The sequence below is a fragment of the Serratia sp. SA088 genome (genome assembly GCF_049065515.1).
GTDB lineage: Bacteria > Pseudomonadota > Gammaproteobacteria > Enterobacterales > Enterobacteriaceae > Serratia > Serratia nematodiphila.
This window is the reverse complement of the sequence record NZ_JBAKGW010000004.1, coordinates 333,206-389,105: the sequence shown is the minus strand read 5'-3', so window position 1 is coordinate 389,105 and position 55,900 is coordinate 333,206. Positions and strand designations below refer to the sequence as shown.

The 55,900-nt window shown below is 61.2% G+C and carries 54 protein-coding genes (2 of these 54 cut by a window edge); 37 read left to right on the top strand and 17 right to left on the bottom strand.

Features of this window, described 5'->3' with window-relative positions:
- From ACOWVD_RS13510 to ACOWVD_RS13500, 3 genes are all read left to right on the top strand, one after another.
- On the top strand, positions 1 to 319 hold the 3' portion of the coding sequence (locus ACOWVD_RS13510; protein WP_421105674.1) for a hypothetical protein. The gene continues 11 nt to the left of window position 1, outside the view; 319 of the gene's 330 nt are visible here — the last part of the coding sequence; its start codon lies off the left edge, out of view; the stop codon is at positions 317 to 319.
- A 75-nt stretch (positions 320 to 394) separates the two neighbouring features.
- Positions 395 to 847 (top strand): thiol-disulfide oxidoreductase DCC family protein, encoded by a 453-nt coding sequence (locus tag ACOWVD_RS13505; RefSeq protein WP_164095450.1) that lies wholly within the window; start codon positions 395 to 397, stop codon positions 845 to 847.
- Between the two features lie 86 nt (positions 848 to 933).
- Positions 934 to 1,185, top strand: a complete 252-nt coding sequence (locus ACOWVD_RS13500; RefSeq protein WP_004928468.1) for a hypothetical protein — start codon at positions 934 to 936, stop codon at positions 1,183 to 1,185.
- Here the strand turns inward: ACOWVD_RS13500 and ACOWVD_RS13495 are convergent.
- The 3 genes from ACOWVD_RS13495 to ACOWVD_RS13485 form a co-directional block, all read right to left on the bottom strand.
- The gene (locus ACOWVD_RS13495) at positions 1,176 to 1,724 is read right to left on the bottom strand and encodes a GNAT family N-acetyltransferase (RefSeq protein ID WP_420286352.1); all 549 of its coding nucleotides are present in this window, start codon (positions 1,722 to 1,724) and stop codon (positions 1,176 to 1,178) included. The genes ACOWVD_RS13500 and ACOWVD_RS13495 overlap by 10 nt on opposite strands.
- Before the next feature lie 95 nt (positions 1,725 to 1,819).
- Positions 1,820 to 2,560 (bottom strand): DUF2076 domain-containing protein, encoded by a 741-nt coding sequence (locus tag ACOWVD_RS13490; protein WP_049242839.1) that lies wholly within the window; start codon positions 2,558 to 2,560, stop codon positions 1,820 to 1,822.
- A gap of 107 nt (positions 2,561 to 2,667) precedes the next feature.
- Positions 2,668 to 3,471: a helix-turn-helix transcriptional regulator gene (locus ACOWVD_RS13485; RefSeq protein ID WP_033641179.1), complete on the bottom strand. Its 804-nt coding sequence runs from the start codon at positions 3,469 to 3,471 to the stop codon at positions 2,668 to 2,670.
- Between the two features lie 117 nt (positions 3,472 to 3,588).
- Here ACOWVD_RS13485 and ACOWVD_RS13480 point away from each other — a divergent pair, with 117 nt between their 5' ends.
- A complete protein-coding gene (locus tag ACOWVD_RS13480) occupies positions 3,589 to 4,359 on the top strand; it encodes a class I SAM-dependent methyltransferase (protein ID WP_421105673.1) in 771 nt (256 codons plus the stop codon).
- A gap of 57 nt (positions 4,360 to 4,416) precedes the next feature.
- Here the strand turns inward: ACOWVD_RS13480 and aqpZ are convergent, their stop codons facing one another.
- The gene (gene aqpZ / locus ACOWVD_RS13475) at positions 4,417 to 5,112 is read right to left on the bottom strand and encodes an aquaporin Z (protein ID WP_004940529.1); all 696 of its coding nucleotides are present in this window, start codon (positions 5,110 to 5,112) and stop codon (positions 4,417 to 4,419) included.
- Positions 5,113 to 5,538: 426 nt separating this feature from the next.
- Between aqpZ and ACOWVD_RS13470 the strand changes: the two genes are divergently transcribed.
- Positions 5,539 to 6,900 (top strand): esterase-like activity of phytase family protein, encoded by a 1,362-nt coding sequence (locus ACOWVD_RS13470; protein ID WP_015376802.1) that lies wholly within the window; start codon positions 5,539 to 5,541, stop codon positions 6,898 to 6,900.
- Between the two features lie 198 nt (positions 6,901 to 7,098).
- On the opposite strand, the gene ACOWVD_RS13465 is transcribed toward ACOWVD_RS13470, so the two are convergent.
- Positions 7,099 to 8,274: a low temperature requirement protein A gene (locus ACOWVD_RS13465; RefSeq protein WP_033634036.1), complete on the bottom strand. Its 1,176-nt coding sequence runs from the start codon at positions 8,272 to 8,274 to the stop codon at positions 7,099 to 7,101.
- Positions 8,275 to 8,583: 309 nt separating this feature from the next.
- Between ACOWVD_RS13465 and ACOWVD_RS13460 the strand changes: the two genes are divergently transcribed.
- Both ACOWVD_RS13460 and ACOWVD_RS13455 read left to right on the top strand, forming a co-directional pair.
- Positions 8,584 to 8,868, top strand: coding sequence for a YdgH/BhsA/McbA-like domain containing protein (locus ACOWVD_RS13460; RefSeq protein WP_004940519.1), 285 nt, complete (start codon positions 8,584 to 8,586; stop codon positions 8,866 to 8,868).
- Positions 8,869 to 9,109: 241 nt separating this feature from the next.
- The gene (locus ACOWVD_RS13455) at positions 9,110 to 9,667 is read left to right on the top strand and encodes a class I SAM-dependent methyltransferase (RefSeq protein ID WP_015376804.1); all 558 of its coding nucleotides are present in this window, start codon (positions 9,110 to 9,112) and stop codon (positions 9,665 to 9,667) included.
- Here ACOWVD_RS13455 and ACOWVD_RS13450 read toward each other — a convergent pair whose 3' ends face one another.
- Positions 9,668 to 10,129 (bottom strand): GNAT family N-acetyltransferase, encoded by a 462-nt coding sequence (locus ACOWVD_RS13450; protein ID WP_021504707.1) that lies wholly within the window; start codon positions 10,127 to 10,129, stop codon positions 9,668 to 9,670. It lies immediately after the preceding gene.
- 219 nt (positions 10,130 to 10,348) lie between these two features.
- Between ACOWVD_RS13450 and ACOWVD_RS13445 the strand changes: the two genes are divergently transcribed.
- From ACOWVD_RS13445 to aroL, 4 genes are all read left to right on the top strand, one after another.
- Positions 10,349 to 11,464, top strand: coding sequence for an ABC transporter substrate-binding protein (locus ACOWVD_RS13445; protein ID WP_049242838.1), 1,116 nt, complete (start codon positions 10,349 to 10,351; stop codon positions 11,462 to 11,464).
- Positions 11,457 to 13,580 (top strand): TonB-dependent siderophore receptor, encoded by a 2,124-nt coding sequence (locus tag ACOWVD_RS13440; RefSeq protein WP_421105672.1) that lies wholly within the window; start codon positions 11,457 to 11,459, stop codon positions 13,578 to 13,580. The genes ACOWVD_RS13445 and ACOWVD_RS13440 overlap by 8 nt, the downstream gene beginning before the upstream one ends.
- A 53-nt stretch (positions 13,581 to 13,633) precedes the next feature.
- Complete coding sequence (locus ACOWVD_RS13435; RefSeq protein ID WP_004940503.1) at positions 13,634 to 14,152, top strand: GNAT family N-acetyltransferase; 519 nt, start codon at positions 13,634 to 13,636, stop codon at positions 14,150 to 14,152.
- Between the two features lie 108 nt (positions 14,153 to 14,260).
- Positions 14,261 to 14,785 (top strand): shikimate kinase AroL, encoded by a 525-nt coding sequence (gene aroL, locus ACOWVD_RS13430; protein ID WP_004940499.1) that lies wholly within the window; start codon positions 14,261 to 14,263, stop codon positions 14,783 to 14,785.
- A gap of 36 nt (positions 14,786 to 14,821) precedes the next feature.
- On the opposite strand, the gene ACOWVD_RS13425 is transcribed toward aroL, so the two are convergent.
- Complete coding sequence (locus ACOWVD_RS13425; RefSeq protein ID WP_197763870.1) at positions 14,822 to 15,562, bottom strand: helix-turn-helix domain-containing protein; 741 nt, start codon at positions 15,560 to 15,562, stop codon at positions 14,822 to 14,824.
- 98 nt (positions 15,563 to 15,660) lie between these two features.
- Here ACOWVD_RS13425 and ACOWVD_RS13420 point away from each other — a divergent pair, with 98 nt between their 5' ends.
- The 10 genes from ACOWVD_RS13420 (at position 15,661) to ppnP (ending at position 25,898) form a co-directional block, all read left to right on the top strand.
- Positions 15,661 to 16,065 (top strand): nuclear transport factor 2 family protein, encoded by a 405-nt coding sequence (locus ACOWVD_RS13420; protein WP_164095454.1) that lies wholly within the window; start codon positions 15,661 to 15,663, stop codon positions 16,063 to 16,065.
- A gap of 47 nt (positions 16,066 to 16,112) precedes the next feature.
- Positions 16,113 to 16,313 (top strand): YaiA family protein, encoded by a 201-nt coding sequence (locus ACOWVD_RS13415; protein ID WP_004940491.1) that lies wholly within the window; start codon positions 16,113 to 16,115, stop codon positions 16,311 to 16,313.
- A 144-nt stretch (positions 16,314 to 16,457) separates the two neighbouring features.
- Entirely contained in the window at positions 16,458 to 16,958 is a 501-nt protein-coding gene (locus tag ACOWVD_RS13410; RefSeq protein WP_019454234.1) for an RNA polymerase sigma factor, read from the top strand.
- Positions 16,959 to 17,034: 76 nt separating this feature from the next.
- Positions 17,035 to 17,988 carry a FecR family protein gene (locus ACOWVD_RS13405; RefSeq protein ID WP_421105671.1) on the top strand — a complete coding sequence of 318 codons (954 nt, stop codon included), beginning with the start codon at positions 17,035 to 17,037 and terminating at the stop codon, positions 17,986 to 17,988.
- 156 nt (positions 17,989 to 18,144) lie between these two features.
- The gene (locus ACOWVD_RS13400; protein WP_421105670.1) at positions 18,145 to 20,832 is read left to right on the top strand and encodes a TonB-dependent hemoglobin/transferrin/lactoferrin family receptor; all 2,688 of its coding nucleotides are present in this window, start codon (positions 18,145 to 18,147) and stop codon (positions 20,830 to 20,832) included.
- A 78-nt stretch (positions 20,833 to 20,910) separates the two neighbouring features.
- Positions 20,911 to 21,477, top strand: a complete 567-nt coding sequence (locus ACOWVD_RS13395) for a heme acquisition protein HasA (RefSeq protein ID WP_004940479.1) — start codon at positions 20,911 to 20,913, stop codon at positions 21,475 to 21,477.
- 72 nt (positions 21,478 to 21,549) lie between these two features.
- Positions 21,550 to 23,334, top strand: coding sequence for a type I secretion system permease/ATPase (locus ACOWVD_RS13390; RefSeq protein WP_421105669.1), 1,785 nt, complete (start codon positions 21,550 to 21,552; stop codon positions 23,332 to 23,334).
- On the top strand, positions 23,331 to 24,662 hold the full coding sequence (locus ACOWVD_RS13385) for an HlyD family type I secretion periplasmic adaptor subunit (RefSeq protein ID WP_021504697.1): 1,332 nt from the start codon (positions 23,331 to 23,333) through the stop codon (positions 24,660 to 24,662). Before ACOWVD_RS13390 ends, ACOWVD_RS13385 begins: the two co-directional genes overlap by 4 nt.
- A gap of 2 nt (positions 24,663 to 24,664) precedes the next feature.
- Entirely contained in the window at positions 24,665 to 25,456 is a 792-nt protein-coding gene (locus ACOWVD_RS13380) for an energy transducer TonB (protein WP_049242830.1), read from the top strand.
- Positions 25,457 to 25,607: 151 nt separating this feature from the next.
- On the top strand, positions 25,608 to 25,898 hold the full coding sequence (gene ppnP / locus ACOWVD_RS13375; RefSeq protein WP_004940463.1) for a pyrimidine/purine nucleoside phosphorylase: 291 nt from the start codon (positions 25,608 to 25,610) through the stop codon (positions 25,896 to 25,898).
- A 65-nt stretch (positions 25,899 to 25,963) separates the two neighbouring features.
- On the opposite strand, the gene rdgC is transcribed toward ppnP, so the two are convergent.
- Entirely contained in the window at positions 25,964 to 26,875 is a 912-nt protein-coding gene (gene rdgC / locus ACOWVD_RS13370; RefSeq protein ID WP_004940461.1) for a recombination-associated protein RdgC, read from the bottom strand.
- Between the two features lie 217 nt (positions 26,876 to 27,092).
- On the opposite strand from rdgC, the gene mak reads away from it, so the two are divergent.
- The 3 genes from mak (at position 27,093) to ACOWVD_RS13355 (ending at position 28,726) form a co-directional block, all read left to right on the top strand.
- Positions 27,093 to 28,007 carry a fructokinase gene (mak, locus tag ACOWVD_RS13365; protein WP_031300025.1) on the top strand — a complete coding sequence of 305 codons (915 nt, stop codon included), beginning with the start codon at positions 27,093 to 27,095 and terminating at the stop codon, positions 28,005 to 28,007.
- A 102-nt stretch (positions 28,008 to 28,109) separates the two neighbouring features.
- Positions 28,110 to 28,343 carry a type II toxin-antitoxin system Phd/YefM family antitoxin gene (locus ACOWVD_RS13360; RefSeq protein WP_004940455.1) on the top strand — a complete coding sequence of 78 codons (234 nt, stop codon included), beginning with the start codon at positions 28,110 to 28,112 and terminating at the stop codon, positions 28,341 to 28,343.
- Positions 28,340 to 28,726 carry a type II toxin-antitoxin system VapC family toxin gene (locus tag ACOWVD_RS13355; protein WP_015376820.1) on the top strand — a complete coding sequence of 129 codons (387 nt, stop codon included), beginning with the start codon at positions 28,340 to 28,342 and terminating at the stop codon, positions 28,724 to 28,726. The genes ACOWVD_RS13360 and ACOWVD_RS13355 overlap by 4 nt, the downstream gene beginning before the upstream one ends.
- Here the strand turns inward: ACOWVD_RS13355 and licT are convergent.
- The 3 genes from licT to sbcD all read right to left on the bottom strand — a co-directional run bounded on the left by licT (position 28,723) and on the right by sbcD (position 34,284).
- A complete protein-coding gene (licT, locus tag ACOWVD_RS13350; RefSeq protein ID WP_004940446.1) occupies positions 28,723 to 29,571 on the bottom strand; it encodes a BglG family transcription antiterminator LicT in 849 nt (282 codons plus the stop codon). The two genes, ACOWVD_RS13355 and licT, sit on opposite strands and share 4 nt — an antisense overlap.
- Positions 29,572 to 29,803: 232 nt before the next feature.
- Positions 29,804 to 33,055, bottom strand: a complete 3,252-nt coding sequence (gene sbcC, locus ACOWVD_RS13345; protein ID WP_421105668.1) for an exonuclease subunit SbcC — start codon at positions 33,053 to 33,055, stop codon at positions 29,804 to 29,806.
- Positions 33,052 to 34,284, bottom strand: coding sequence for an exonuclease subunit SbcD (gene sbcD / locus ACOWVD_RS13340; RefSeq protein WP_164095458.1), 1,233 nt, complete (start codon positions 34,282 to 34,284; stop codon positions 33,052 to 33,054). Before sbcD ends, sbcC begins: the two co-directional genes overlap by 4 nt.
- Before the next feature lie 215 nt (positions 34,285 to 34,499).
- Between sbcD and phoB the strand changes: the two genes are divergently transcribed.
- The 5 genes from phoB (at position 34,500) to proY (ending at position 40,789) form a co-directional block, all read left to right on the top strand.
- Complete coding sequence (phoB, locus tag ACOWVD_RS13335; protein WP_004940438.1) at positions 34,500 to 35,189, top strand: phosphate response regulator transcription factor PhoB; 690 nt, start codon at positions 34,500 to 34,502, stop codon at positions 35,187 to 35,189.
- 24 nt (positions 35,190 to 35,213) lie between these two features.
- Positions 35,214 to 36,530, top strand: coding sequence for a phosphate regulon sensor histidine kinase PhoR (gene phoR, locus ACOWVD_RS13330; protein ID WP_004940434.1), 1,317 nt, complete (start codon positions 35,214 to 35,216; stop codon positions 36,528 to 36,530).
- Positions 36,531 to 36,544: 14 nt separating this feature from the next.
- Positions 36,545 to 37,507, top strand: coding sequence for a PstS family phosphate ABC transporter substrate-binding protein (locus ACOWVD_RS13325; protein ID WP_004940432.1), 963 nt, complete (start codon positions 36,545 to 36,547; stop codon positions 37,505 to 37,507).
- A 485-nt stretch (positions 37,508 to 37,992) separates the two neighbouring features.
- On the top strand, positions 37,993 to 39,309 hold the full coding sequence (gene brnQ, locus ACOWVD_RS13320) for a branched-chain amino acid transport system II carrier protein (protein WP_015376824.1): 1,317 nt from the start codon (positions 37,993 to 37,995) through the stop codon (positions 39,307 to 39,309).
- A 73-nt stretch (positions 39,310 to 39,382) separates the two neighbouring features.
- Positions 39,383 to 40,789, top strand: coding sequence for a proline-specific permease ProY (proY, locus tag ACOWVD_RS13315; RefSeq protein WP_004940425.1), 1,407 nt, complete (start codon positions 39,383 to 39,385; stop codon positions 40,787 to 40,789).
- A gap of 32 nt (positions 40,790 to 40,821) precedes the next feature.
- Here proY and ACOWVD_RS13310 read toward each other — a convergent pair whose 3' ends face one another.
- A complete protein-coding gene (locus ACOWVD_RS13310) occupies positions 40,822 to 41,085 on the bottom strand; it encodes a hypothetical protein (protein ID WP_049242823.1) in 264 nt (87 codons plus the stop codon).
- Between the two features lie 132 nt (positions 41,086 to 41,217).
- Positions 41,218 to 42,474 (bottom strand): mechanosensitive ion channel family protein, encoded by a 1,257-nt coding sequence (locus tag ACOWVD_RS13305; RefSeq protein ID WP_076740510.1) that lies wholly within the window; start codon positions 42,472 to 42,474, stop codon positions 41,218 to 41,220.
- A 246-nt stretch (positions 42,475 to 42,720) separates the two neighbouring features.
- Here ACOWVD_RS13305 and malZ point away from each other — a divergent pair, with 246 nt between their 5' ends.
- Complete coding sequence (gene malZ, locus ACOWVD_RS13300; RefSeq protein WP_421105667.1) at positions 42,721 to 44,544, top strand: maltodextrin glucosidase; 1,824 nt, start codon at positions 42,721 to 42,723, stop codon at positions 44,542 to 44,544.
- A gap of 53 nt (positions 44,545 to 44,597) precedes the next feature.
- Here the strand turns inward: malZ and ggt are convergent, their stop codons facing one another.
- The 3 genes from ggt to ACOWVD_RS13285 form a co-directional block, all read right to left on the bottom strand.
- Positions 44,598 to 46,361: a gamma-glutamyltransferase gene (gene ggt / locus ACOWVD_RS13295; RefSeq protein ID WP_060558705.1), complete on the bottom strand. Its 1,764-nt coding sequence runs from the start codon at positions 46,359 to 46,361 to the stop codon at positions 44,598 to 44,600.
- A gap of 234 nt (positions 46,362 to 46,595) precedes the next feature.
- Positions 46,596 to 47,198 (bottom strand): peroxiredoxin C, encoded by a 603-nt coding sequence (locus ACOWVD_RS13290; protein ID WP_004940403.1) that lies wholly within the window; start codon positions 47,196 to 47,198, stop codon positions 46,596 to 46,598.
- 229 nt (positions 47,199 to 47,427) lie between these two features.
- Entirely contained in the window at positions 47,428 to 48,009 is a 582-nt protein-coding gene (locus ACOWVD_RS13285) for an ACP phosphodiesterase (protein WP_015376830.1), read from the bottom strand.
- Positions 48,010 to 48,129: 120 nt separating this feature from the next.
- Here ACOWVD_RS13285 and queA point away from each other — a divergent pair, with 120 nt between their 5' ends.
- From queA to secF, 5 genes are all read left to right on the top strand, one after another.
- On the top strand, positions 48,130 to 49,200 hold the full coding sequence (gene queA, locus ACOWVD_RS13280; protein ID WP_004940394.1) for a tRNA preQ1(34) S-adenosylmethionine ribosyltransferase-isomerase QueA: 1,071 nt from the start codon (positions 48,130 to 48,132) through the stop codon (positions 49,198 to 49,200).
- 72 nt (positions 49,201 to 49,272) lie between these two features.
- Positions 49,273 to 50,397: a tRNA guanosine(34) transglycosylase Tgt gene (gene tgt / locus ACOWVD_RS13275; RefSeq protein ID WP_004940392.1), complete on the top strand. Its 1,125-nt coding sequence runs from the start codon at positions 49,273 to 49,275 to the stop codon at positions 50,395 to 50,397.
- Between the two features lie 33 nt (positions 50,398 to 50,430).
- The gene (gene yajC / locus ACOWVD_RS13270; protein WP_004940391.1) at positions 50,431 to 50,763 is read left to right on the top strand and encodes a preprotein translocase subunit YajC; all 333 of its coding nucleotides are present in this window, start codon (positions 50,431 to 50,433) and stop codon (positions 50,761 to 50,763) included.
- Between the two features lie 24 nt (positions 50,764 to 50,787).
- Entirely contained in the window at positions 50,788 to 52,635 is a 1,848-nt protein-coding gene (gene secD, locus ACOWVD_RS13265; protein ID WP_004940390.1) for a protein translocase subunit SecD, read from the top strand.
- A 10-nt stretch (positions 52,636 to 52,645) separates the two neighbouring features.
- Entirely contained in the window at positions 52,646 to 53,614 is a 969-nt protein-coding gene (gene secF / locus ACOWVD_RS13260; RefSeq protein WP_004940389.1) for a protein translocase subunit SecF, read from the top strand.
- Positions 53,615 to 53,679: 65 nt separating this feature from the next.
- Here the strand turns inward: secF and ACOWVD_RS13255 are convergent, their stop codons facing one another.
- Positions 53,680 to 54,240: a DUF3251 domain-containing protein gene (locus ACOWVD_RS13255; RefSeq protein ID WP_049242815.1), complete on the bottom strand. Its 561-nt coding sequence runs from the start codon at positions 54,238 to 54,240 to the stop codon at positions 53,680 to 53,682.
- A gap of 174 nt (positions 54,241 to 54,414) precedes the next feature.
- On the opposite strand from ACOWVD_RS13255, the gene nrdR reads away from it, so the two are divergent.
- Together nrdR and ribD are read left to right on the top strand one after the other, a co-directional pair.
- Positions 54,415 to 54,864 carry a transcriptional regulator NrdR gene (gene nrdR, locus ACOWVD_RS13250; protein ID WP_004940387.1) on the top strand — a complete coding sequence of 150 codons (450 nt, stop codon included), beginning with the start codon at positions 54,415 to 54,417 and terminating at the stop codon, positions 54,862 to 54,864.
- Between the two features lie 10 nt (positions 54,865 to 54,874).
- Positions 54,875 to 55,900: the 5' portion of a bifunctional diaminohydroxyphosphoribosylaminopyrimidine deaminase/5-amino-6-(5-phosphoribosylamino)uracil reductase RibD gene (gene ribD / locus ACOWVD_RS13245; RefSeq protein ID WP_021504683.1), read on the top strand. 84 nt of this gene lie beyond the right edge of the window; only the first 1,026 of its 1,110 coding nucleotides appear in the window; the start codon lies at positions 54,875 to 54,877; the stop codon falls past the right edge of the window.

The window sequence follows — 55,900 nt, the reverse complement described above, 5'->3', positions numbered from 1 at the left end:
AATCAAGATCCTGGCGCTGCCCTGCATGGGCATGGCGCTATTGTTCAGCGCGAGCGCGATGTCGGCGCCTGAGAAGCCTGCGGCCAACGCGTTGCCGCCTTTGATGGATGCGCCGATGCGCATGCCGTCTTTCCCGGGCGGGCACCCGCCCAAGCCGGGGTTCTGCCACGGCGGCGAGCTGTTCTGCGCCACCTCGGCCAGCGACAATCCGGTGGAAACCATCAACAAACTGACGGCGGTGATCCCGGCGGGCAGCGCCAAACACTATGAAGTGCGCATCGCGGTGGTGGCCGTGCCTGACGCACCGCCTGCGCCTTAACGGGCCCTGTCATCCCGCTCTGGCCTGGGCGCGCCAGGCGCGTTAGGCTAAGGAGAGCGTTTTTCGGGAGGCGGGATGACCCCTTTATCACAGCTGCCTTATCTCCAGCTCGGCGATCGCGTGCTGTTGTTCGACGGCGAATGCAATCTGTGTCACGGGCTGGTGAGATACCTTATTCGCGCCGATCGGCAGCGGCGCATTCTGTTGGCAACGGTGCAATCCGTCGAAGGGCAGGCGATCCTGCTGGCGTTGGGGTTGCCGACCGATCGTTTCGATTCCGTGGTCTATGTTGAGCAGGGGCGCTATTGGCTGCGCTCGGCGGCGTTGTTTCAGGCGCTGCGCCAAATGACCTGGCCGTACCGTGCGCTGGCGCTGGGGCGTTGCCTGCCACCGCGGCTGGCGGACAAGGTGTACGACGCGGTTGCCGGCAATCGCTACCGGCTGTTTGGCCGCAACGACGGCAGCGGCCTGCCGGGTGCCGATCAGCCCGGGCGCTATCTGTCTCGGCGGCGGGAGCCGCCGGCCTGAGCTTTACGCTTCTTTACCATCCAACCGCTTGAAATATCAGCACTCCAGCTCCATATAATGGAACATTCAACCAACAAGGAGCGCGTATGGGAATCAGTGAAGAAGAGCGCATTCGCCGTTTGACCCAGGAGAAAAACGACATGGGCAATACGGCGAAATGGGTGGCGATCGTTTCCGCCGTGTACTTTGCCTTGATGGTGTTTTACGGCCACCCGACCGGCGTGTTGGCGATGTCGGGCGCGGTGTTCATAGTGTCGACCACCACCTGGCTGAAAAAGCGTAAGAAGGTCAAATCTTATCGCATGGCATTGGCCAGAATCAGCGACGATCAGCCCTGATAGTCGCCGCGCTTTAGTGTATACACCAGGCTCGGCGCTGCGCCGGGCACGTCATCCAGCGTATCCACCCGCCGCATGCCGATCTTTTCCAGCACTCGCCACGACGCCTGATTCTCCGCGCGCACAATGGCGGAAATTTCCTCCATCGCCAATCCGACAAAACCATATTGCAGCGAAGCCCGCGCCATCTCGGTGGCCAACCCCATGCCCCAGACGCGAGTATCGAATCGATAGCCGAGGTTCACGGTGCGCTGTGCGCCGAGCGGTTTCCAGGACAATCCGCCAAAGCCGATGATCCAATCCGGCCGTTCGCGCAGGGCGATCGCCCAGGAACCGTAACCGTGTTGTTGCCACCCGGAAATTCTCTCTTGCAGCGCCGAGATAGCCTGCGCTTTGCTGGTGAGCGGGCCGGCGGGATTGAAACGCTGGGTTTGCGGATCGCCGAAGATGGCGTAGAAGCGTTCGAGATCCGCCATCACCGGCGGGCGCATCTGCAGACGTTCGCTGAAAAAAGGGTCTGAAGGAGTAAGGCTCATCATCGTTTCTCCCGGCTGGATAAATGAACAGTGTTCACTGTAGACCAGATTGGTGAAACGGGGAATCCCCCTCTGCGGGTGAGAGGGGGCGAAGGGAATTACAGGAAGGAGTCGTCGTCGTCGCTGTAATCGTCGTCGGCGTAATCCGTGTCGTCCTGATAGCTGGCGTTCTGGAAGCCGTTGTCCTGGTTCAGGAAGCTGCCACCATCGCCGTTGTTGAAGGTATCAAGGTTGTTGGAGGCGTCGAAATTGCGCATTGCGCTGTCGTCCAGCGGCGCCGGGGTTTCCTCGATAATATTTACGATTTCCTGTGGCTGCGAATGGCGGAACATGCCGGTCAGCATGTCGGCCAACACCACGCCGCCGGCGACGCCCGCCGCCGTTTGCAAGGCGCCTCCCAGGAAGCCGCCGGCGCGTGAGGGCGCCGCCTGCTGCGGTGGGGCATAGGCAGGCTGCTGCTGCGCGTAGCCCCCCTGCTGCGCGTTGTTCCAGGCCGCCGTATTTTGCTGCTGCGCCTGATACTGTTCACGCGGGCTTGGCGTGCGGCTGCCGCCGCCGAACAGACCGGCCAGGAAGCCGCCGCTGCTCTGCTGGCCGTTGGCGGTTTGCTGCAGCTGCGCCACCTGGGCCTCCAGCTCTTTGACCCGCTGATCCATCTGCTTGAGCGCCGCTTCCTGAATGATCATCGCCTGCGCCATGTAATAAGGGGCGGAAGGCTGCTCGCGAATATGCTGGTTGATTTGCTGCTCTGCCTGGAGATCCCGTGGGCCCGTCTTGGTCTCGGCTTCTTTCAGGCGGCCAAACAGACCATCGATAAGGCGTTGTTCTTCGGATTGCATAGGAGTACCTCAGGAGATAAATAACGGTGCTGGATGATAATTATCATCGGTATCAATCACCCTAGCGCGTTTACATGAACCTATAAATAAATGGCGGGTAAACTTGCCTATGAATTTGTTACCAATTGCGGCAGCGGGATCAGCATCACCAGCTTCAGACCGGCGTGCTCTGCCGGGTGGAAGGTCAGTTGGCGATAGCGCAGTGCGCCTTGCCGAGAATGCTCGAACGCGCGTTCGCCGCCTTCGCGCGCCATGACGTCATGTTGCTTCCACCAGTGATTAAAGTCTGCGCTGTTGTGCGTCATGTTGCGCACGAAGGCGCGCATCTCTTCGGTATTTTGATGATGGCTGGTCTCGGCGCGAAACTCGGCCACCACGCGGCGCGCGCGCTCTTCCCAATCGCTGACCAGCGTTTTCGCCAACGGGTGGAAGAACATGAAGTGCAGCAGGTTGGGGCTGTTGGCCACATCCAGCCAGCCGCTGAACAGCGCCGCCGCCTGCGGGTTCCAGGCGACGACATTCCAGGTCACGTCCAGCAGGTAGCAGGGCACCGTCATCTGGTGCACGCTTTGCAGCACCGCGTCGTTGGCGGTTTCGCGGTGTGTTTCCTGCTCGGGGTCGGCGACGCGCGCCAGGGTAAACAGGTAATGGCGTTCGGCCGGGCCGAGCCGCAGCGCCTTGGCGATGCGTGCCAGCGTATAGGGGGAAATGGATACCTCGCGGCCCTGTTCGATCCAGGTATACCAGGTGGCGCTGATGCCGCTGATTTGCGCCAGCTCTTCGCGCCGCAGGCCGCTGGTGCGACGGCGCGAGGAGCTGGGCAGGCCGAGCATTTCCGGCGTGATGCGTTCGCGGTGCGCCCGCAGGAACGCGCCGAGGGCCTTTGGCCCGGATAAGGCTTCTGATGACATAGCGTGGTACCTATTTATACCAGGATAACTGCTCATATTGTACCCGTATAGTAGCCTGATTATAGTAGCCGAAAGCCTTCAGGCACAGGCGCAAGCCGGATAATAACGGGAGCAAACATGAGCATCAGCAACAGCCATAAAAACGCGGTAGACCGGCAGTTCGGCGAGCAGGCCAACGCCTACTTAACCAGCGCGGTACACGCGCAGGGCAAGGATTTGCAACGCCTTGCACAGTTACTGGAACCGCACGCCGGCGCGCGCCTGCTCGATCTGGGCTGCGGCGCCGGGCATGCCAGCTTCACGGCGGCTGCCAGGGTAGCGCAGGTGGTGGCCTACGATCTGTCGGCGCAAATGTTGGCGGTGGTGAAGCAGGTGGCGGCGGAAAAAGGCCTGAATAACATTCAGCAGCAGCAGGGCGTGGCGGAGTCTTTACCGTTTGAAGACGCCAGCTTCGATCTGGTCATCAGCCGCTATTCGGCGCACCACTGGCACGACGTCGGCCAGGCGCTGCGCGAGGTCAGGCGGGTACTCAAACCGGGCGGCAGCGCGATCTTTATGGACGTGGTCTCGCCGGGGCATCCGCTGCTGGATATTTACCTGCAAACCGTGGAAGTGCTGCGCGACACCTCGCACGTGCGCAACTATGCGCCGGGCGAGTGGCTGACGTTACTGACCGAGGCCGGGCTGATGGTACGCGAAGTGACGGCGGATCGATTGATGCTGGAGTTCGGCAGTTGGGTGGCGCGTATGCGCACGCCGGCGCATTTCGTCACCGCGATCCGCGCGCTGCAGCAAAGCGTGTCGGAAGAGGTGGCGGCGCATTTCGCCATTCAGCCGGACGGCTCCTTTACCAGCGACATCATGATGTTTGAAGTGACGAAGGGCTGAAAGCAACGGGGCAGCCGATGAAGGCTGCCCCGTGAAACGCGATTGACTGCGATACGCTTATTTTTTGTCTTCCAGCAGGCAGCGGTAGATCAGGCCGCCGATAATGCCGCCGACCAGCGGCACCAGCCAGAAGACCCACAGCTGCTGCAGCGCCCAGGTGCCCTGGAAGATCGCTACGCCGGTGCTGCGCGCCGGGTTGACGGAGGTGTTGGTCACCGGGATGCTGATCAGGTGGATCAGCGTCAGCGTCAGGCCGATCGCCAGCGGGGCAAAGCCTGCCGGCGCGCGCTTGTCGGTCACGCCGTGAATAACGATCAGGAAGAAGGCGGTCAGTACCAGCTCAATCACGATCGCGGCTTGCAGAGAATAACCGCCCGGTGAGTGTTCGCCGTAACCGTTGGAGGCGAAGCCGCCTGCGGTGGCGTCGAAACCGGCTTTGCCGCTGGCGATCAAATACAGCACCGCCGCTGCGGCGATACCGCCGATGACCTGAGCGATAACGTAAGGAATAACGTCTTTCGCCGCGAAACGGCCGCCGGCGAATAAGCCGACGGTGACGGCCGGGTTAAAATGCCCGCCGGAAATATGGCCGACGGCATAGGCCATCGTCACCACGGTCAGACCGAAAGCGAGCGCGACGCCGAGGAAACCAATACCCAGCTGTGGGAATGCCGCTGCCAATACTGCGCTACCACAACCACCAAACACCAACCAAAATGTGCCAAAAAATTCAGCAAAAAGTCGCTTTGACATAGATTCCATCCTGCGGAATAGACTAACGGGCGTTAGCACTAAAAACTATAGAACAGCTTTTTGAGTTCATGCAGATATTCTATAGAATTTTCTTAATGCACCTTGAATAACGGCGGTATTAAATCCCCGGTATTTTATTTTGTCTATGAGAAAAACACCGTTTTTCCACGTGCCGACGCGCGTTTGCCGATTTTTTTATCTTTGCTATAAGAATTTACCCTAAGCAAAATGGCGGGCTATTTTCGGGTGGTTTTTTCCAGCGGTTTTATCCATTCAATACGCTCAGGTTAATTGCTAATTTCTATTTGCCAGCCAACCTTATTGCTTGTTTTACATTTGACGAAGCGCCTGTTGTCATCTAAGTGTCATGCTAAATTAATATCTTCTTCTGCCTGATAACGCTTCATTCAACCTCGGGTAAAAAACATGAGAATAAAATCGCTCTCCCTGCTGTTGGCTTCGCTGTTTCCGGTATTCACCTACGCTGCAGATATTGAGGTGGCGCGTTATGTGGTCGGCTTCCCCGGCGGGGAACGCGTCGCCTATCAGGGGGCGTTTGCCAAGCATTTCCCGCAGGGGTTGCCGGTGGGGATCGGCTCAGGGCTGTCGTTCAATCGCAAGCAGGGCGACGATCTGGTGCTGACGACGCTGACCGATCGCGGCCCGAATGCTGATGCCCCTGCGGTGGGCAAGCAAGAAGCCAAGATTTTCGCCAATCCGCAATTCACGCCTCTGTTGATGGACATTCGTATCGGCGGCGGCAAGGCCGTGGCCGAGAATGCGCGGCCCTTGCATGACGAAAAAGGGCCGATTAGCGGGCTGCCGCTGCCGAGCGAGCTGATTGGTTCCACGAACGAAGTGGCGTTGAACGACGCGCTGCAACCGCTGTCCGGTGATCGCCGTGGGTTGGATACCGAAGGTATCATCGGTGACGGCAACGGCGGCTATTGGCTGTGTGACGAGTATGGCCCGTTTCTGATCCATGTCGACGACAAAGGCAAAATTCTCGCCAAATATGGCCCAACGCCGCAGGCCGGCGAGCAGGCGGTGGCGAGCGGTTTGCCGAACATCCTGAAGTGGCGCCAGCCTAACCGCGGTTTTGAGGGGCTGACCCGGATGCCGGATGGACGCATTCTGGCGGCGGTGCAGAGCACGCTGGATGTTGATGGTAAAAGCAAAAACAAGGCGCAGTTTACCCGGCTGGTGAGCTTCGATCCGCGCAGTGGCAAAACTGCGATGTATGGCTATCCCATCGATATCGACCGCTATAAAAAAGCCAAAGACGCCAAGATTGGCGATATCGTGGCGTTGGACAACCAGCGCATCCTGTTGATTGAACAGGGAACCGATAAAGATAAGACGATGATCAACAAGATCTATCTGGTGGATCTCGCGCAGGCCAGCGATCTGAGTACGTTTGACGGCCAGGGTAAAGCGCTGGAGTTCGACGATGCGCAAGAGCTGGCTAAACGCGGCGTGAAGCTGGCGCAGAAACGGGAAGTGGCGGATCTGCGCCAGTTGGGCTGGCGCCAGGAGAAAGCGGAAGGGTTGGCGCTGATCGACGATCGCACGCTGGCGGTGATCAATGACAACGATTTCGGCTTGCAGGCGAAGCTGGTGGATGCGTCGCCAAAGAGCAAAAAAATCGGTGACTACCAGCTGGAGAAAGGAGGGCGGTTGAGCCTCGACGGCGACAAGACCGATGCCCGTATCGAATTGCGCCCTCTGGAGCAGCCGGAGTCGCTGAGTGAGCTCTGGGTGCTCACCTTGCCGCAACCCTTGAAGTGATCGAGAGGGGGCGACAGCGCCCCCGTCAGACCGTTGAAAAAGGAGGAAAAAACGTGGTTTTTCCTCCTTTGTGGCCATCAGCCGAAAATCAATAAATTGATTTTCCTTGTTTTTTTATCCGCTGCTCTTTGCAAACCCGGCAATGGCATGAGGTTTGTCATCAATCTCACAGCGGGGGCGGTGACGCCCCCGTTTGCTTCAGGTCTCCGCGTGCCGCTGCGGCGCTCTGCCGCGCGAGATGCTCTCCCACACCGCCACCACCACCATGATCAGCGTCGTCAGGCCATTGACCATCAGCAGATCGGTTAAATAGGCGGCGGGGGCCAATACCGCCAGCGCCAGCAGCCCAACCAGGTGCGACAGCGGGAAGCGGCGATACACCAACCGTTTATACAGCGCGTTGGCGAACAGGTAAATCGCCGGGCCGAGCAGCAGCACCGCCGCCGTGGCGTGTTGGATGCGGCCGTCAGGATGGGCGATCACCAGCTCGTTGGCCACGGCGCAGACGATGATGGCACCCACCAGCGCGACGTGCACGTAGTGGAAATAAGCGCCCAGCTGGCCGGGGTTTTCCGCCTGGCTGATGGCGTGGCTGCCGGCTTTGCTGCTGGTGTCGAAGTAAACCCACCACATCGCCAGGCTGCCGAGAAAGGCCACCAGCGAAGCGATGAGCACCGGCAGGCTCCAGCTTTCCATTTCGCTCAGGGTGGCGCCGGTGATCAGAATGGTTTCCCCCAGCGCCACGATCACGAACAGCTGGCAGCGCTCCGCCAGATGGTGGCCTTCGATGGTCCATTCGCTGCTGCTGTCCGAGCGCCCCAGCACCGGCAGGCGAAAACCGAACATCGGCGAGACGTATTCGCACAAGACGGCGATCGCCCACAGCGCCAGGCGAGTATGGCCTTCCGCCAGCCCGCCGGCGATCCAGAAGACGGCGGAGATGCACAGCCAGCCGAGGATGCGGCGAAAGTTTTGTTTCAATGGGTGGCCAGGCGCCAGCAGGCGCAATACCGTGGCGGAGCGGCCGACCTGAATAGCGACATAAAACAGCGCGAAGATCAGGCCGCGCTCGCCAAACGCCTGCGGCAGCGCGGCGGCGGCGAACAGCCCCAGCAGCATGATCGCGAACAGCAGCAGGCGGATCTGGCGGGTATCCGGATTGAACCAGTTGGTGACCCAGGCGGTGTATTGCCAGGCCAGCCAGACGGCAAACCACAGCAGCAGGGTTTCCAGCGCGCCGGTCAGCGTCAGGTGATGCAACAGATAGTGGGAAAGTTGGGTCACGGCGAAAACGTAGATCAGATCGAACAGCAGCTCGGAAAATGAGACCGAAGCGCCCTGACCGTCACGCACGCGCAGCAGGTTTTGCGACATAAGCGTTCTTCCTTAAAAGGGTAAGCCACAAAATCAGCGTAGCTCAGCGCGCTCCGGCGGGTAAAAAATCTTAAATAGACGCGGCGCGCATGCTTTATCTCGCACCGTCTTTAATTGTTCATCAAATAGGGGTAAGGTGAGGTCTATAAAGTCATTCCCGCCTGAAAATACACACCCGCTCTTACTTCCTCCTTATTCTCCTCACAATGATTGATGTTCTTTACGTTGCATGACGTCCGTTTTCATTGGCTAGCGGATAATTAACATCACTGACCACGAGCTAATAAACAAGAACACCTGGAGTCAATCATGAAACTCATCCCAAGCATCGCAGCCGTATTGATCGCCGCCGCTTCTTTCTCCACTTTCGCCGCGCCGCTGTCGTCGGTGAAACAGGTCAACAGCGAGCAGGCCGCCAATCTGCAAAGCATCGGCGTCGTGTCGGTTTCCGGCATTAGCGGCTCACCGCATGATGCCATCACCGCCCTTAAAGAAAAAGCCGCGGCGGACGGCGCCAGCCATTATCGCATTATCGGTCTGGACACCCCCGGGGATTCCAGCAACTGGCGCGGCAATGCGGAAATTTATCGCTAAGCATTGGTTTTTTTACGCTCTGGCCGCGGCAACGCGGCCAATAAAATAAACGGTCGCAATAATTATCTGAATAGTCGGTGTATAAAAGACTTATTCTCAGGTCATTATTACGGCCGTTTTTCTTTGCGTGCCGTTGATGAGGTTGCATTTTATTACAACTGTGTCTGCCGCTTTCGGAATCATGTTAATGATTACTTAAGAAATTCGGCTCACATTGAGGGCTTAACCCAAGGAGGCCTCAATGTTAAATGCGACCCGGCTGCAACTGATGAATCACTTCGCTTACCTGCAGCAATTTATGGCTTCACCGCGCACCGTCGGTACGCTGGCGCCTTCTTCCCCGTGGCTGTGTCAGGCGATGCTGAATCAGGTTGAATGGACCCGGGCGCTGTCGATCGCGGAACTGGGCGCGGCCGACGGGGTGTTGACCAAACGTATTCTGGGGCGGATGCGCGCCGATGCGGCGCTGGAGGCCTTCGAGATCCAACCCCATTTCGTGCATCGCCTGCGCGGGATAGACGATCGGCGGCTGAAGGTGATGGGCCACTCTGCGACCCGGATGGCCACGGATTACGACGTGGTGTTTTCCTGCCTGCCGCTGCTGTCGATCCCGGTCAGGATCAGCGTGCGCATTCTTCAGCAGGCCCGGCAGCGGCTGCTGGCGCGCAACGGCACGCTGGTGTTGTTCCAATACAGCCACCTGTCGGAAAAATTGCTGTCGCGCTATTTTCACTGGAAGCGCCTGCGGGTGGTGCGCAACTTCCCGCCGGCGCTGGTGTATGTCTGTACGCCGCGTTAGCTACAGTTTTTTCTCCATCACCACCACCTCTTCGTCATGCTGCCGCCGGCGCTCCAGAGGTTGCCAACCCCAGCCGGCGTACAGCGCTTCCGACTTGTCGGTAATGAGATGCAGAACCGAGTGATGGCGTTGCCGCGCCGCCTCGACGATGGCCATTTCAAGACGGTGGGCGATGCCCTTGCGGCGGTGATCGGGATGCACGAAGACGCCGGCCAGCCACGGAGTGAGATCCTGACGCTGGTGATCGTCGCTGGGCCACAGGCTGGCCATGCCGACCGGACGATCGCCGTCGATCATCATCAGCGTCAGGTGATCGTCGCTTGGCCGGCTGCATTGGGCGAAACGCAGCTGGGTGCGCGCCAGCGAACCGCCGCGCTGTGACCCCCATTGGCCGAAAGCCCAGGCGGCGCACACATCGGCAAACTGCGGGCACTCCGACAGCGGAATGATGCGTTGAGTCATGGAGGTCTCCCGGTTTTTTTGCTGTTTCCCCCTCCTATTTAACCGATTTTTCCGCCATTTTTTTAACTTTTTAAAGCCGCTATTTTAGCGGTTTCACGGTGTTTCACCGCATGCCCGGCGCCGTTTCCCGGATTTCTTTTGGCAATTGCGGCGTGGGATTGCAAGTGCTAATGAGAGTGATTATCATGCGCACACTATTTCCCCCGTTTCGGCTCAATCATGCGCAATTCCCTCATTTTACTGCTGCTTTCCCTGTGGTTCGGCATGTTCTCCGCCCAGGCGAAGACGGTAACCGACATCACCGGCCGCCAGGTCGCGGTGCCGGACAACCCGCAGCGCATCGTGGTGGGGGAGAGCCGCATGCTGTATACGCTGGCGCTGCTGGAGCCGGGTAACCCGGCGCAGCGCATCGTCGGCTGGCCGGCGGATCTGGCGCGCTTTGATGCGCAAAGCTGGCAGCTGTATGCGCAGAAGTTTCCACAGATAGCCCAGATCCCCGTCATCAGCGGCAATAACTTTCGCCAGGTCAACATCGAAAGCCTGCTGCAGCTGAAGCCGGATCTGGTGATCCTGGCGCGCTACGCGCGTGAAGACGGCGACAACGATTTGCTGGTTTCCGCACTGAGCAAGGCCGGCGTGGCGGTGATCTACGTCGATCTGCGCATCGATCTGCTGAACAACACCGTGTCGAGCGTGCGGCTGCTGGGCGAAGTGCTTAATCGCCAGCAACGCGCCGAGCAGTTCATCGCGTTTTATCAGCAGCATATGACGGTGATCCGGCAACGGCTGGCGGGCTATCAGGGGCCGAAGCCCAAGGTGATGCTGCACCTGCATCTGGGGCGGCGCGACACCTGTTGCACCACCGCCGCGCACGGCAACCTCGGCGATCTGCTGACCTTCGCCGGCGGCGACAACATCGCCAACGCCAGCGTCAAAGGGGTGTATGGCGAGCTGAACCCGGAAACCATTCTGAGCGCCAATCCCGACGTGTACCTCGCCACCGGCATGGCCGGGCCGCAGGGCAAACGGCTGTCCGATCTGCGCCTCGGGCCGCAGGTCAGCCCACAGGAGGCCGCCGACAGCTTCCGCCAACTGATCGCCAAACAGCCGATGCTGGCCAGCCTGCAGGCGGTGAAAAACCACCGCGCCTGGAGCGTCTGGCACAACTTTTACCTCAGCCCGTACCATGTCGTGTTGGTCGAGATGTTCGCCAAAGCGTTTTACCCGGATCTGTTCGCCGACATCAACCCGCAGCAGACCTTCCAACAGCTGTATCAGCAGTTTTTGCCGTTACCTTTTTCAGGGACCTATTGGAGTCAGTTAGATAATGAATAACAACAAGCGCGGCTGGTGGTGCGCATTGCCTTTGGCAGCCTGCACGACATCGCCGGCGTGGGCGGCGGAAAAAGCCGCGCCGCAGGAAGAGAGCCTGGTGGTGGTCGGCCGCAAAGACGCCGACGGCGTGCAGAGCTATCAGCCGTTGACCAGCGTTACCGGTACCCGCAGCGAAACCAACCTGCTGAACGTGCCGCAGGCGATCGACGTGGTGCCGCAACAGGTGATTACCGATCAGGCGGTCAGCAGCCTGGACGAAGCGCTGTACAACGTCAGCGGCATAACCCAGGCCAACACGCTGGGGGGCACCCAGGACGCGGTAATGAAACGCGGCTTCGGCGACAACCGCGACGGCTCCATTCTGCGCGACGGCGTGCGCTCGGTGCAGGCGCGCAACTTTACGCCGACCACCGAGCGGGTGGAGGTGCTCAAGGGGCCGGCCTCGATGCTGTACGGCATGGGCGAGCCGGGCGGGATGATCAACATGATCACCAAAAAGCCCCAGCTGCAGCAGCATACCCACGTGGAAGGCTGGGGCAGCAGTTTCAACGGCGGCGGTGGCCAGCTCGACGTTACCGGGCCGCTCGGCACGTCGGGGTTTGCCTATCGGATGATCGTCGATCACGATGAAACCGATTACTGGCGCAACTTTGGCCGCAATCGCCAGACGGTGATCGCGCCCTCGCTGATGTGGTACGGCGAGAACACCACCGTGCGGTTGGCCTATGAACATATGGAATATCTGGTGCCGTTCGATCGCGGCACCATTATCGATTCGCGCACCGGCAAACCGGTGAATACGCCGCGCGATCGCCGTTTCGACGAGGCTTATAACGCCACCCGCGGCGATCAGGACAGCGTCACCCTGCAGATCGATCAAACGCTCAATGAGCGCTGGAAAAGCTCGCTGACCTACGCCTACAGCCGCAACAGCTACAGCGACAACCAGGCGCGCGCCACGGCGCTGAACCCGGAGAGCGGCGCATTGAGCCGCCAGGCCGACTCGACCGCCCATGCCGTCAGCCACGCCAACGCGGTGCAGCTGACGTTCAATGGTGACGTGGACTGGGGCAGCATCAACCACCAGATGCTGTTCGGCTTTGATTTTGAAGATAACCGTACCTACCGCGGCGACATGATCCGCGGTAAAAAGAACAGCGATTTCAATATTTATCATCCGGTATACGGCCTGATGCCGCCGTCGACGGCGGTCAGCGCCAAAGACAGCGACCAGCGGGAAAATCTCACCAGCTACGGCTGGTTTATGCAGGATTCCATCCAGCTAACCGATAAATGGCTGGTGATGGGCGGGCTGCGCTACGACGCTTTCGACGTCTATGCCGGCAAGGGGCGGCCGTTCCAGACCAATACCGACAGCTCGGACGGCAAGCTGGTGCCGCGCGCCGGGGTGGTCTACAAGCTGACGCCTTACGTGTCGCTGTACAGCAGCTATACCGAGTCGTTCAAGCCGAACTCTTCCATCGCCACCCAGATTGATTCGCTGCCGCCGGAGCAGGGCAAGTCGTGGGAAGTCGGCGGCAAGCTGGCGTTGCCGAACGGTGTTACCGGCACGTTGGCGCTGTTCGACATCACCAAGCGCAACGTGATGGTCAGTGAGCTGGTGGCGGGCGAAACCGTGACGCGCACCGCCGGACGCGTGCGTTCGCAGGGCGTGGAGCTGGACGTGGCCGGTAATCTCACCGACTCGCTGAGCCTGATCGGTTCCTATGCGTATACCGACGCACGGGTGGTGGACGATCCGGACAACAAGGGCAAAGAGATGACCAACGTGGCGCGCCACACCGCCTCGCTGTTCCTGACCCAGAACCTGGGCAGCCCGGGTCTCTACAGCGGCGATGAGGTGCGCATCGGCGCCGGCGCGCGCTATGTCGGCCGCCGCCCGGGTGACGCCGCCAACAGCTTCTACCTGGATAATTACACCGTTGCCGATGCGTTCGCCGCTTACACCATGCCGATCAACGGCTATCGGGTGAAATGGCAGCTGAACGTGAAGAACCTGTTCGATAAAACCTACTACCCATCCAGCGGCGGCAATTTGCGCGTGGCGGTGGGGGAGCCGCGTGAGGTGGTGCTGCGCGGCAGTATCGATTTCTAAGCCACGGGCGGTGAAATTTGCTTAAATAACCGCCCCAACGTTAAGGAGAACCCATGAGCCTGCAGATTCGTTTGGCGCAGCAGCGGGATATCGCGCATCTGATGGCGGTTGAACGCTCGGCGGCGCAGTTGTTTCGCCAACAGCCGGAATGGCGCTTTATTGCCGAGGGCGAGGTGATGGCCCCGCAGCAGCATGCCGCGTTTATCGCCGAGCGCCGTGAATGGCTGGCGGAAAGCGACAACGGCGAGTGCGCCGGTTTCATCGCCGTGCTGGCTCAGGGGGAAGATTGGCACATTGCCGAATTGTCGGTCGCCGGCACCTGGCAGCGGCAGGGCGTCGGCCGCCGCCTGATCGGCGCGGTGGCGGAAGAAGCCAAACGGCAGGGGGCCGGCCGCCTGACGCTCACCACCTTCATTGAGGTGCCGTGGAATGCGCCTTACTACCGGCGGCTGGGATTCCGGCCTCTTGAGGGCGCGCAGCTCACGGCCGCCTTGCGGCGGCATCTGGATGAGGATCTGGCGCACGGCTTTGCCGTCGGCAGTCGCTGTGCCATGGAATTTACACTATCGTAAATATTGAAATACAGAGCGGGCAGGGTATGATGCTGCCACCACGCCATCGCACCCGCTCGGCATTTTGGTATGCAATGCACTCAGTCACCGCATAAGGGACAACCCGTAATGACACAAACCCTGTTCATGATAGGCGCTCGCGGAGCCGGCAAGACCACGGTAGGCCGCGCATTGGCGCTGGCGTTGGGCTATCAATTCGTCGATACCGATCTGTTTATGCAGCAGGCGGCGCAGATGAGCGTGGCGGAAATGGTCGAGCGCGAGGGTTGGCTGGGGTTCCGCCGCCGTGAGACCGTCGCGTTGCAAACCGTGACTAAGCCGTCAACTATAGTTGCCACCGGCGGCGGCGCGATCCTGGCGGAAGAGAATCGTCAGTTTATGCGCCAGCATGGCACCGTTATCTACCTGCGCGCGCCGGCCAGCGTGTTGGCGCAGCGGTTGGAAGAGTACCCGGAAGATGCGCAGCGCCCGACGCTCACCGGCAGGCCGATCGCCGAAGAGATGCGCGAGGTGCTGGCCGCGCGGGAAGCGCTGTATCAGGATGCCGCACATTACGTGATGGACGGCGCCGCCGATCCGCAGCGGGTGGTGGAACAAATCCTCGCGGTGCTGCCGCGTGAGACGGTGAAATAACCTTTTCTTCTCTTCGGGCGCTGTGCGCCCGTTTTTCTATTCCGTTTGCCGAGCGGCCGCAAAGTATGCCCCGGGCGTGACGCCGAAGCGGCGGCGAAAGGCGGCGATGTAGGCGCTGACGTTATCATAGCCGCAGGCGTCGGCCACCTCGCCAACCGCTTCGCCGCGTGATAACCCCTCCAGTGAACGCAATACCCGCGCCTGCTGGCGCCACAGCGCGAAGCCGATGCCGGTTTCCTGCTGAAAGCGGCGGCTCAGGGTGCGCGGGCTGAGCCCGGCCCAGACGGCCCAGTCGCGCTGGCTGCGCAGGCTGGCGGGATCGTTCAGCAGCGCGCGGGCGATGTTCAGCAACCGGGCGTCCTGCGGCAGCGGCAGTTGCAAAGGGGCGCCGCTCGCCGCGTGCATTTCGTCCAGCAGCACCTGCAGCAGCCGCCGTTGCGGCGCACTCAGCGGGCCGGCAGGGAACTGCGCGATGCGTTCCACCAGCGCTTGCAACAGCGCAGAGGCCGTGAACAGCTGCGGCTGCGGCGGCATCTCCGGCGCGCTTTCCACTGGCAGATACAGACTCCAGCCCGCCACATCGCCGCAGGCCAGCGCCTGATGGGCGCACCCCGGCGGCAGCCAGCCCAGCGTGCCGCCGGTGATCGCCCATTGCCGGCCGGGCAGTTCCAGCGCCAGCATGCCGCGCGTCAAGAGATAGATCTGGCCGCCTTGGTGCTGATGCCAGGGCGTCAGGTGCTTTTTTTCATGCTGAAGACGTTGGCTGCGGATCTGCATCGTATTGGCCGTTTAACGTTATTGAAAGTCCTGATGCGGTTATTATGCCATCACCCGACCGAGATAGGATCGCCATTCACCCTATTCGGAGAAACGTGATGACTCAACTTACCCCATTGAATCTGGTGCTCGATACGCTGCGGCAGATCGTCGCCAACCCGGAGCATCGGCCGGCCCTGCTCGCCGCCCGCTTCAGCGCGGACTACCGCCAGCAGGTGGATGGCAAGGTGCTGCACTTCGAGCAGTTTGAGCAGCATATGGCGCTGCTGAAGCGGCAAACCCGCCGCATGACGCTGAGCGTGATCGCGGCGGCGGAGCAGGGCGAGGCGGTGCTGACCCACCATCTGGTCGAGGTGGAAAAGCGCGACGGCACCTGCAGCCGCGTGCGGGTGCTGGCGCACTTCACCGTGCGTGAAGGCCGCATTTGCGCCTGCGAAGAACTGACCGAGCTGTTGGCGGGCGCTCCCGGCGATCGCGATCTTGGCTCGCGCGTGTCGGAATGAGGGCGGCTGCTATACTTGCTACTGTGTGAAACACACGGGAGAACGGCATGCGCGAAAATGATCAACCTGCTTATCCACGGAGTGCCCGCGTCGTAGAGGTGTTTCGAGGCGACCCGAACCTGCATCTGCGCCGCTTTGAGGTGCGCACCGACGATATTGAGCCGAATACGTTGCTCAGTGAACATGAAACCGAGCAGGAAGCGCTCGACGCCAAGCATCGCTATGAAGACGAGGCGTTAGAGCTCTGACCTGCAGCCCAGCGGAAACCGGCGTCAGGCCGGTTTCCTGTTTATCCCCGCCTTAGCACATATTTCCCAGAACAATATTGATAATGATAATCATTTATGTGATTTTTATCGCCCCTATTGGGTGTTTCACTTCTGGGAAAAGAGATGTCCAATTCCGAGTTGCAGGCGCTGTTTCTGCGCCATATGCGGCCGCTGCAAGCCTACTTGAACGCCAAACTGCGCGACCCTCAGCTGGCCGCGGATTTGGCGCAGGAAAGTTTTACCCGCCTCACCGAGCAATACCCGCAGGGCAATATTCTCGATATCGAGGCTTACCTGTATAAAACCGCCAAGAATCTGATGCTTGACCATCTTCGGCAACAGCAGCGGCGACAGACTGATGCGGTAGAGGATGACATTCTGGCGCAGTATCCCTCCGGCGAACCGGCGCTCGAGCAGCTGGCGATTGACAGCCAAATGCTGCAGCTGTTGCAACAGGCGCTGGCGGGCATGCCGCCGCGCACGCAGCAGATTTTCCGGCTCAACCGGCTCGACGGGCTGACCCAGGCGCAGGTGGCGGCTCAACTGAGCGTATCGCTCAGTACGGTGGAGAAGCATCTGGCCAGCGCGCTGGAGCGGCTGATGACGTTGATGGACGATCAATAATGACAATTTTTTTACGGGTTTATGCGCCTTCAGACGTCTTAACCTATAACCAGAAAAAACAGGGGTCTATGCCATCATGAATCCGCTAACCGCGCAGTCGCGGCAACAGGCGGCCGCCTGGGCCGTGCGCCTGGCCGAAGGGGCGCTGGCCGCCGACCAGCGGCGAGCGTTGGAGGCCTGGCTGGCCGATGATCCGCAGCATCCGGCGGCGCTGCATCAGGCTCGCTTGCTGTGGGCGACGCTGGGGCAACTGCCGCCAGAACAGCGACAGGCGCTGCAGCCGCAGGTAGCGGCGCTGAAAACGCCATTTCGCCGTAGAGGAGCCCGCTGGGCGATGGCGGCGGCGGTGGCGATCGCCGTTTCCTTCGGCGTTTATCGCGGGCCGGATATATGGATCGGCATGCAGGCGGATTATCAAACCGTTCGCGGCGAGGTGCGCGAAGTCACGTTGCCGGACGGCAGCCGGGTGGCGCTGGACAGCGGCAGCGCGATCGCGCTGGCCTATTCCGCCAACGAACGCAAGGTGCGGCTGCTGAGCGGCGCCGCCTATTTTATCGTCGCACCGGTGAACGGGCCGGAAAAGCGCCCGTTCAGGGTAGAGGCGGAAAACGGCGTCACCCAGGCGCTGGGCACCGAGTTCAGCGTGGCGCGCACCGGGCAGGGCGTCGACGTCAGCGTGCATCAGCACAGCGTGCGGGTGACGCTCGAGCGCGGCGAGCGCTCGCTGGTGGTCGCGCAACGCCAGGCGGCGCATTACCGCAGCGGCCTGCTGTGGCTGACGCGGCAAACGGCCGGCGATGATGCCTGGCGGCGCGGCTGGCTGGTGATCGACCGCCAACCGCTGACGCAGGCGCTCGCGCAGCTCAACCGCTATCGCGAGACCCGCATCGTAGCGATCAATCCCGAACTCAGATCGCGTACGGTCAGCGGCGTGTTCGCGCTCAATAAACTCGACGACGGTGTCAGCGCCATTCGTCAGGAACTCGCCGCCCGCCAACTGAATCTCCCCGGCATCACGCTGCTTTACTGAGCGGCGCAGGTGGGCCGGGACGCCCGTTTCGCCGCTATTTTCACTTTCTGTAAAAAATCTTTACGGGTTTTCACCCTCCGGAACGTCCTTATGTTTAAACGAGATTGATTTCCATTATCACTTGGTTTGGCATTCTTTCGGGTGGAACACACACGCATGTTTATTCACAAGGGAACCACGCCGGCCGGCCGCTTGGCCACGGCGGTACGCGCTGCGTTGGCGGCGATGGTGCTGACTCAGCCTGTTGTGGCGATCGCCGCGCAGGCTGAAGCGAGCGGCGCGCAGGCCGCACAGCAAAAGAATTTCAACATTGAAGCGCAGCCTCTGCAGAGCGCCATGCTGCGCTTCGCCGAACAGGCTGGCATGCAGGTGTTTTTCGACGAGGTGAAGCTCGACGGCATGCAGGCGGCGGCGTTGAACGGCAGCATGAGCGTTGAACAGGGCCTGCGGCGCTTGATCGGCGGCAATCCGGTGGCTTTCCGCCTGCAGCCACAGGGGCAGATCGTATTGAGCCGGCTGCCGGCGGCGAACGGCGATGGCGGCGCGCTGGCGCTGGATAGCCTGACGGTGCTGGGGGCCGGCGGCATGAGCGTCAACGACTGGGTTTACGACGAACCGCGCTCGGTCAGCGTCATCAGCCGCGAACAGATGGACAACCGCCCGGCGCGGCACACGGCCGATATTCTGGAACAGACCACGGGCACCTATTCCAGCGTCAGCCAGCAAGATCCGGCGCTGTCGGTCAACATCCGCGGCATACAAGACTATGGCCGGGTGAACATGAATATCGATGGCATGCGGCAGAATTTTCAAAAGAGCGGTCATGGCCAGCGTAACGGCACCATGTATATCGATTCCGAGCTGCTGTCCGGCGTAACCATCGACAAGGGCACCACCGGTGGCATGGGCAGCGCTGGCACGCTTGGCGGCATCGCGACGTTCAATACCGTCAGCGCGAGCGATTTCCTGGCGCCGGGCAAAGAGCTGGGCGGCAAGCTGCACGCCAGCACCGGCGATAACGGCACCCACTTCATCGGCAGCGGCATACTGGCATTGGGCAACGAAACCGGCGATATCCTGCTGGCCGCCAGCGAACGCCACCTCGGCGACTATTGGCCCGGCAATAAGGGCGACATCGGCAACATTCGTATCAATAACGACACCGGCAATTACGATCGCTACGCCGAGAGCATCAAGAACAACAAAATCCCCGACACTGATTACCGCATGCACTCGCGACTGGCCAAGGTGGGCTGGAACCTGCCCGCCAACCAGCGCCTGCAGCTGAGTTATCTGCAGACCCAAACTGCGTCGCCGATCGCCGGCACGCTGACCAACCTGGGCACCCGGCCGCCCTATGAACTGGGCTGGAAGCGCACCGGCTACAGCGACGTGATGGCGCGCAACGCGGCGTTCGACTATAGCCTGGCGCCGGAAGGCGTCGACTGGCTCGATTTTCAGGCCAAGCTGTATTACGTCGATACTCAGGACGACAGCGATACCTACAGCACCAGCACGCTGCTGAACAACGGCTACGCGACGCGCACTCGCCTGCGCACCTATGGCGCACAGGCGCAAAACACCTCGCGTTTCAGCCTGGCACCGGGGCATGACTTCCGCGCCAACTACGGGCTGGAGTTCTATTACGACAAGGCCACCAGCGACTCTTCCCGTCAGGGCATGGAAGGGGTAACACCGGCCGGCAACCGCTCGGTCGGCAGCCTGTTCGCCAACCTGACCTACGACTACGACGGCTGGCTGACGCTGGAAGGCGGGCTGCGTTACGACCGCTATCGCCTGCGCGGCCAGACCGGTCTGAGCTACGCCGACTTCCCTTATACGGCGGAGAATCCCTGCAAACAGCTGCGGCTGCGCAACTGTCTGGCGACCACCACGCAGCAGGAGTGGAACGTCGATCGCGATCAGGGCAAGCTGTCGCCGACGCTGGCGCTGGCGGTGCGTCCCGGCGTGGAGTGGCTGGAGCTGTATACCACCTACGGCAAATCCTGGCGGCCGCCGGCGATCACCGAAACGCTGACCAACGGCAGCGCTCACAGCACCTCTACGCAATATCCCAACCCCTTCCTGCAGGCCGAGCGCTCGCGCGCCTGGGAAGTGGGGTTCAACGTGCAGCAGCCGGATCTGTGGTTTGAGGGCGATCGATTGGCAGCCAAGGTGGCTTATTTCGACACCAAAGTGGATAACTACATCAACCTGGCGATTAACCGCGACAAGCCGGGGCTGGTGCAGCCGAGCATCGGCAACGCCGCCTACGTCAACAATCTGTCGAAAACCCGTTTCCGCGGGCTGGAGTACCAGCTCAACTATGACGCCGGGGTGTTTTACGCCGACCTGACCTACACCCACATGATCGGTAAAAACGAGTTTTGCTCCAGGAACGCCTGGCTGGGCCATCGCCTGCGTTACGGCGCCAACTCCCGGCCGGGCAACTTCTACGCGGAGCAGGATCCGACGGCGAATGACGCCGTGTCCTGCGACGGCGGCTCGCAGTTCGGCACCGCCGCTTACCTGCCGGGCGATCGCGGCTCGGTGACGCTGGGCGGCCGCGCTTTCGATCGCAAGCTGGACGCCGGGGTGACCGTGCGCTTCGCGCCGGGCTATCAGGACAGCTCGGTGCCGTCCAACTACCCGTATCTGGCCGACTGGCCGAAATACACCCTGTTCGATCTGTACGCCAGCTACAAACTGACCGACAGCCTGACGCTGCGCGGCTCGGTGGAGAACCTGACCAACCGCGCCTACGTCGTCAGCTACGGCGAGACGCTGGCCAATACTCTGGGGCGCGGCCGCAGCGTGCAGGGCGGGGTGGAGTACCGTTTTTAAGCAGTAAAAGGGCGTTGCTCATCGTTGAGCACAGAGGTCGCCTCGCAAGGGGCGCCGTTCATCAATGGAGATAGAGAAATGGCATTTTCAGTCAATTATGACAGCAGTTTCGGCAGCTACAGCATCCATAACTATCTGAACGAGTGGGCGTCGTCGTTTGGCGATATCAACCACACCAACGGTAATGTCACCGACTCCAACAGCGGCGGTTTCTACGGCGGCAGCCTGTCCGGCAGCCAATATGCCGTGACCAGCACCGCCAATAACATCACCTCGTTCGTGGCGGGCGGCAACCTGACCTACACCCTGTTCAACGCACCGGCGCACACCCTGTACGGTCAACTGGATTCCCTGTCGTTCGGCGACGGCCTGAACGGCGGCGGCTCTACGCCGTACAACATCCAGGTGCCTGACGTCAGCTTCGGCGGCCTGAATCTCAGCAGCCTGCAGGCGCAGGGCCACGATGGCGTGGTACACCAGGTGGTGTACGGCCTGATGTCCGGCGATACCGGCGCGCTGGAAACCGCGCTGAACGGCATCCTCGACGACTACGGTCTGAGCGTCAACTCCACCTTCGATCAGGTGGCGGCGGCGACGGCGGTGGGCGTGCAGCACGCCGACAGCCCGGAATTGCTGGCGGCCTGATCGCGGCCGTTTGCCCGCCGGCGCCGCGTGCCCCGGCGGGCGTTTTCTCGTTTTTAGCCGATGGAAAACGCCATGAAAAACGCCGTCAGGCGCGGAGAAGTGATGAGCGTGCTGGGCGCATACCGGCGCGGATTTTGGGGCATTGCGCTGTTTACCGCAGTGATCAACCTGCTGATGCTGGCCCCGGCGCTGTACATGCTGCAGGTCTACGATCGCGTGTTGCCGTCGGGCAACCGCATGACGCTGGCGATGCTGACCCTGATGGTGGTCGGCCTTTATCTGTTTATGGGCCTGCTGGAGTGGGTGCGCAGCCAGGTGGTGATCCGCCTTGGCGCCCAGATGGATATGCGCCTCAATCAGCGGGTCTACGACGCCGCCTTCGAAACCAACCTGAAAACCGGCAACCCGCTGGCGGGGCAGGCGCTGAACGATCTGACCAACCTGCGCCAGTTCGCCACCGGCAATGCGCTGTTCGCCTTTTTCGATGCCCCCTGGTTCCCGGTTTATCTGCTGGTGGTTTTTCTGCTCCATCCCTGGCTTGGCGCGTTGGCCAGCGCCGGGGTGATCGTGCTGGTGCTGCTGGCCTGGCTCAACCAGCGGGTGTCGCAGGCGCCGCTGGCGGAGGCCGGCCGCGTCGCGCTGAGCGCCACGCAACAGGCCAACGGCAACCTGCGCAATGCCGAAGCTATCGCCGCCATGGGCATGTTGACCGACTTGCGCCTGCGCTGGCTGCGGCAGCATCAGCAGTTCCTGCTGCTGCAGAACCGCGCCAGCGAGAAAATCGCCGCGGTCACTGCCTGGTCGAAAACCGTGCGGCTGGCGTTGCAGTCGCTGATGTTGGGCTGCGGCGCGCTGCTGGCGGTCAACGGCGACATTACGCCGGGCATGATGATCGCCGGATCGATCCTGATCGGCAGGGTGCTGGGGCCGATCGATCAGCTGATCGGCGCCTGGAAGCAGTGGTCATCGGCGCGCCAGTCCTTGCAGCGGCTGGAGGTGATGCTGGCCGCTAACCCGCCACGAATGCCGAGTCTGCCGCTGCCGGCACCCGGCGGTACATTGGTCGTGAATCAGTTGACCGCCAGTGCGCCAGGCGGCACGGCACCGGTGTTGCACGGCGTCAGTTTTCGCCTGGAGGCCGGCGAGGTGCTGGGCGTGATTGGCGCGTCCGGCTCCGGCAAAACCCTCCTAATGCGCCAACTGGTTGGCGCGCTGACGCCGCTCAGCGGCGACGTGCGGCTGGACGGTGCAGACATTCAGCAGTGGGACAAGCAACAACTCGGGCCGCATATCGGTTACTTGCCGCAGGATATCCAGCTGTTCGCCGGCACCCTGACGGACAACATCGCTCGCTTTGGGCAGGTCGACGCCGAGAAGGTGGTGGCCGCGGCGGCGCTGGCCGGCGTGCATCAGCTGATCCTGCATTTACCGAAAGGCTATGAGACCGAGCTGGGTGAAGGCGGCAGCGGCCTGTCCGGCGGCCAACGTCAGCGGGTGGCGCTGGCGCGCGCGCTGTATGGATCTCCGGCGCTGGTGGTGCTGGACGAACCGAACGCCAACCTCGATCGCGAAGGGGAAGGGGCGCTGCAGCAGGCGATCGAAGCGCTGAAGGCGCGTGGCACCACCATCGTGTTGGTGACCCACAAACCGGCGATCCTGGCGGCCACCGACAAATTGCTGGTGCTGAGCGCCGGCCAGGTACAGCACTTCGGCCCCAGCGACGCCATCCTGAAAAAACAGCCTGGTTTTGCGCCCGCCGCTGCCGCTGCATCGGCCAATGCCGGGCGCAGCAACGGCGGCTTCAACGTCAATTACGCCAACTTCGCCAAAACGGCCAGCGGTGAACGAAAAGTATGAGCAATCAGAGTGTGATTCCCGGCGATATCGACACCCTTTCCCGGCAGTTCGACGAAGGTCGCTACCTGCGGCTGGGAGGCTGGCTGGTGGTGCTGGGGTTTGGCGGTTTCCTGCTGTGGGGGCTGTTGGCGCCGCTGGACAAAGGCGTGCCGGTTTCCGGCAGCGTGGTGGTGGCGGGCAATCGCAAGGCGGTGCAGCACCCGAGCGGCGGCGTGGTGTCGCAGATTCAGGTGCATGAGGGCGACCGGGTCAGCGCCGGGCAGGTGCTGTTGTTGATGGATACCGTCGACAGCCGCACCCAGCGCGATGCGCTGCGCAGCCAGCAGTTGAGCAATGCCGCACAGCAGGCGCGGCTGCAAGCCGAGCGCGACGGCCTGCAAGCGATCGCTTTCCCGCCATCGCTGCAAGCGCGGCGAGAAGAGCCGGAAGTGATGTCACTGATGCTGCTGCAACAGCAGCTGTTCACCAGCCGCCGTGCGGCACTGCAGAGCGAGCTGGCGGCGATCGCGGAAAGCATCGCCGGATCGCAGGCGATGTTGGAAGGGGTTCGGCAGTCTTACGCCAGCAAACAGCGGCAAAAGGCCATGCTGCAGGAGCAACTGGGCGGCATGCGCAAGCTGGCGGCGCAAGGGTATGTGGCGCGCAATCGGCTGCTGGATCTGGAGGGGCAGCATGCGCAGATCGACGGCCAGGCATCCGAGGACAGCGGCAATATCGGCCGTCTGGGGCGCCAGATCCTGGAGCTGAAACTGCGGGCGATCCAGCGGCGGGAGGAGTATCAAAAAGAGGTCAGCAGCCAATTGGCCGAGGTACGGATGAAGCTGGACGAGCTGGATAACCGCCTGGCCAAGGCGGAGGCCGATCTGGGGCATACGCAGGTGAAAGCGCCGGTGGCGGGCACCGTGGTGGGGTTGAGCGTGTTCACCGAAGGCGGCGTGATTGGCGCCGGTCAGCAACTGATGGAGATCGTGCCCAGCGATCGCGGGCTGCAGGTAGAAGCGCGCATCCCGGTCGAGTTGATCGATAAAGTGCAGGTGGGGTTGCCGGTCGAATTGTTGTTCTCGGCGTTCAACCAAAGCACCACGCCGCGCGTCGAGGGCGAAGTAACGCTGGTCGGGGCCGATCGCCTGACCGACGAGAAAAGCGGCGCGCCTTATTACAGCGTGCGCGCCAAGGTCAGCGAAGAAGGATTGCAACGCTTGAGCGGGTTGGAGATCCGCCCGGGAATGCCGGTCGAAGGCTTCATCCGCACCGGTGAGCGTTCGATGATGAACTATCTGTTCAAACCGCTGACCGATCGCCTCCATTTGGCGCTGACGGAAGAGTGAGCATGTCGGTTTCGCCGCTGCCTTTCGCCGCGCCCGGTGCCACCATGCCCTGGCGCCGTTGTCTGGTGTTGGTGCTGGCGCTGCATCTGCTGGTTGCAGCGCTGTTTTGGCCCTGGCGAGACAAGGCCGAGCCACCGTGGGTACCGCCACCGGCGGTGATGGTGCTGATGGCCGCCGCACCGCAGGCCCCGGCCGAGGCGAAACAACCGCCGGGACAAAGGACGCCGCCGCCTCAGGTTGAACCGCCGGCGCCACCGGAGCCGTTACCGCTAGTGAAAGTGCCCGACGCCGCGCAGCCGAACATCGCCGTGCCGCCGAAACAGAAAAAACCGCCTAAGCCGGTGAAAAAAAACAATCTGCCCCGCACGCCGCCGCAGGAGAGAACCATCGCGCCGCCGAGGGTTCAGGATCACAACGCCGGCGCGCCGCCGCCGGGCCACGCGGATAAAACGGCCGCGCCGCAAACTCGCCTGACGCCCTATGTTCAGGCGGGGGAAGACAACTGGCGCAGCCGCATCAGCGGCCGCCTGAATCGTTTTAAGCGTTATCCTAAAGACGCATTGCGGCTGAAGCGCCAGGGCGTCGGGCAGGTGCGTTTCACGCTGGACAGACAGGGCCACGTGCTGGCGGTGACGCTGGTCAGCAGCGCCGGGCTGCCGTCGCTGGATCGCGAAATCCAGGCGCTGGTCAAACGCGCTTCGCCGCTGCCCACGCCGCCGTCGGACGCCTACGTCAACGGCACGGTGGAATTGACGCTGCCGATCGATTTCAGTTTGCGCGGCGCGGGTTTTTGACGCGGTTGTTTCATGGCGATGGCCTGAGCGTGACGCACGGAAACCTTTGCCTCTGCGCCGCGATCGCATTTCGCGCGAAAAACCAGTGACAGATCAACCGCAATCCCCCAATATGGATTTTCCATCAAGATGATTACGCGGGTGCCAGTCTATGCTGAAAGTGAATGAGTATTTTGCCGGAAAAGTGAAGTCTATCGGTTTTGACAGTAGCAGCATCGGTCTTACCAGCGTGGGTGTGATGGAAGAGGGTGAATACACCTTCTCCACCGCGCAGCCGGAAGAAATGACAGTGATCACCGGGGCGCTGAAAGTGCTGCTGCCGGGAGCGCCGGACTGGCAAGTGTTTACGCCGGGCGAGAAGTTCTTCGTGCCGGGGCACAGCGAGTTCAACCTGCAGGTGGCCGACGCCACCGCCTATCTGTGCCGCTACCTGAGCAAATAAATTTTGTTCGCTAGGGGAACGCAGGGCTCAGCGGATGCTGGGCCCTGGTCATTTCTGAGGCGAGATTAACGCTGGGCTTCGCCGCCGAGCGCTTCGATGGTGTTTTTGATCAACGCCGCCAGCTCGCTGGTCATCAGGATAAAGTCGGCGTCAAAGCGCTGGGCGAAGTCGTCGCGATCGATGTCGTCGTTCTGTTCGCGCAGCGTGTCGGCGAACTTCAGGCGCTTGAGCGAGCCGTCGTCCGACAGCATCAGCTGGATGCGCTCTTGCCAGTCCACCGCCAGCTTGGTCACCAGCTTGCCGGCTTCGATGTGCACCGCGATTTCGTCGCTGATCAGATTCTGCTTCTTGCAGCGGATTACGCCGCCTTCTTCCAGAATCGCTTTCAATTCCGCTTCATCCTGAATGGCGAAGCCGGCCGGCATCTCGCCGGAACGCACCCATTCGGTCAGCGTCAGTTCGATCGGGCTTTCCATGGTCAGCGGCACCACAGGCAGCGAGCCGAGGCTTTTACGCAGCAGCGCCAGCGTGTCTTCGGCGCGTTTGGCGCTGGCGGCGTCGACCATGATCAGATCGTTGACGGTGTCTATCCACATGAAGGTCTGGTTGAAGCGGCTGAACGCGCGCGGCAGCAGGCTGTGCAGCACTTCATCCTTCAGCGCGTCCTTCTCGGTTTTCTTCAGTTTGCGGTGTTGCTCCGCCTCCAGGCGCTCAATCTTGGCCTGCAGCTCTTGCTTGATCACCGGCGACGGCAGGATTTTCTCTTCCTTGCGCGCGCAGATGACGATCTGGCCGTTGACCGCGTGCGTCAGCGCATCGCTGTGCGAGCCCATCGGGGAGACCCAGCCGGTCTTCGCCATGTCCTGGCTGCCGCACGGCGTGAAGGCGAACGCGCTGAGTTGTTTTTCCATTTCATCCGCGTTTAACGCCACTTCGCGGCTCAAACGGTAAACCATCAAATTCTTAAACCACAGCATAATGTTATCCCTGGCTGGGCGTGCGTTCGGCACGCTGATTCGTCAAAAGCAGGGCGGCATGATAACGAATTGACGCTGAAAAATCGCCCCATTCTCTCCGAATTGCGTCGCTTTGCGCACCAGGGAAGGACGGGACGGAGAATGGGAAACAGGTGATTCATTCGCGCGCTTACATTAGGCTGTGACAACGCTGCGCGGCATCGAGGAGAAAAAATACGTGCGCATTGGCATCGACTTGGGTGGAACGAAAATTGAAGTGATCGCGTTGGCGAATGACGGGCGGGAGCTGTTTCGCCATCGCATCGCCACGCCGCGCCATGACTACCGGCAAACCCTGGCGGCGATCGCCGGGCTGGTGAAACTGGCGGAGGATCATACCGGCGAACGAGGATCGGTCGGGATCGGCATTCCCGGCACGCTGTCGCCGTTTACCGGGCGAGTAAAGAACGCCAACTCGGTGTGGCTCAACGGTCAGCCGCTGGATAAGGATCTGTCGGCCTTGCTGGCGCGCGAGGTGCGCATCGCCAACGACGCCAACTGCCTGGCGGTGTCGGAAGCCACCGATGGCGCCGGCGCCGGCGCGAAAACCGTGTTTGCGGTCATCATCGGCACCGGCTGCGGCGCCGGCGTGGCGCTGAACGGCCAGGCGCATGCCGGCGGCAACGGCATCGCCGGCGAATGGGGGCACAATCCGCTGCCGTGGCAGGATGACGATGAGCTGCGCTACGCCCGCGAAGTGCCGTGCTACTGCGGCAAGCCGGGCTGCATCGAAACCTTTATTTCTGGCACCGGTTTCGCCACCGACTATGCGCGCCTGAGCGGCAATGCGCTGCAAGGGCATGAGATCATGGCGCTGAGCGAGCGGGGCGATGCGTTGGCGGAGCAGGCGATTGGCCGCTACGAAATGCGATTGGCGAAATCGCTGGCGCACGTGATCAACATGCTGGATCCGGACGTGGTAGTGCTCGGCGGCGGCATGAGCAACGTGGATCGTCTGTATCGCACGGTGCCGCAACTGGTGAAAGGCTGGGTGTTCGGCGGCGAGTGTGAAACGCCGATCCGCAAGGCGGTTCACGGCGATTCCAGCGGCGTGCGCGGTGCGGCCTGGCTGTGGCCGCAACAGCAGCGCTAAGCGTTGCAACAAAGCGCGAGGCTGCTCGCGCTTTAAACCCTTCACTGTACAAAAACTGGACGGCGCTTTATGCTTTAGCTAACTTAGCTAAGGAGGACGCGTATGCCGATTCAGGCCAATATGCACGAAGCCAAATCCAATCTGAGCCAACTGGCGGACAGAGCCGCAGAGGGAGAAACCGTGATTATTGCAAAAGCAGGGAAGCCGTACGTACAGCTGGTCGCCATCAAGGGGGAAGCGCGCCGCCCTGGCGCCGCCAAGGGCAGGTTCACCGTGCCGGCGGATTTCAACGCCGGGGATGCGGCCATTGCGGCGCTGTTTGAGGGCGATGAATGAAGCGCCTGCTGCTGGATACCCACGCGTTGCTGTGGTGGCTGATCGATGACGCCTGCCTGGGCGCCAACGCCAAAAGGCAGATCGCCGATCCGGGCAATGCGGTGTACGTCAGCGCGGCCAGCATTTGGGAGATCTCGATCAAGCAGGCGCTGGGCAAGCTGGCGCTGCCGGAAGACATCTTTGCGATCATCGAGGCCGAAGATTTTCTGTCGCTGCCGATGGACGCCTTTCATTGCCAACAGGCCGGGCAGCTGCCGCCACACCATCAGGATCCTTTCGATCGCATGCTGATCGCGCAGGCGCAGGCCGAGGGGCTGACGCTGATTTCCGCCGACGCGGTGTTTCCGCAGTACGGCGTGCGGGTGGCGGACGCCCGCCGTTAAACCGGCTTTTCCTCGCTTTCGCTGCGCACCCGTTCGATATGAATGGTCAGGAACATCATCTCTTCCGTGGTGAGCTGGTGCTGATAGTGCTTTTCGATGTGGCGGTTGATCTTGCCGGCGCAGGCGAATGACTCGCGGTACTTCTCTTTCACCACCTGATACAGCGAGTCGTCGTCGCTGTCGACGTAGTTTTTCCCCAGCAGGCGCTGGGCGAAAAATTTCAAGTGGGTGACGAACCGGTGGTAGCTCAGGGATTCCTCGTTGTAATCAAAGCGGAAATGGTATTTGACCAGGTTGAGGATCTCTTGCATCACGCGGGTAATGTGCAGCGTGTTGTGCATCTCGTCGTTAAGCTGGGCGTTGACCAGATGCAGGGCAATAAATCCGGCTTCGTCTTCCGGCAGCGCGGTATCCAGCCGCTGGGCGATCAGAGCCAGCGCCTCCAGCCCGACGGCGAATTCGGCCGGGTAGAGTTTTTTAATCTCCCACAGCAGCGCATTTTTGATATCCAGCCCTTGCGCATGGCGCTGCAGGGCGAAATGGATGTGATCGGTGAGTGTGATGTAGACGATGTTATGCAACTTGCCCGGCAGGCGTTCACGGGCGAGGGTGATGATCCTGTCGGCAGTGGTGACGCAGGCCAATGGGATCTCGGCGAGCAGCTCTTTATAGCGCTCGGCGATTTCACCGCCGTTATGGGTGAACACCTTTTCGATCAGGCTTTCGTCCAGCGTATCGCCGGGCTTCTTTTTAAAGCCGATTCCTTTTCCCATCACCACCGTCTCTTCCTGACGGTCGTCCAGCGTAATCACCACGTTATTATTGAGTATTTTAGCGATTTTCATGGTTTTTCCCGGTGTTTCAGCATCCTGAAAACGAAAAAACCTGACGCCCGGAAGCGATCCCGGGCGTCAGGTTTTGCCTGTATTTTATGTTTCTGCCCTGCGGCCCTGAGCGGCGGAGGGGATACAGTAACAATCCTATTATGTTGGCATAATAACCCGTGCCCGCCGCAGCTCAACGCTTTTCACTGCGGAGTGCCGCCGCGGTCACACTTCTGCGCCGCGCGCGGCGGGATCATTCCAGCCTGAAGTGCGCCTCCAACCGGCTGACGCCGAGCCCGTTGACCTTTTTCACTTTGATCTGCACCGGAATGCGCTCTTTCATCGCCTCGACGTGACTGATCACGCCGATGGTTTTGCCGGAGGCGTTCAGACTGTCCAGCGCGTCCAGCGCGGTATCGAGGGTTTCGGCATCCAGCGTGCCGAAACCTTCGTCGAGGAACAGCGAGTCGATGCTGGTTTTGTGGCTGACCAGATCGGACAACGCCAGCGCCAGCGCCAGGCTGACCAGGAAACTCTCGCCGCCGGACAGGGTGCGGGTATCGCGCAGCGCGTCCGCCTGCCAGGTGTCCACCACCTGCAGCTCCAGCGCGTCGCTGGTCTTGCGCTGCAGCAGGTAGCGCCCGTGCAGCCGGCCGAGCTGGTTGTTGGCCAGGTAAACCAGATGATCGAGCGTCAGCCCCTGAGCGAAGCGGCGGAACTTGTCGCCTTCTTTTGAGCCGATCAGTTGGTTGAGGTAGCTCCAGTCGTCGTAGTCTTGCTGGCTGCGGGCGATCTGCTCGAACAGCGCCTGCTGATTGAGACGGCGTTCGGCGTCGCTTGCCAGCTGGTTGCGCAGTTCGCCCTGGCGCAGCTGCAGCGCCTTCAACTGCTGCGCCAGCTCGGCCAGCGATTGGGTGAACGCATCGAGATCCGCGTTGGCTTCATCCAGCCCTTCAGGGCGGTTCTGCCGGTGCTGCTCCAGCGTTTGCGTCGCCTGTGTCAGCAGGGCGGTGGCCTCTACCTGCCGCTGTTGCAACTGCTCTTTGCGCTGCTGCAATTCGCGGCGCAGGACATCGTCCAGCAGCGCGGCGGCGAAGGCGGTTTCATCGGCGAATTCGCTGTCGGCCAGCGCCTGCTGCCACTGCTGCTGCGCCTGCTGCAGCCGCTCCTGCATCTGGGTGTGTTGTTGTTGCAGCCCGGCCTGCTGGCCGGCCAGGCGCTCGCGCAGTTCCTGCGCCTTTTGCCACTGCTCGGCGGCCTGCAAACTGGCCTGTTCACAGGCGGTTTGTTTGGCGCGCAGCTGTTCGCGCACCTCGGCGACCTGTTGTTCGCCGAACAGCGCCAGCCGCTGCGCGCGTCGTTCGGCAAGGGTCTTCTCGCCTTCTTGCCAGCGTTGTTGCAACTCTTGCTGCTGTTGCAGGCTGTCGGCGTGGGCTTTCTGCAGCAGCGTAAAGCGTTCTTCGAGCAACGCCAGCTGTTGCTGCGTCTGCTGCTGCTGCGTTTGCAGAGCGATGAGCGCATCCTTCGCCTGCTGTACCGCCTGCGCCGCCTGTTCATGCTGCTGCAGCGCCTGTTGCCCGCGCCGTTCTTCGTCGTCGCAGCCGTTCAGCCAGGCGCTGAGTTGCTCGCCATCCGCCAGCGTAAAGTCGAACGCCAGCGGCGCGCTGAGCTGCCGCCACTGCTGCTGTTGGCCGGCCAGCTGTTGTTCATCCTGCGTGATGGTTTGCTGCTGACGCTGCAATTGCTGTTGCAGGTTGTCGTAACGGGCTCGCAGCTCGACGCCTTGTTTTTGCAATGCTTCGGTCTGGACTTTCATTTGCTCCAGACGTTGCGCGGTTTCTGACAGTTTTACCTCTTGGTATTGTTCTACCGCCGGGTGCTCGCATGAGCCGCACAGCGGGCAGGGGGCGCCGGGTTGCAAACGGGCGCGCTCGGCCTCCAGACCCACGATCCGTTGTTCCAGCGCATAGGTTTTTTCAACATCGGCCTGGTGGGCTTTCTGCTGCTTAAATCGCTGACGGATGAGTTCTAGCTGCGGTTCCAACTGGGTAAGTTCATGTTGACCGCTGTTTAGCTCTTGCCGCTGTTGTTCCAGCCGTTTAACGATTTGCTGCGATAAAGAGGATAGAGTAAACAGCTGCTGGCGCGTCGGGCGCAGATCTGCCAGGGCACTCAGGCGCTGGCGCAGCGGGGCCAGCGGCGTTTGCGCCTCCAGCGCTTGCTGCTGTTGCTGTTGAACGGCCAGCGCTTGGGTCAGCGTGTTCAACTGCTGCTGATGCTGTGCGGTCTGCGTCGTCAGTTGGCTGCGCTGGACGGTGAGCTGCTCCAGCGCGGTCTGCTGCTGGGCGCATTGCTGCGCGGCGGCATCGCCGGCCTGTCTACGTTCGGCCTGTGTCGACTGCAGTTGGGCTATTTGATGGTCAAGCGGCGCCACCTGGTCATCGATCAACTGTTGCTGTTGCCGCATGTGTTCGGCATGCGCTTGCTGCGCCTGGCGGGTTTTCTCCACCGCCTGCTGCAGCGGCGCCAGCTGCGCCGACTGCTGTTCCTGCTGTTGCGTCAGCTGGGCTGCCTGCTGTTGTATCGTCTGCAGCTCGGCGCGGCAGCGATCGCGTTCACCGCGCAGCGGCCGCAATTTCTCGGCCGGTTCGCTGAGCGCCAGCCGCTGCAGCTGCGGGGCGGCCTCCGTCTGCTCGCGCTGGGCGGTGTCCAGCCGCAATTGCCCCTCGCTTTGCTGTTGCCGGAGGCGTTGCCATTGCTGCAGCCAGCTCAGCGCCTGTTGCTGTTGCCGGGTTTGCTCGCCGAGAGCGCTTTCCTGCCCGCTCAGCGCCGCCAGCTGTTCGGTCAGAGACTGGCGCAGCTCGTCGTTCAGCAGTTCGATGCCGCTGGCGCGTTGGTGCAACGCATCCAGGTCGGTTTTGGCCTGCTTGTGCGACTCGAACACCTGTTCGGACAACCGCCCGTAGATTTCGGTGCCGGTCAGCTCTTCCAACAGCTCGGCGCGATCGTTGGCGTCGGCGTTGAGGAACGCGGCGAACTGCCCCTGAGACAGCATCATCGACTTGGTGAAGCGGCCGAAGTCCAGCCCGGTGATGGCGGCGGTGATCTCCAGCTTGTCGCGCACTTTGTCCGCCAGGATCTTGCCGTCCTCGCGGCGCGCCAGTTCGACCTTCGGCGCCTGCAGATTGCCGTCCGGCGCGTTTTTGGCGCGGCGCTGGCTCCAGAAGGCGCGATAGCCGATGCCCTTGACCTCGAACTCGACCTCCGCCAGCGATTCGGCGGTGTGGCGGGTCATCAGTTCATTCTGGCTTGGCGTGACGTTGAGACGCGGCGTCTGGTGGTACAGCGCCAGGCAAATGGCGTCCAGCAGGGTGGTTTTGCCCGCGCCGGTCGGGCCGGTAATGGCGAACAGACCGTTGCTGGCGAACGGCTCGGCGGTGAAGTCAATTTTCCATTCGCCCTGCAGCGAGTTGAGGTTTTTTAACCGCAGGCTGAGGATCTTCATGAATTCGTCTCCTCGGCGTTGTGTTGCACCGCCTCGACCACCTGGCGGAACAGTTGGTGCATCCGCCGTTGGCGCGCTTCGGGCATGTCGGCCTCCTGCGCCAGGCGCCGTTCGAACACCTCGTTGACGCTCAGCTCGTTGAGCGTTTCCTTATCCTGCTGCGCGATCGCCTGGCGGCGCTGCTCTTTACTGCGCCGCAGCAGCACCACTTCCACCGGCAGCGCATCCGCCATCAGCTGGATGCGGCGTTGGATATCGCTGAGGTAGTCCTGCGTCGCCACTTCGATATCCAGCCACACCGGCAGCTCGCCGGCATAATCGGCAAATTGCCGCAGCTGCCGTTCGATCTCGGCCAGATCGCCTTTGATCAGTTGCATGGGCTGAAACTGCGGGATCGTTAACGTTTCTACCCGCTGCAAAGCGCCGTCGGCGAAATCCACCAGGAAGACGCTTTTGGCTTTGCCCAGCTCATCGAAGCTCAGCGGGATCGGCGAGCCGCTATAGCGAATATGCTCCGATTTGGCGACGTTCTGCGCGCGGTGAATGTGGCCCAGCGCGATATAGTCGGCGGGGGGGAAGGCCTGCGCCGGGAAGGCGTCGAGGGTGCCGATATAGATGTCGCGCACCGAGTCGGAGGTGGTAACGCCGACGGTGGTCAGGTGGCCGGTGGCGACGATCGGCAGCGGCAGGCCCAACTGGTCGCGGCGCTCGCAGGCCGCCTGATACAGCGTTTGATAATGTTCGGCGATGGCTTCCTGCAACGCCTGCTGTTTCTGCGCGCCGGATTCGCCGGCGCGGCTGGTGAGCAGATCGCGCGGCCGCAGGAACGGGATGGCGCACAGCACCGCGCCCGGCTGGCCGTCGCGTTGGTTAAGCACCACGATCTGCTGTTCCGGGGCGCCCTGCGCGCTGGCGATTACCGTGGTGTTCAGGCAGGAAAGCAGTTCACGCGATTCGTTCAGCGTCGCGACCGAATCGTGGTTGCCGCCCAGCACCACCAGCTGGCAGCCGGTGCGCTGCAGTTCCACCACGAAGCGGTTGTACAGCTCGCGGGCATAGCTGGGCGGCGAGCCGGTATCGAACAGATCTCCGGCGACGATCAGCGCATCCACCTGCTGCTGATCTACCTGTTCGATCAGCCAGTTCAGAAAAGCCTGGTGCTCGGCGGCGCGGCTTTTGGTGAAAAAGTACTGGCCAAGGTGCCAGTCAGAGGTGTGGATCAGGCGCATGACACTCCCGGATGTAAAGATAATGGCGATGATTATAAAGGCGGCGGCGGCGGCTGTCCCGGCGCAATGATGATGACAACCGGATGATTTTTCGTTACTGCGGGAAATAATCGCTATGCTTACTGCCTATAACAGCCGGTTTTTTTCATAAAAGTGTCACAAAACTGACGCATAATGGCGCCCGAAAAGTCGCTAACACATTGGCAGGATTGACGATGGCAAGACGCATACTGGTGGTGGAAGACGAAGCGCCGATCCGTGAGATGGTGTGCTTTGTGTTGGAACAGAATGGTTACCAACCGTTGGAAGCCGAAGATTATGACAGCGCCGTGACGCGTCTGTCTGAGCCGTTCCCTGATTTGGTGTTGCTTGACTGGATGTTGCCCGGCGGTTCCGGCATTCAGTTTATCAAACATATGAAGCGCGAAGCGCTGACCCGCGATATCCCGGTGATGATGTTGACCGCGCGCGGCGAAGAAGAAGACCGGGTGCGCGGCCTGGAAGTGGGGGCGGATGATTACATCACCAAGCCGTTCTCGCCCAAGGAGCTGGTGGCGCGCATCAAAGCGGTCATGCGCCGCATTTCGCCGATGGCGGTGGAAGAAGTGATTGAAATGCAAGGGTTGAGCCTGGATCCGTCCTCCCACCGCGTAATGGCGAACGATCAGGCGCTGGACATGGGGCCGACCGAGTTCAAGCTGCTGCACTTCTTTATGACCCACCCGGAGCGGGTTTATAGCCGCGAGCAGTTGCTTAATCACGTCTGGGGCACTAACGTTTATGTGGAAGACCGTACCGTTGACGTGCATATCCGTCGGCTCCGCAAGGCGTTAGAAACCAGTGGGCATGATAAAATGGTTCAAACCGTTCGGGGCACCGGCTACCGGTTCTCAACGCGCTACTGATCGCGCCGCGCTGGAGAATATGCCGTGTTAGAACGTCTGTCGTGGAAGAGGCTGGCTTTGGAGCTGGCTCTTTTCTGTCTGCCCGCCTTACTGCTGGGGCTGATTTTTGGTTATCTGCCCTGGTTCCTGCTGGCTTCTGCGCTGGCTGCGCTGGTGTGGAATTTCTACAACCAGCTCAAACTCTCCCATTGGCTGTGGATCGACCGCAGCATGACGCCGCCGCCCGGCCGCTGGAGCTGGGAGCCGCTGTTCTATGGCCTGTATCAGATGCAGCAGCGCAACCGCCGCCGCCGGCGCGAGCTGGCGCTGCTGATCAAGCGCTTTCGCAGCGGGGCCGAATCGCTGCCTGACGCGGTGGTGATGACCACCGTCGAAGGCAATATCTTCTGGTGCAACGGGCTGGCGCAGCATCTGCTCGGCTTTCGTTGGCCGGAAGACAACGGCCAGCACATCCTTAACCTGCTGCGTTATCCGGAATTCAGCCACTATCTGCAACAGCAGGAGTTTTCGCGCCCGCTGACGCTGCAGTTGAACAACGAACACTACGTCGAATTCCGCGTGATGCCGTATTCCGAAGGGCAACTGCTGATGGTGGCGCGCGACGTCACCCAGATGCGTCAGTTGGAGGGCGCGCGGCGCAACTTCTTCGCCAACGTCAGCCATGAGCTGCGTACGCCGCTGACGGTGCTGCAGGGCTATCTGGAGATGATGGGCGATGAAGAGCAGGACGGTTCGCTGCGCAGCAAGGCGCTGAGCACCATGCAAGAGCAGACCCGCCGGATGGACGGGCTGGTCAAGCAACTGCTGACGCTGTCGCGCATCGAGGCGGCGCCCAATGTCGACATGAACGAGCGGGTGGATATTCCGCTGATGCTGCGGGTGTTGCAGCGTGAGGCGCAATCGCTGAGCGGCGGCAATCACGAGATCACCTTCCGGGTGAACGAACAGCTCAACGTGTTCGGCAATGAAGACCAGTTGCGCAGCGCGGTGTCTAACCTGGTGTACAATGCGGTCAACCACACGCCGAAGGGCACCCATATCGAAGTCAGCTGGCAGCAGACGGCGCATGGCGCGCAGTTCCAGGTCAGCGACAACGGGCCGGGCATCGCCGCCGAGCACCTGCCGCGCCTGACCGAGCGTTTCTACCGCGTCGACAAGGCCCGCTCGCGCCAGACCGGCGGCAGCGGGCTGGGGCTGGCGATCGTCAAGCACGCGCTCAGCCATCACGACGCGCGGCTGGAGATCCTCAGCGAACCGGGGATCGGCACCCGCTTTATCTTTACCTTGCCCAATCGGTTGATTGTTCCCGCCGCTTTATCAGAGAATGCGGTGAAAAATTAACGCGAGACACCGGTATGACCCGAATCACCCGAGGGCTGTTGCTTTGCCTGGCGCTGCTGGCCGGACGCGGCGCGCTGGCGCAGCCTGACGGCATGTTGGCGGGCAACCTGTCCAGCGTCGGCTCCGACACCCTGGCGAATCTGATGGCGCTGTGGGCGCAGGATTTCAGCCAGCATTATCCCAACGTCAACCTGCAGATCCAGGCCGCCGGTTCGTCGACCGCGCCGACCGCGTTGGCGGCGGGCGCCGCGCAGCTGGGCCCGATGAGCCGGCCGATGAAGGCGGCCGAGGTTTCGGCGTTCGAACACCGTTACGGCTATGCGCCGCTGGCGGTGCCGGTAGCGGTGGATGCGCTGGTGGTGTTGGTGCATCAGGACAATCCGCTGCGCGGCCTCAACCTGCAGCAGCTCGACCGCATTTTCTCCGCCACCCGGCGCTGCGGCGAAAGCCAGCCGCTGACGCGCTGGGGCGAGCTGGGGCTGCGCGGCGACTGGGCGACGCGCTCGCTGCAACGCTTCGGCCGCAACTCGGCGTCCGGCACCTACGGCTATTTCAAACTGCGCGCGCTGTGCGGCGGCGATTTCATGCCGCGCGTCAATGAGCTGCCCGGTTCGGCCTCGGTGGTGCAGGCGGTGGCCGGTTCGCTCAACGGCATCGGCTACGCCAGCATCGGTTTTCGCGCCAGCGGCGTGCGGCTGCTGCCGCTGGCGGAGTCGGGAGAAGACTATGTCGCGCCTACCGCCGCCAACGTGCGCAACGATCGCTACCCGCTGTCGCGCTATCTGTATATCTACATCAATAAAGCCCCCCATCAACCGCTGGAGCCGCTGACCGCCGCGTTTCTCGATCGCGTGCTGTCGACACCAGGGCAAAGCCTGGTCAATCACGACGGCTATCTGCCACTGCCGCCGGCCGCGCTGCAGAAGACCCGCCAGGCGCTCGGGTTGCCACCGCTCGCGCCGGCCACGGTGCAATAAGCGACAAAAAGCGGCGTAATTTTCGCCTTTTTTCACGGCAAAACGGAGCTTATACCACGCGAAAATCGGGCATTTATTGGCGTTTTCGCGCGGTAAAGTGATATATGCTTCACGTTTCGTGAATTCGTTGTTCAAAAATGATACAAATCATGTAGTGTATATTTATTGATAGCCAATATGATCGACTGGTGGCTAAAGTTTATATGGTCGATAGCTCTGCTTTTCGCCGTGCGTCTTGCCTTGAAGCGCTATAAACGTTTACCTTAGCCTTCGTTGTCGGATTAAACCTCCATTTTTATAACTCCTAAAATTTTGCCCATCTTCATGAGCGGCCACTTTCGAATAGGGACATAAACGCCGGATCGACTGCGTTTAGGGTGCTTATTTGGCGCGGCGACGATCGGGCATGCCGGCAACCGGGTGGGGCGTTTCGCCACCACGCTATCGGACACTATTTTTCATTTGAACAGGCAACACGACATCGTATGAGTCATCGTTTAACGTCAAAAGATATCCTGGCACTGGGCTTTATGACCTTTGCCTTATTCGTCGGGGCCGGGAACATCATCTTCCCGCCGATGGTCGGCTTGCAGTCCGGTGAACATGTATGGACTGCGGCGCTGGGCTTCCTGATCACCGCCGTGGGCCTGCCGGTCATCACCGTCATCGCGCTGGCGCGCGTCGGCGGCGGCATCGACGCCCTCAGTTCGCCGATCGGCCGCGGCGCCGGCCTGCTGCTGGCGACCGTCTGCTACCTGGCCGTCGGCCCGCTGTTCGCCACGCCGCGCACCGCCACCGTGTCCTTTGAGGTGGGCATCGCCCCGCTGACCGGCGACGGCGCCATGCCGCTGTTCATCTATAGCCTGGTTTATTTCGCGCTGGTGATCGGCATCTCTCTGTATCCGGGCCGCCTGCTCGATACCGTTGGCCATGTGTTGGCGCCGCTGAAGATCGTCGCGCTGGCCGTACTGGGCATCGCCGCGCTGCTGTGGCCTGCCGGCGCGCCGATTCCGGCGACGACGGCTTATCAGAGCGTGCCTTTCTCCTCCGGCTTCGTTAACGGCTATCTGACCATGGATACGCTGGGCGCGCTGGTGTTCGGCATCGTTATCGTCAACGCGGCGCGCTCGCGCGGCGTGAAAGACGCCGGCCTGTTGACCCGTTACACCATTCTGGCCGGTTTGATCGCCGGCGTGGGCCTGACGCTGGTGTACCTGAGCCTGTTCAAGCTGGGTTCCGGCAGCGGCGCGCTGGTGCCTGACGCCACCAACGGCGCGGTGATCCTGCACGCTTACGTTCAGAACACCTTCGGCGGCCTGGGCAGCTTCTTCCTGGCGGCGCTGATCTTCATCGCCTGCATGGTGACCGCGGTAGGCCTGACCTGCGCCTGCGCCGAGTTCTTCGCGCAATACCTGCCGTTCTCTTACAAGACGCTGGTGTTTATCCTGGGACTGTTCTCGATGGTGGTGTCCAACCTCGGCCTGAGCCACCTGATCCAGATCTCCATTCCGGTGCTGACCGCGATTTACCCGCCGTGCATCGTGCTGGTGGTGCTGAGCTTCACCCTGCGTTGGTGGCACAGCGCGCCGCGTATCATCGCGCCGGTGATGCTTGTCAGCCTGTTGTTTGGTATCCTTGACGCGGTGAAAGCGTCCAGCTTCCAGCAACTGCTGCCGGCCTGGACCACTCACCTGCCGCTGGCGGAGCAGGGGTTGGCATGGTTGCCGCCTTCGCTGCTGATGCTGGTGCTGGTCGCGATTTATGATCGGGTGTGCACGCGTTCCCAAGTGACCGCGCACTGATAATCCCCCGGCTTAATCCAGGGCCACGGACATGTCCGTGGCTTTTTTACGTTTAAAACTATGGGTCATCTTCATGCAACAACAGTCACCCACCACCGCCTCCGACAATAAGCTGAAACGCGGCCTCAGTACGCGCCATATTCGCTTTATGGCGCTGGGGTCGGCCATCGGCACCGGGTTGTTCTACGGCTCGGCGGACGCCATCAAAATGGCCGGCCCGAGCGTGCTGCTGGCTTACCTGATCGGCGGCATCGTGGCCTTCATCATCATGCGCGCACTGGGAGAGATGTCGGTCAATAACCCGCAGGCCAGCTCATTTTCCCGCTACGCGCAGGACTACCTCGGCCCGATGGCGGGTTACATCACCGGCTGGACTTACTGCTTTGAAATCCTGATTGTCGCCATCGCCGACGTGACCGCCTTCGGCATCTATATGGGCGTCTGGTTCCCGGAAGTGCCGCACTGGATCTGGGTGCTGAGCGTGGTGCTGATCATCGGCGCCATCAACCTGATGAGCGTCAAGGTGTTCGGCGAGCTGGAGTTCTGGTTCTCGTTCTTCAAGGTCGCCACCATCATCATCATGATCGCGGCCGGCATCGGCATCATCATCTGGGGTATCGGCAACGGCGGGCAACCGACCGGCATTCATAACCTGTGGTCGAACGGCGGCTTCTTCAGCAACGGCGTTATCGGCATGATCCTGTCGCTGCAGCTGGTGATGTTCGCTTACGGCGGCATTGAAATCATCGGCATCACCGCCGGCGAAGCCAAAGATCCGAAAAAATCGATTCCCAAAGCCATCAACTCGGTGCCGTGGCGCATTCTGGTGTTCTACGTCGGTACGCTGTTTGTCATCATGTCGATCTACCCGTGGAACCAGGTGGGCACCAACGGCAGCCCGTTCGTGCTGACCTTCCAGCATATGGGCATCACCGTGGCGGCAGGCATCCTCAACTTCGTGGTGATCACCGCTTCGCTGTCGGCGATCAACAGCGACGTGTTCGGCGTCGGTCGCATGCTGCACGGCATGGCCGAACAGGGGCACGCGCCGAAGATGTTCAGCAAGGTGTCGAAACGCGGCATTCCCTGGGTGACGGTAGTGGTGATGATGCTGGCGCTGTTGCTGGCGGTGTACCTCAACTACATCATGCCAGAGAGCGTGTTCCTGGTGATCGCCTCCCTGGCGACCTTCGCCACCGTGTGGGTGTGGATCATGATCCTGTTCTCCCAAATCGCCTTCCGCCGCAGCCTGAGCAAAGAGCAGGTGAAGCAGCTGGCGTTCCCGCTGCGCGGCGGGGTGTTCACCTCGGTGGTGGCGATCGTGTTCCTGGTATTCATCATCGGCCTGATCGGCTATTTCCCGACCACGCGCGTCTCGCTGTACGCCGGCCTGGTCTGGGTGGTGTTGCTGCTGGCGGGGTACTGGTTCAAGGTCAACCGCCAGAAAAAACGCGCGCTGCTGGCGACGCAGCAAGACTAAATGGAAAAACACCGGCTGAGGCCGGTGTTTTTTTAGGGGTTATCTTCCACTTCCTCATCCCCGGCGGCGCGCGCTTCGATGCGCATACCGCCGTCGTTCAGGCGTTCCTCCTCTTCCTCGCCGGCGCAGCGTGCCAGCACTTCGCGAATGTCCTGCAGGTTGCTGCTCAGAGCGCTCAGCGAAGGTTGCAGATTGCGGGGCATGCGGCTTTCATCCAGCGATGCGCTGTGCAGGCAGCCGATAAACAGCAGCGTGGCCATCAGGGTGAACAGCCGATGACGTAACCGTTTCAGCAAGAGCTTTCCCTCTCGGTGGTGAAGGTGATGGCGCATTAACGCCGTTTTCACCGGGGAAAAGAAGGGGATGGAGATATCTGCTGACAATTGAAAGCGAATAATTACCAGCAGACACAGTTACGTCAGCCGACGTCAGGAAGCGTTCGCGCTTTGTCGCAGCATGCCGCGCAGGTCGTTGCCGGTCGGCGTCTGATGCACGCGCAGGCCGAACTCGTCGATCACCGCCAGGATATGGTCGAAAATATCCGCCTGAATGCTTTCATACTCCGCCCAGACCGTGGTGTTGGTGAAGGCGTAGATTTCCAGCGGCAGGCCCTCCGGCGTCGGCGCCAGCTGGCGCACCATCAGCGTCATGTTCAGGTGAATACGCGGATGAGCGCGCAGGTAGGCTTCCAGATAGGCGCGCAGCGTGCCGAGGTTGGTGAGACGGCGGCCGTTGAGCGGCGAGGCCAGATCGACGGCGATCTCCTGGTTGTGCTGGCTCAGCTCCTGGGTTTTGTTATTCAGATAGCTGTGCAGCAGCGGGTTGCGCTGCAGGCGGCGCTGTTCCTCTTCCGACAGGAAGTGCACGCTGCTGGTGTCGATATTCAAGCTGCGCTTGATGCGGCGCCCGCCGGATTCCGACATCGAACGCCAGTTCTTGAATGAGTCGGAGATCAGCGCGTAGGTGGGGATGGTGGTGACGGTGTTGTCCCAGTTGCGCACTTTGACCGTGGTCAGGCCGATGTCGGTGACCGCGCCGTCGGCGCCGTATTTCGGCATTTCCAGCCAGTCGCCGATCTTGAGCATATCGTTGGCGGAGAGCTGAATACCGGCCACCAGCCCGAGGATCGGATCCTTGAACACCAACATCAAGACCGCGGTCATGGCGCCCAGGCCGCTGAGCAGCAGCAGCGGCGATTTGCCCATCAGCAATGAGACGATCATGATGCCGATCAGGATCGCCGCCACCAGTTTCAGGCCCTGGAAAATGCCGCGCAGCGGCAGCTGATTGGAAATCGGGCTTTGGCGCAGCAGCGCCAGCAGCGTATCCAGCAGCGAGAACAGCGACAGCAGGGTGAAGGCGAGGATCCACACCTGCGCGGCGGTGACGATCACCGCCTGGGTCTGGCTGCCGCTCTGCAGCCACAGCGTCGCCTGGATACTGATGATCACCCCTTGCAGCAGCAGCGCCACGCGCTGGAACAGTTTGTATTGGGTGATGGCCTGTTGCCAGACACGCTGCGATTGCTGGCCACGGCGCTGAAGAGCAGCCAACACCACCCGGTGCAGCACCAGGTGGATCGCTACCGAGATCAGAACAATCAACCCCAATACCATCAACAGCGACATCACTCCGCCGAATTCCAAACCAAACTGTTCCAGCCAGCGCGTTATCTGTTGTTGCATTACCGCTCCTTAAAAAATGCGCAAAAAATATCCTGTAAACTTAAAACGCGTTAGCCTAAGGGGTAACGTGCAGGATTTGTACCTGTTTACCTTTTTTTACATCAAGTTAGCGTTATTTTTCGGTCTCCGCCCCCCGGCTCATCCCCGGGTTTTGCGGCCAGAGAGGAGGGGGAGTTGCACTTAACGTGGCATTGTTCGTTTCTTGAAGAACGCCGTCGATTTCGTTTGGTACAGCAGGAGAACAGTATGCTTAACGCCTGGCATCAACCGGTCCCGCCTTTTGTGGTGAAACAAGGGCAACGTTTGGATATCACGCTGTGGTTACAAGGGGATGAACTGCCGGAACGGGTGTTTTTGCGCGCCGAACCGGACAATGAAGAGTGGCTGCTGGTGATGAAAGCGCAGCGCCACGAGGGGATGCGGCGCTACCAGGCCAGCCTGACGCTGAATGAGGGCGAGCCGACGCGGCGATACTGCTTCAAGCTGCTGTGGGCCGATCGCCAACAGTGGTTCGGCCCGCAGGGCTGGTCGTCAACGCCGCCGGGCCAGCTGGCGCAGTTCGCCGTCGACGATCCTGACAATGGCCCCGAGTGGGTGGCGGATCAGCTGTTCTACCAGATTTTCCCCGATCGCTTCGCCAGCAGCGGCGGCGAGCACGGCATCCAGAGCGGCAGCTATCGCCATCATGCGGCCGGCGCCGAGGTAATTCGGCGCGACTGGCAGCACCCGTTGGAGGATCGCCACGCCGCCTCGACCTTTTACGGCGGCGATCTGGACGGCATCAGCGGCAAACTGCCGTACCTGCAGCAGCTGGGCGTGACGGCGTTGTACCTGAACCCGATTTTTACCGCGCCGAGCGTGCATAAGTACGATACCGAGGACTATTACCAGGTCGATCCGCACTTCGGCGGCAACGCGGCGCTGCAGCGTTTGCGAGTAAGCACTCACAAGGTGGGCATGAAACTGGTGCTGGACGGGGTATTCAACCACACCGGCGATTCGCACCCGTGGTTTGACCGCCATCGTCAGGGCGAAAACGGCGCCTGTCACCACCCCGATTCGCCGTATCGCGGCTGGTTCAACTTCTACCCGGACGGCCGCGCGCTCGACTGGAAGGGCAACGCCAGCCTGCCGAAGCTCAACTTCGCCGAGCCGCAGGTGGCGGAAGCGATTTATCAGGGCGAAGGCAGCGTGGTGCGTCACTGGCTGCGCCCGCCGTACAGCATCGACGGCTGGCGGCTGGACGTGGTGCATATGCTGGGGGAGAACGGCGGCGCCACCGGCAATCTGCGCCACCTGGCGGGCATCTATCAGGCGGTGAAGCAGGAGAATCCGCAGGCCTATGTCTTGGGCGAGCACTTCGGCGACGCGCGCCGCTGGCTGCACGCCGGCGTGGAGGATGCGGCGATGAACTACATGGGATTCGCGCTGCCGGTGCGGGCATTTTTAGCGGGGCTGGACGTGGCCTATCACCCGGTGCGGCTGGACGCCGCCGGGTGCGCACAGTGGATGGACGGCTACCGCGCCGGGTTGCCGCATGGCCGCCAGCTGATCCAGTTCAACCAGTTGGACAGCCACGATACCGCGCGTTTTCTCACGCTGTTGCAGGGGAACGCGGCGCGCATGCAAATGGCGGCGGTGTGGCTGCTGAGCTGGATCGGTGTGCCTTGCCTCTATTATGGCGATGAGATTGGGTTGGACGGCGGCAACGATCCGTTCTGCCGCAAACCGTTCCCGTGGGACGTCGCCGACTGGGATCGGCCACTGCTGGCGCTGTTCCAGCGCATGGCGGCGCTGCGTAAACAGAGCCTGGCTTTGCGCCGCGGCGGCTGTCAGGTGCTGTATGCCAGCGGAGAAACGCTGGTGTTCGTGCGCCTGTATCAGCAGGAGCAGGTGCTGGTGGCGCTGCAGCGCGACGGCAGCGGCCAGGCGCAGCTGCCGCACAACCCGCTGTTGGTGCGCGGCCCGTGGCGGCGTGTGGAAGGGCGGGGAGAGTTGAGCGAAACGGCAGGCGGGCTGCGCCTGCAGCTGGCGGAAGAGTCGGCCACCGTGTGGCGCTGCGAAGGCTAAAGCAACTGCGGGGGCCAAAGGGCCCCCGCGATCAAGGTGAGTAGGCGTTTACATCAGTAACCGACCGCAGAACCTGCCGGGCGACGCACGTCGTTGGCGCCATACAGATAGCCTTCGCGTACCTTGCCGGAAACCGCCGAGTCGTTGCCGGAGTTGGCCGGGCTGACGCCCGCCGCGCCAGGCAAACCGACCAGAATCAGTTCGGCGGCGCCCCACGGCGTTTGCTCGACCATCTTATAGCCCATGCCGCTCAGCAGCTTCAGCGTATCGGCGGAAACGCCGCGCTGTTCGTAGTACACCTCATCCGGCAACCATTGGTGATGGATGCGCGGTGCGTCCACCGCTTCCTGCGGCGCCATGCCGTGGTCGATCACGTTCAACGCGGTCTGCAGGGTGATGGTGATGATGCGCGAACCGCCCGGCGAACCCAGCACCATAAAGATCTTGTTGTCCTTGGTCACCAGCGTCGGGCTCATCGACGATAGTGGGCGCTTACCGGGGGCAATGCTGTTGGCGGTGCCCTGCACCAGTCCGTACAGGTTTTTCTCGCCCACTTTGACCGTAAAGTCGTCCATCTCGTCGTTGAGGAAGAAGCCGGTGCCCGGTGCGATCACCACGGCGCCGAAGCGGCCGTTGACGGTATAGGTGGTGGAGACCGCGTTGCCGTCATGGTCGACAATCGAATAATGGGTGGTTTCCGGTTTCTCATGCGGCTCCATGCCGGGCTGCACGTTTTCCGACGGCGTGGCTTTGTCTGCAACGATTTTCTTGCGGATCTGCTCGGCGTAGCTCTTGCTCACCAGCCGGTCGATCGGGTTCTTGATGAATTCCGGGTCGCCCAGGTAGGTGTTGCGGTCCATGTAGGCATGGCGCATCGCCTCGGTCATGGTGTGAATGGCCGCCGCCGAGTTGAAGCCCATGCTTTTCAGATCATAGCCTTCCACCACGTTGAGGATTTCGCACAGCGTCACGCCGCCGGAGCTGGGAGGCGGCGCCGACACGAACTTGTAGCCGCGATAGCTGCAGGTGATCGGCGGCGTTTCGGTGACCTTGTAGTTGGCGAAGTCGGCCGCCGTCAAAATGCCGCCGCCCTGTTTGGCCGCTGCCTCCACGGCCTGCGGGATCTTGCCTTTATAGAAGGCGTCGGTTCCGCCTTTGGCGATGGCCTCCAGCGTGTTGGCCAGATCGGTTTGCACCAGTTTATCCCCCGGCTGCAGCGGGCTGCCGTCCGGGCGCAGGAAGATTTTGGCCGATTCGGGATCCTGCTTGAAGCGTGCGATGGTGGTGTCGAGGATATCGGTGTCGGCGCGGGTCAGCACAAAGCCTTCGCGCGCCAGCTTGATCGCCGGTGCCAGCACCTGTTCGCGGCTCAGTTTGCCGTACTTCTCGCGCGCGGTTTCCATCCCCAGCACGGTACCCGGCACGCCCGCCGCCAGATAGCCGTACAGGCTGGCATCTTTCTTCACCTTGCCGTCGGCATCCAGATACATGTTGGCGCTGGCCGCGGCCGGCGCGGTTTCGCGGAAGTTGATGAAGGTATCGGTGCCGTCCGCCAGGTGGACGGTCATAAAGCCGCCGCCGCCGATGTTGCCGCAGCAGGGGTTAACCACCGCCTGCGCATAGCCGACCGCCACGGCGGCGTCGATGGCGTTGCCGCCCATTTTCAGGATATCCACCCCGACCTGTGAGGCCAGATGCTGCGAGGTGACCACCATGCCGTTTTGGGCCTCCACCGCCGGGTTGGATGCCGCGTACAGGCTGCCGCTGACCAGCAGCGCCGCCATGGTCAGGGGTTTGCTCCATTTCTGTAAAAACATAGTTATTCCTACCCTGTCAGTTTTTTATTGTGTTGTGTTTGCTTGCCGTTACTCACTTGCAAAGCGCGAGCCAGCGTTATTGATAGTAGCCGCAGATGGGCGTACGCGCGGTGAACAGGGTGGGAAATGTGAGCGGAAACAGGGAAATAAAGCACTGAAGGCGGGCGGGCTGCCCCAAAATGGAGCATAAAAAAACCGGCCGCGGGGGCCGGTTGATTCACTATCAGGCTGAAATTACAGCTTGGCAGCGTTTTCAGACAGGTATTTTGCCACGCCGTCTGGGGAAGCGCCCATACCTGCTTTGCCTTTTTCCCACTGAGCCGGGCACACTTCACCGTGCTCTTCGTGGAATTGCAGCGCGTCAACGGTACGGATCATTTCGTCGATGTTACGGCCGATTGGCAGGTCGTTAACCACCTGAGCACGCACGATGCCGTCTTTGTCGATCAGGAAGGAGCCGCGCAGCGCAACGCCGGCTTCCGGGTGTTCGATGCCGTAAGCTTTCTGGATTTCACGCTTAACGTCAGCAACCATTGCGTATTTCACTTCACCGATGCCGCCTTTGTCGACAGGGGTTTTACGCCATGCGTTGTGAACGAATTCTGAGTCGAAGGAAACGCCAACCACTTCAACGCCACGCTTCTGGAACTCTTCATAGCGGTGATCGAAAGCGATCAGCTCGGAAGGGCATACGAAGGTGAAGTCCATTGGCCAGAAGAACAGCACGGCTGGTTTGCCGTTCAGGTGCTTCTTCAGGTTGAAGTTTTCAACGATTTCGCCGCTACCCAGTACGGCAGCTGCAGTGAAGTCAGGGGCTTGACGAGTTACCAGGACCATAATTACTCCTGTAATAGGTGTTAAAGGGTGGATGTAAAAGCAAGGGCCAGTATAGGGGCCGTGACTTGGTGAATAAAGGGTAAAAGACCAATCGATGAGATAGCTTTCACCTATCAAAGTCGTTGATATAATTTATCGAGCTTTAAAAATAACCTTTTCCCACAAAAGGGCAAGCGGCAAAACGTAAATTCTTGCAAGGCGCTGCAATTTCAAACGCTTGGGCTTGACCTCAGAGCGTTTTTTCCTTCGCCTGCCGCATCATTTGCGGATAAAACTGCCAGAATTGTGTTTCAAGCTGATGATAATGTTGTTCGACGTCGGCGAACGAGCCGGCCAGCGCTTCGAGGCGCGGGCGGCGGCTGGCCATGCCCTGCAGCACCCGGGCGATGAACGGCAATTCGGCGTAGCGTTCCAGCCAGCGCTCCGGCCACAGATAGCCGTTCAGGTTCTGAAAACGCGGCGGCGTGAGCGGCAGGTAAGGTTCGATCTGGCTGCGGGCTTCCTGGGTGAACTGGTGCAGATCGCGCGAGGGCTCCAGCTGCTGCCAGTGGCGCGCCAGAAAATGGTCCCACACCACGTCGAGGGTAATCGGCGCCACGCGGCGGTAGGGGGCGCTGAAATAGTCGCGGCAGGCTTTGACCTGCGGCAGGCTATCGGTCAACACGTCGACGCGGCGGTGCATCATGATGCCGGCCACCACATCGGGCTGGTAGTCGGCGGCGGGGTTGCCGCGCACGAAGTCGGCCAGCAGGTTGCCCAGCAGCGAGCTGTCCGCCAGCATGGCCAGGTGAAGATGAGCGAGAAAATTCATCCCTCAACTATACCTGAAGTCAGGCAAATCCTCCTTATTTCTTGCCGCTGACCGCCCCCGGCTTTAGACTAGGCCGCCTGTTTTTTACCAACCAGCCCTAAATTGAAGAAGTGAATACCCATGCGCGTCGCTGATTTTTCGTTTGAACTTCCCGAATCCCTGATTGCCCATTATCCCCAGGCCGAGCGCAGCGCATGCCGCCTGCTGCAGCTGGACGGGCCGAGCGGGGCGCTGACGCACGGCGTATTCACCGATCTGCTGGACAAGCTGGAAGCAGGCGATCTGCTGGTGTTCAACAATACCCGCGTGATCCCGGCGCGGATGTTCGGCCGCAAGGTCAGCGGCGGCAAGATTGAAGTGCTGGTGGAGCGCGTGCTGGACGACCATCGCGTGCTGGCGCACGTGCGCGCGTCGAAAGCGCCCAAGCCGGGCGCCGAGCTGCTGCTGGGGGATGACGAGAGCATCGCCGCCACCATGGTGGCGCGCCATGAGACGCTGTTCGAGCTGCGTTTCAACGACGAGCGCGACGTATTCACCATTCTCAACGCGGCCGGCCATATGCCGCTGCCGCCGTATATCGCTCGCCCGGATGAAGACGCCGACCGCGAGCTGTATCAGACGGTTTATAGCGAGAAGCCGGGCGCGGTCGCCGCGCCGACCGCCGGCCTGCACTTCGACGAACCGCTGCTGGCGGCGCTGCGCGCCAAGGGCGTGGAAATGGCGTTCGTGACGCTGCACGTCGGTGCCGGCACCTTCCAGCCGGTGCGCGTGGAAACCATCGAAGATCACGTGATGCACGCCGAATACGCCGAAGTGCCGCAGGAGGTCGTGGATGCGGTGCTGGCCTGCAAAGCGCGCGGCAAGCGCGTGGTGGCGGTGGGCACCACCTCGGTGCGTTCGCTGGAAAGCGCCGCGGCGGCCAGCAAAGAGGCGCTGATTGCGCCGTTCTTCGGCGACACCAGCATCTTTATCTATCCGGGCTATCACTACCAGGTGATCGACGCGCTGGTGACCAACTTCCACCTGCCGGAATCTACCCTGATCATGCTGGTGTCGGCCTTCGCCGGCTATAAAAATACCATGAACGCCTATCAGCAGGCGGTAGCCGAGCAGTATCGCTTTTTCAGCTACGGCGATGCGATGTTCATCAGCCGTAATCCGCAGGCGGAAAACGAATCCGTCGGCGGCTAAATTCCCGGGCTGCGCGCACGGCGCGGCCCCGTTTCAACGACATCAGACTGTTTCTCTGATGCTGGAGGCTTTGTGAAGTACGAACTACAAACTACCGATGGCCGCGCTCGCCGCGGCCGCCTGATTTTCGACCGCGGCGTGGTGGAAACCCCGGCCTTTATGCCGGTCGGCACCTACGGCACGGTCAAGGGCATGACGCCGGAAGAAGTGAAAGAGACCGGCGCGCAGATCCTGCTGGGCAACACCTTCCACCTGTGGCTGCGCCCGGGCCAGGAGATCATGAAACTGCACGGCGATCTGCACGACTTCATGCAGTGGCCAGGTCCGATCCTCACCGACTCCGGCGGTTTCCAGGTGTTCAGCCTGGGGGCGATGCGCAAGATCAAAGAGGAAGGCGTGTACTTCCGCAACCCGATCAACGGCGACAAGGTGTTCCTGAGCCCGGAAAAATCGATGGAGATCCAGTATGACCTGGGCTCCGACATCGTGATGATCTTCGACGAATGCACGCCATACCCGGCCGATTGGGACTACGCCAAGCGTTCGATGGAAATGTCGCTGCGCTGGGCGGAGCGCAGCCGCAAGCGTTTCGACGAACTGGAAAATAAAAATGCGCTGTTCGGCATCATTCAGGGCGGCGTTTACGAAGATTTACGTGATGTTTCCGTCAAAGGGCTGGTGGATATCGGCTTTGACGGGTACGCTGTGGGCGGCTTGGCTGTAGGCGAGCCGAAAGAGGATATGCATCGCATTCTTGAACACGTTTGCCCGCAAATTCCGGAAGATAAGCCACGCTATTTGATGGGCGTCGGCAAGCCGGAAGATTTGGTGGAAGGCGTGCGCCGCGGCATCGACATGTTCGATTGCGTCATGCCGACCCGCAACGCCCGCAACGGCCATTTGTTCGTGACTGACGGTGTGGTAAAAATCCGTAATGCCAAGCACAAGGATGATACTTCTCCGCTGGATAAGGACTGTGATTGCTACACTTGTCGCCATTACAGCCGCGCCTACTTGCACCATCTCGACCGTTGCAACGAAATATTGGGTGCTCGACTGAACACGATTCATAACCTGCGTCACTACCAGCGCCTGATGGCGGGTTTACGCCAGGCTATCGAAGAGGGTAAATTAGAGCAGTTTGTTGCGGATTTCTATGGTCGGATCGGCAAGCCGATTCCGCCTTTAAACGCTTGATCTAATAATTGATAACTTAATGAGGGAATTTCAATGAGCTTTTTCATTTCTGACGCCGTCGCATCCGCAGGGGCTCCGGCTCAGGGAAGCCCGTACTCTCTGATCATTATGCTGGTGGTGTTCGGCCTGATCTTCTACTTCATGATCCTGCGCCCACAGCAGAAACGCGCGAAAGATCACAAGAAGCTGATGGACTCCATCGGTAAAGGCGACGAAGTGCTGACCACCGGCGGCCTGATCGGTCGCGTGACCAAAGTGGCCGACACCGGCATCATCGCCATCGCGCTGAACGACACCACGGAAGTGATGATCAAGCGTGACTTCGTGGCGGCCGTTCTGCCGAAAGGTACCATGAAGGCCCTGTAATCTTTTTTCCCGAAGGGAATTGCCGTGCTAAACCGTTATCCTTTGTGGAAGTATCTGATGTTGATCGTCGTGATCCTCGTCGGTCTGCTTTATGCGCTTCCCAACATCTACGGTGAGGATCCGGCCGTACAAATCACTGGCGCGCGCGGCGTCGCCGCCAGTGAAACTACGCTGGACCAGGTCCGTACCGTATTAGAAAAAGACAACATCGCGAGCAAGTCGATTGCGCTGGAAAATGGCGCCATCCTGGCTCGCTTTAAAGATCCTGACGTTCAGCTGCGCGCCCGCGAAGCGCTGGTGACCGAGCTGGGTGACAAATTCGTCGTGGCGCTGAACCTGGCGCCGGCCACGCCGACCTGGCTGGCCATGCTGGGCGCAGAGCCGATGAAACTCGGCCTGGACCTGCGCGGCGGCGTGCACTTCCTGATGGAAGTGGACATGGACACCGCGCTGAGCAAGCTGCAGGAACAGACCATGGATACCCTGCGCAGCGAGCTGCGCGAGAAGGGCATTCCTTACGCGTCTATCCGCAAGCTGGACAACAACGGCGTGGAAGTTCGCTTCCGCGACGATGCGGCTCGCGACCAGGCCATCAGCTACATCGGCCCGCGTCAGCGCGATCTGGTGCTGTCCGCCAATGGCGCCAACACCATGAAAGCCAACCTGACGGACGCCCGTCTGAGCGAAGCGCGCGAATACGCCGTACAGCAGAACATCACTATCCTGCGTAACCGCGTCAACCAGCTCGGCGTCGCCGAACCGCTGGTGCAGCGCCAGGGCGCCGACCGCATCGTGGTTGAGCTGCCGGGTATTCAGGACACCGCGCGCGCCAAAGAAATTCTGGGCGCCACCGCGACTCTGGAGTTCCGTCTGGTGAACACCAATGCGGATGCCACTGCTGCGGCCAACGGCCGCGTGCCGGGCGACTCCGAGGTGAAATACACCCGTGACGGCCAGCCGATCGTGCTGTACAAGCGCGTGATCCTGACCGGTGACCACATCACCGACTCCACTTCGAGCACCGACGAATACAACCAGCCGCAGGTTAACATCTCGCTGGACAGCGCCGGCGGCACGTCGATGTCCAACTTCACCAAGGACAACATTGGCAAGCCGATGGCGACCCTGTTCGTGGAGTATAAGGACAGCGGCAAGAAAGACGCCAACGGCCGTGCGGTGCTGGTGAAACAGGAAGAAGTGATCAACGTGGCGAACATTCAGTCGCGTCTGGGCAACAGCTTCCGCATCACCGGCATCGGCAACCCGAACGAAGCGCGTCAGCTTTCGCTGCTGCTGCGTGCGGGTGCGCTGATCGCGCCGATTCAGATCGTCGAAGAGCGCACCATCGGTCCAACCCTGGGTCAGCAGAACATCACCCAAGGTCTGGAAGCCTGTCTGTGGGGCCTGGTGGCGTCCATCGTCTTCATGGTGGTCTGGTACCGTAAGTTCGGCGTGATCGCCACCACGGCGCTGGTCGCCAACCTGGTGCTGATCGTCGGCGTGATGTCCCTGTTGCCGGGGGCGACGCTGACCATGCCGGGCATTGCCGGGATCGTGTTGACGCTGGCGGTGGCGGTCGACGCCAACGTACTGATTAACGAACGTATCAAGGAGGAGCTGAAGAACGGCCGGTCCGTTCAGCAGGCGATCCATGAGGGCTATAAAGGCGCGTTCTCCAGTATCGTCGACGCCAACATCACCACCCTGATCACCGCGGTCATCCTGTACGCAGTGGGCACCGGTTCGATCAAAGGCTTTGCGATCACCACCGCTATCGGTGTGGCGACGTCCATGTTCACCGCGATTGTCGGTACCCGTGCCATCGTCAACCTGCTTTACGGCGGCAAACGCATTAACAAGCTGTCTATCTGAGGAGTGCGTTGTGGCACAGGATTATACTGTTGAGCAACTCAACTACGGCCGTAAAGTCTACGACTTTATGCGCTGGGACTATTTGGCCTTCGGCATCTCGTTGCTGCTGTTGGTCGCGTCGATCGTCACCATGTCGGTGCGCGGCTTTAACTGGGGTCTGGATTTCACCGGCGGTACGGTGATTGAAATCAACCTGGAGAAGCCGGCTAACCTCGACCTGATGCGCGATACGCTGGAGAAGGCCGGGTTCCAGGATCCGATCATCCAGAACTTCGGCAGCAGCCGCGACGTGATGGTGCGCATGCCACCGGCGACCGGCACCGCAGGCCAGGAACTGGGCAACAAGGTGATCGGCGTGATCAACGACTCGGTGGATAAAAACGCCACCGTGAAGCGTATCGAGTTCGTCGGCCCGAGCGTGGGCAGCGAACTGGCGCAAACCGGCGGCATGGCGCTGCTGGTGGCGTTGATCTGTATCCTGATCTACGTTGGTTTCCGCTTCGAATGGCGCCTGGCGCTGGGGGCGGTTATCGCGCTGGCGCACGACGTGATCATCACGCTGGGCGTGCTGTCGCTGTTCCACATCGAGATTGACCTGACCATCGTCGCTTCCCTGATGTCGGTTATCGGTTACTCGCTGAACGACAGCATCGTGGTTTCCGACCGTATTCGTGAGAACTTCCGCAAGATCCGCCGCGGCACGCCTTACGAGATCATGAACGTGTCGTTGACCCAGACGCTGAGCCGTACGCTGATGACTTCCGGTACTACCCTGATGGTGGTGCTGATGCTGTACATCTTCGGTGGCGCGATGCTGCAAGGCTTCTCGCTGGCGATGCTGATCGGCGTGTCGATCGGTACCGTCTCCTCCATCTACGTCGCGTCCGCGCTGGCGTTGAAACTGGGGATGAAACGCGAGCACATGCTGCAGCAAAAAGTGGAAAAAGAGGGCGCGGATCAGCCTTCGATTCTGCCTTAACCGCCGCAGTATTCAGCGAAATGAGAAGGAGCGCCGCCGGCGCTCCTTTTTTTTGCCTCGAGTTTTCAGTGTTGCTGCACCACCGCCGGTTGGGCGGTCGAAACCAGACTGTGCAGACGGATATAGCCCAGCTGTTCCGGCGTCAGGCCGCTGAAGCGCAGCTCAAAGTCCTGACCGGGTTTCGGCAGCAGCGAGTCGGCGCTGACGATCGGTTGCGACAGCGCCTCGGCGGTCAACGGCCGCCCGGTGGCGTCGTCCAATTGACCCCATTCCACCACCGCGTTGAACGGCGGCAGCGTGGCCTGTGAGAGGGTGCGCACATGCAGCTGCGCCTGCGTGCCGTTGGCTTCGCTCTTGATGTGGCTCAGCGAAACGCTCAGCTCTCCGATGCCGCTCTGCAAACGGGCGGCGCTTCGGGCCGCCGGCAGCAGGTAGACGCCGTTGTCGGAGTGCTGATTGAGCATATTCTGCCGCTCCAGCGCGGTGGTTTGATCGGTCAGCACGCTAACTTTCTGGTTCAGCGCGGCGACCTGATGGCGCAGTTGAGGGACGGCGGCGTTGTGCGCACAGCCTGCCAGCAACACGGCGGCGGCGAGCAGGGCGATTTTGGGGTAACAGGTTGTCATGACGGCGATTTCCTATGCTGAATCTCCTGTTATCAGCTTAGTCCGCCCGGAGGGGAAAGTCATATCGGCGCCGCTTCCCGGCTGCGTGTCGCAACAAATGGCCGCCGCCCTTTGTTGTGGCTGCACTTCGGGGTAAACTGCATTTATCTATAAAAACGTTTATCAGGACGTGTTATGCATTGCCCTTTCTGCGCCGCCGTTGATACCAAAGTCATTGATTCCCGCCTGGTGGGGGACGGTTCGCAAGTGCGCCGCCGCCGCCAGTGTCTGGTGTGCAATGAACGCTTCACCACCTTCGAGGTGGCCGAGTTGGTGATGCCGCGAGTGATTAAAAGCGATGAGGTGCGCGAGCCGTTCAACGAAGACAAACTGCGTCGCGGCATGCTGAAAGCGCTGGAGAAGCGCCCGGTCAGCTCGGACGACGTGGAAAACGCCCTTAATCATATCAAATCCCAACTGCGCGCCACCGGCGAACGCGAAGTGCCGACCAAACTGGTGGGCAACCTGGTGATGGACGCGTTGAAAAAGCTGGATAAGGTCGCCTACATTCGCTTTGCGTCGGTGTACCGCAGCTTCGAGGACGTGCGCGAGTTCGGCGAAGAGATTGCCCGCCTGCAAGACTAAAGGATCTTTCATGCATCACGACGAATTTTACATGGCGCGCGCCTTCGAACTGGCGCGCCTGGGGCGTTTCACCACCGCGCCCAATCCGAACGTCGGCTGCGTTATCGTGCGCGACGGCGAAATTGTCGGTGAAGGCTATCACTTGCGCGCCGGCGAGCCGCACGCGGAAGTGCACGCGCTGCGTATGGCGGGCGACAAGGCGCGCGGCGCCACCGCCTATGTCACGCTCGAACCGTGCAGCCATCACGGCCGCACGCCGCCGTGCGCCGATGCGCTGGTGGCCGCCGGCGTAACGCGAGTGGTCGCGGCGATGCAAGATCCCAATCCGCAGGTGGCGGGGCGCGGGCTGTACAAGCTGCAACAGGCCGGCGTCGAGGTGCGTCATGGCCTGATGCTGGCCGAAGCCGAAGCGGTCAACCTGGGCTTCCTCAAACGCATGCGCACCGGTTTCCCCTATGTACAGCTGAAGTTGGGCGCGTCGCTGGACGGGCGCACGGCGATGGCCTCCGGCGAGAGCCAGTGGATCACCTCACCCGAAGCGCGTCAGGACGTGCAGCGCCTGCGCGCGCAGAGCGCCGCGATCCTCAGCACCAGCGCCACCGTGCTGGCGGACGATCCGTCGCTGACGGTGCGTTGGGATGAGTTGGATGCCGAGACCCAGCGCCTCTATCCGCGCGAAAATCTGCGTCAGCCGCTGCGCATCCTGCTGGACAGCCAAAATCGTATCACCCCGCAGCACCGCGTGGTACAGCAGCCGGGCGCCACCTGGCTGGCGCGCCTGCAGGCAGATGAACAGGCCTGGCCGCAAGACGTTGAGCAGTTTATCTGCCCGGCGCACGGCGGCGGCGTCGATCTGGTGGTGATGATGATGCTGTTGGCCAAGCGCCAGGTGAATTCAATCTGGGTGGAGGCGGGTGCATCGCTGGCCGGCGCGCTGCTGCAGGCCGGCCTGGTGGATGAGCTCATTTTGTACATCGCGCCGAAACTGTTGGGCGATAATGGCCGTGGCCTGTGCCACCTGCCGGGCCTGGAGCGG

Bases quoted from the DNA above. Each gene is read 5' to 3' on its own strand.
- ACOWVD_RS13505 (WP_164095450.1), top strand. From the start codon at position 395: ATGACCCCTTTATCACAGCTGCCTTATCTCCAGCTCGGCGATCGCGTG.
- ACOWVD_RS13500 (WP_004928468.1), top strand. From the start codon at position 934: ATGGGAATCAGTGAAGAAGAGCGCATTCGCCGTTTGACCCAGGAGAAA.
- ACOWVD_RS13495 (WP_420286352.1), bottom strand. From the start codon at position 1,724: ATGATGAGCCTTACTCCTTCAGACCCTTTTTTCAGCGAACGTCTGCAG.
- ACOWVD_RS13490 (WP_049242839.1), bottom strand. From the start codon at position 2,560: ATGCAATCCGAAGAACAACGCCTTATCGATGGTCTGTTTGGCCGCCTG.
- ACOWVD_RS13485 (WP_033641179.1), bottom strand. From the start codon at position 3,471: ATGTCATCAGAAGCCTTATCCGGGCCAAAGGCCCTCGGCGCGTTCCTG.
- ACOWVD_RS13480 (WP_421105673.1), top strand. From the start codon at position 3,589: ATGAGCATCAGCAACAGCCATAAAAACGCGGTAGACCGGCAGTTCGGC.
- aqpZ (WP_004940529.1), bottom strand. From the start codon at position 5,112: ATGTCAAAGCGACTTTTTGCTGAATTTTTTGGCACATTTTGGTTGGTG.
- ACOWVD_RS13470 (WP_015376802.1), top strand. From the start codon at position 5,539: ATGAGAATAAAATCGCTCTCCCTGCTGTTGGCTTCGCTGTTTCCGGTA.
- ACOWVD_RS13465 (WP_033634036.1), bottom strand. From the start codon at position 8,274: ATGTCGCAAAACCTGCTGCGCGTGCGTGACGGTCAGGGCGCTTCGGTC.
- ACOWVD_RS13460 (WP_004940519.1), top strand. From the start codon at position 8,584: ATGAAACTCATCCCAAGCATCGCAGCCGTATTGATCGCCGCCGCTTCT.
- ACOWVD_RS13455 (WP_015376804.1), top strand. From the start codon at position 9,110: ATGTTAAATGCGACCCGGCTGCAACTGATGAATCACTTCGCTTACCTG.
- ACOWVD_RS13450 (WP_021504707.1), bottom strand. From the start codon at position 10,129: ATGACTCAACGCATCATTCCGCTGTCGGAGTGCCCGCAGTTTGCCGAT.
- ACOWVD_RS13445 (WP_049242838.1), top strand. From the start codon at position 10,349: ATGCGCAATTCCCTCATTTTACTGCTGCTTTCCCTGTGGTTCGGCATG.
- ACOWVD_RS13440 (WP_421105672.1), top strand. From the start codon at position 11,457: ATGAATAACAACAAGCGCGGCTGGTGGTGCGCATTGCCTTTGGCAGCC.
- ACOWVD_RS13435 (WP_004940503.1), top strand. From the start codon at position 13,634: ATGAGCCTGCAGATTCGTTTGGCGCAGCAGCGGGATATCGCGCATCTG.
- aroL (WP_004940499.1), top strand. From the start codon at position 14,261: ATGACACAAACCCTGTTCATGATAGGCGCTCGCGGAGCCGGCAAGACC.
- ACOWVD_RS13425 (WP_197763870.1), bottom strand. From the start codon at position 15,562: ATGCAGATCCGCAGCCAACGTCTTCAGCATGAAAAAAAGCACCTGACG.
- ACOWVD_RS13420 (WP_164095454.1), top strand. From the start codon at position 15,661: ATGACTCAACTTACCCCATTGAATCTGGTGCTCGATACGCTGCGGCAG.
- ACOWVD_RS13415 (WP_004940491.1), top strand. From the start codon at position 16,113: ATGCGCGAAAATGATCAACCTGCTTATCCACGGAGTGCCCGCGTCGTA.
- ACOWVD_RS13410 (WP_019454234.1), top strand. From the start codon at position 16,458: ATGTCCAATTCCGAGTTGCAGGCGCTGTTTCTGCGCCATATGCGGCCG.
- ACOWVD_RS13405 (WP_421105671.1), top strand. From the start codon at position 17,035: ATGAATCCGCTAACCGCGCAGTCGCGGCAACAGGCGGCCGCCTGGGCC.
- ACOWVD_RS13400 (WP_421105670.1), top strand. From the start codon at position 18,145: ATGTTTATTCACAAGGGAACCACGCCGGCCGGCCGCTTGGCCACGGCG.
- ACOWVD_RS13395 (WP_004940479.1), top strand. From the start codon at position 20,911: ATGGCATTTTCAGTCAATTATGACAGCAGTTTCGGCAGCTACAGCATC.
- ACOWVD_RS13390 (WP_421105669.1), top strand. From the start codon at position 21,550: ATGAAAAACGCCGTCAGGCGCGGAGAAGTGATGAGCGTGCTGGGCGCA.
- ACOWVD_RS13385 (WP_021504697.1), top strand. From the start codon at position 23,331: ATGAGCAATCAGAGTGTGATTCCCGGCGATATCGACACCCTTTCCCGG.
- ACOWVD_RS13380 (WP_049242830.1), top strand. From the start codon at position 24,665: ATGTCGGTTTCGCCGCTGCCTTTCGCCGCGCCCGGTGCCACCATGCCC.
- ppnP (WP_004940463.1), top strand. From the start codon at position 25,608: ATGCTGAAAGTGAATGAGTATTTTGCCGGAAAAGTGAAGTCTATCGGT.
- rdgC (WP_004940461.1), bottom strand. From the start codon at position 26,875: ATGCTGTGGTTTAAGAATTTGATGGTTTACCGTTTGAGCCGCGAAGTG.
- ACOWVD_RS13360 (WP_004940455.1), top strand. From the start codon at position 28,110: ATGCCGATTCAGGCCAATATGCACGAAGCCAAATCCAATCTGAGCCAA.
- ACOWVD_RS13355 (WP_015376820.1), top strand. From the start codon at position 28,340: ATGAAGCGCCTGCTGCTGGATACCCACGCGTTGCTGTGGTGGCTGATC.
- licT (WP_004940446.1), bottom strand. From the start codon at position 29,571: ATGAAAATCGCTAAAATACTCAATAATAACGTGGTGATTACGCTGGAC.
- sbcC (WP_421105668.1), bottom strand. From the start codon at position 33,055: ATGAAGATCCTCAGCCTGCGGTTAAAAAACCTCAACTCGCTGCAGGGC.
- sbcD (WP_164095458.1), bottom strand. From the start codon at position 34,284: ATGCGCCTGATCCACACCTCTGACTGGCACCTTGGCCAGTACTTTTTC.
- phoB (WP_004940438.1), top strand. From the start codon at position 34,500: ATGGCAAGACGCATACTGGTGGTGGAAGACGAAGCGCCGATCCGTGAG.
- ACOWVD_RS13325 (WP_004940432.1), top strand. From the start codon at position 36,545: ATGACCCGAATCACCCGAGGGCTGTTGCTTTGCCTGGCGCTGCTGGCC.
- brnQ (WP_015376824.1), top strand. From the start codon at position 37,993: ATGAGTCATCGTTTAACGTCAAAAGATATCCTGGCACTGGGCTTTATG.
- proY (WP_004940425.1), top strand. From the start codon at position 39,383: ATGCAACAACAGTCACCCACCACCGCCTCCGACAATAAGCTGAAACGC.
- ACOWVD_RS13305 (WP_076740510.1), bottom strand. From the start codon at position 42,474: ATGCAACAACAGATAACGCGCTGGCTGGAACAGTTTGGTTTGGAATTC.
- malZ (WP_421105667.1), top strand. From the start codon at position 42,721: ATGCTTAACGCCTGGCATCAACCGGTCCCGCCTTTTGTGGTGAAACAA.
- ggt (WP_060558705.1), bottom strand. From the start codon at position 46,361: ATGTTTTTACAGAAATGGAGCAAACCCCTGACCATGGCGGCGCTGCTG.
- ACOWVD_RS13290 (WP_004940403.1), bottom strand. From the start codon at position 47,198: ATGGTCCTGGTAACTCGTCAAGCCCCTGACTTCACTGCAGCTGCCGTA.
- ACOWVD_RS13285 (WP_015376830.1), bottom strand. From the start codon at position 48,009: ATGAATTTTCTCGCTCATCTTCACCTGGCCATGCTGGCGGACAGCTCG.
- queA (WP_004940394.1), top strand. From the start codon at position 48,130: ATGCGCGTCGCTGATTTTTCGTTTGAACTTCCCGAATCCCTGATTGCC.
- yajC (WP_004940391.1), top strand. From the start codon at position 50,431: ATGAGCTTTTTCATTTCTGACGCCGTCGCATCCGCAGGGGCTCCGGCT.
- ACOWVD_RS13255 (WP_049242815.1), bottom strand. From the start codon at position 54,240: ATGACAACCTGTTACCCCAAAATCGCCCTGCTCGCCGCCGCCGTGTTG.
- nrdR (WP_004940387.1), top strand. From the start codon at position 54,415: ATGCATTGCCCTTTCTGCGCCGCCGTTGATACCAAAGTCATTGATTCC.